At 43.3% G+C, this 57,671-nt stretch carries 45 protein-coding genes and 1 pseudogene; 19 read left to right on the top strand and 27 right to left on the bottom strand.

Annotated elements, in window-relative coordinates:
* Nucleotides 1-155: 155 nt before the first annotated feature.
* The 12 genes from R7E51_RS16575 to R7E51_RS16520 all read left to right on the top strand — a co-directional run bounded on the left by R7E51_RS16575 (nt 156) and on the right by R7E51_RS16520 (nt 17,226).
* Nucleotides 156-1,409, top strand: coding sequence for a tyrosine-type recombinase/integrase (locus tag R7E51_RS16575; protein WP_206958253.1), 1,254 nt, complete (start codon nt 156-158; stop codon nt 1,407-1,409).
* Complete coding sequence (locus tag R7E51_RS16570; protein ID WP_242531427.1) at nt 1,406-2,626, top strand: hypothetical protein; 1,221 nt, start codon at nt 1,406-1,408, stop codon at nt 2,624-2,626. Before R7E51_RS16575 ends, R7E51_RS16570 begins: the two co-directional genes overlap by 4 nt.
* Before the next feature lie 32 nt (nt 2,627-2,658).
* Nucleotides 2,659-3,147 (top strand): hypothetical protein, encoded by a 489-nt coding sequence (locus R7E51_RS16565; protein ID WP_242531428.1) that lies wholly within the window; start codon nt 2,659-2,661, stop codon nt 3,145-3,147.
* A 3-nt stretch (nt 3,148-3,150) separates the two neighbouring features.
* Complete coding sequence (locus R7E51_RS16560) at nt 3,151-5,055, top strand: site-specific integrase (protein WP_206958254.1); 1,905 nt, start codon at nt 3,151-3,153, stop codon at nt 5,053-5,055.
* Nucleotides 5,055-5,453, top strand: coding sequence for a hypothetical protein (locus R7E51_RS16555; protein ID WP_206958255.1), 399 nt, complete (start codon nt 5,055-5,057; stop codon nt 5,451-5,453). Before R7E51_RS16560 ends, R7E51_RS16555 begins: the two co-directional genes overlap by 1 nt.
* 634 nt (nt 5,454-6,087) lie before the next feature.
* Nucleotides 6,088-7,560, top strand: coding sequence for a group II intron reverse transcriptase/maturase (gene ltrA, locus R7E51_RS16550; protein WP_180824426.1), 1,473 nt, complete (start codon nt 6,088-6,090; stop codon nt 7,558-7,560).
* Between the two features lie 410 nt (nt 7,561-7,970).
* Nucleotides 7,971-8,627, top strand: coding sequence for a quinolone resistance pentapeptide repeat protein QnrS2 (locus tag R7E51_RS16545; RefSeq protein ID WP_012537714.1), 657 nt, complete (start codon nt 7,971-7,973; stop codon nt 8,625-8,627).
* A 459-nt stretch (nt 8,628-9,086) separates the two neighbouring features.
* Nucleotides 9,087-10,724, top strand: coding sequence for a site-specific integrase (locus R7E51_RS16540; RefSeq protein ID WP_014386729.1), 1,638 nt, complete (start codon nt 9,087-9,089; stop codon nt 10,722-10,724).
* Nucleotides 10,721-12,565 (top strand): hypothetical protein, encoded by a 1,845-nt coding sequence (locus tag R7E51_RS16535; RefSeq protein ID WP_014386728.1) that lies wholly within the window; start codon nt 10,721-10,723, stop codon nt 12,563-12,565. The genes R7E51_RS16540 and R7E51_RS16535 overlap by 4 nt, the downstream gene beginning before the upstream one ends.
* A 213-nt stretch (nt 12,566-12,778) precedes the next feature.
* Nucleotides 12,779-14,584: a hypothetical protein gene (locus tag R7E51_RS16530; protein ID WP_242531429.1), complete on the top strand. Its 1,806-nt coding sequence runs from the start codon at nt 12,779-12,781 to the stop codon at nt 14,582-14,584.
* Between the two features lie 9 nt (nt 14,585-14,593).
* Nucleotides 14,594-15,079 (top strand): hypothetical protein, encoded by a 486-nt coding sequence (locus R7E51_RS16525; RefSeq protein ID WP_014386726.1) that lies wholly within the window; start codon nt 14,594-14,596, stop codon nt 15,077-15,079.
* 365 nt (nt 15,080-15,444) lie between these two features.
* On the top strand, nt 15,445-17,226 hold the full coding sequence (locus tag R7E51_RS16520; RefSeq protein ID WP_014386725.1) for a DUF262 domain-containing protein: 1,782 nt from the start codon (nt 15,445-15,447) through the stop codon (nt 17,224-17,226).
* A gap of 189 nt (nt 17,227-17,415) precedes the next feature.
* Here the strand turns inward: R7E51_RS16520 and R7E51_RS16515 are convergent, their stop codons facing one another.
* Nucleotides 17,416-18,264, bottom strand: coding sequence for a GMA family class A beta-lactamase GMA-1 (locus R7E51_RS16515; protein ID WP_012774820.1), 849 nt, complete (start codon nt 18,262-18,264; stop codon nt 17,416-17,418).
* A 420-nt stretch (nt 18,265-18,684) separates the two neighbouring features.
* On the opposite strand from R7E51_RS16515, the gene R7E51_RS16510 reads away from it, so the two are divergent.
* A complete protein-coding gene (locus tag R7E51_RS16510; RefSeq protein WP_031812448.1) occupies nt 18,685-20,907 on the top strand; it encodes a hypothetical protein in 2,223 nt (740 codons plus the stop codon).
* A 328-nt stretch (nt 20,908-21,235) separates the two neighbouring features.
* Here the strand turns inward: R7E51_RS16510 and R7E51_RS16505 are convergent, their stop codons facing one another.
* The 23 genes from R7E51_RS16505 to mobH all read right to left on the bottom strand — a co-directional run bounded on the left by R7E51_RS16505 (nt 21,236) and on the right by mobH (nt 49,932).
* Nucleotides 21,236-22,252, bottom strand: a complete 1,017-nt coding sequence (locus tag R7E51_RS16505; RefSeq protein WP_206958256.1) for an IS110 family transposase — start codon at nt 22,250-22,252, stop codon at nt 21,236-21,238.
* A 359-nt stretch (nt 22,253-22,611) separates the two neighbouring features.
* The gene (gene traN, locus R7E51_RS16500; protein WP_014386723.1) at nt 22,612-25,392 is read right to left on the bottom strand and encodes a conjugal transfer mating pair stabilization protein TraN; all 2,781 of its coding nucleotides are present in this window, start codon (nt 25,390-25,392) and stop codon (nt 22,612-22,614) included.
* A gap of 195 nt (nt 25,393-25,587) precedes the next feature.
* Nucleotides 25,588-26,586: a TraU family protein gene (locus R7E51_RS16495; RefSeq protein WP_395238665.1), complete on the bottom strand. Its 999-nt coding sequence runs from the start codon at nt 26,584-26,586 to the stop codon at nt 25,588-25,590.
* A 5-nt stretch (nt 26,587-26,591) separates the two neighbouring features.
* Nucleotides 26,592-27,296, bottom strand: coding sequence for an EAL domain-containing protein (locus R7E51_RS16490; protein ID WP_014386721.1), 705 nt, complete (start codon nt 27,294-27,296; stop codon nt 26,592-26,594).
* Complete coding sequence (locus R7E51_RS16485) at nt 27,293-28,561, bottom strand: TrbC family F-type conjugative pilus assembly protein (protein ID WP_014386720.1); 1,269 nt, start codon at nt 28,559-28,561, stop codon at nt 27,293-27,295. The genes R7E51_RS16490 and R7E51_RS16485 overlap by 4 nt, the downstream gene beginning before the upstream one ends.
* Nucleotides 28,524-29,039, bottom strand: coding sequence for a S26 family signal peptidase (locus R7E51_RS16480; RefSeq protein WP_014386719.1), 516 nt, complete (start codon nt 29,037-29,039; stop codon nt 28,524-28,526). Before R7E51_RS16480 ends, R7E51_RS16485 begins: the two co-directional genes overlap by 38 nt.
* Nucleotides 29,036-29,356 (bottom strand): hypothetical protein, encoded by a 321-nt coding sequence (locus tag R7E51_RS16475; RefSeq protein WP_041154752.1) that lies wholly within the window; start codon nt 29,354-29,356, stop codon nt 29,036-29,038. Before R7E51_RS16475 ends, R7E51_RS16480 begins: the two co-directional genes overlap by 4 nt.
* Nucleotides 29,357-29,373: 17 nt before the next feature.
* A complete protein-coding gene (traC, locus tag R7E51_RS16470) occupies nt 29,374-31,824 on the bottom strand; it encodes a type IV secretion system protein TraC (protein ID WP_014386717.1) in 2,451 nt (816 codons plus the stop codon).
* Nucleotides 31,821-32,525, bottom strand: a complete 705-nt coding sequence (locus R7E51_RS16465; protein WP_014386716.1) for a DsbC family protein — start codon at nt 32,523-32,525, stop codon at nt 31,821-31,823. The genes traC and R7E51_RS16465 overlap by 4 nt, the downstream gene beginning before the upstream one ends.
* 155 nt (nt 32,526-32,680) lie before the next feature.
* The gene (locus tag R7E51_RS16460; RefSeq protein ID WP_101905925.1) at nt 32,681-38,101 is read right to left on the bottom strand and encodes an Ig-like domain-containing protein; all 5,421 of its coding nucleotides are present in this window, start codon (nt 38,099-38,101) and stop codon (nt 32,681-32,683) included.
* Between the two features lie 207 nt (nt 38,102-38,308).
* On the bottom strand, nt 38,309-38,683 hold the full coding sequence (gene traA, locus R7E51_RS16455; RefSeq protein WP_032073022.1) for a TraA family conjugative transfer protein: 375 nt from the start codon (nt 38,681-38,683) through the stop codon (nt 38,309-38,311).
* 94 nt (nt 38,684-38,777) lie between these two features.
* Entirely contained in the window at nt 38,778-39,152 is a 375-nt protein-coding gene (traA, locus tag R7E51_RS16450) for a TrbC/VirB2 family protein (protein ID WP_014386714.1), read from the bottom strand.
* 14 nt (nt 39,153-39,166) lie between these two features.
* Complete coding sequence (gene traV, locus R7E51_RS16445) at nt 39,167-39,715, bottom strand: type IV conjugative transfer system lipoprotein TraV (RefSeq protein WP_014386713.1); 549 nt, start codon at nt 39,713-39,715, stop codon at nt 39,167-39,169.
* Entirely contained in the window at nt 39,715-41,064 is a 1,350-nt protein-coding gene (locus R7E51_RS16440) for a TraB/VirB10 family protein (RefSeq protein ID WP_014386712.1), read from the bottom strand. The genes traV and R7E51_RS16440 overlap by 1 nt, the downstream gene beginning before the upstream one ends.
* Before the next feature lie 3 nt (nt 41,065-41,067).
* On the bottom strand, nt 41,068-42,018 hold the full coding sequence (locus R7E51_RS16435; RefSeq protein ID WP_014386711.1) for a TraK domain-containing protein: 951 nt from the start codon (nt 42,016-42,018) through the stop codon (nt 41,068-41,070).
* Nucleotides 42,008-42,625: a TraE/TraK family type IV conjugative transfer system protein gene (locus R7E51_RS16430; RefSeq protein ID WP_041154814.1), complete on the bottom strand. Its 618-nt coding sequence runs from the start codon at nt 42,623-42,625 to the stop codon at nt 42,008-42,010. The genes R7E51_RS16435 and R7E51_RS16430 overlap by 11 nt, the downstream gene beginning before the upstream one ends.
* An 8-nt stretch (nt 42,626-42,633) precedes the next feature.
* Nucleotides 42,634-42,915 carry a type IV conjugative transfer system protein TraL gene (gene traL, locus R7E51_RS16425; RefSeq protein WP_014386709.1) on the bottom strand — a complete coding sequence of 94 codons (282 nt, stop codon included), beginning with the start codon at nt 42,913-42,915 and terminating at the stop codon, nt 42,634-42,636.
* A gap of 157 nt (nt 42,916-43,072) precedes the next feature.
* A complete protein-coding gene (locus R7E51_RS16420) occupies nt 43,073-43,216 on the bottom strand; it encodes a hypothetical protein (protein ID WP_153274586.1) in 144 nt (47 codons plus the stop codon).
* Between the two features lie 168 nt (nt 43,217-43,384).
* Nucleotides 43,385-43,786 (bottom strand): hypothetical protein, encoded by a 402-nt coding sequence (locus tag R7E51_RS16415; RefSeq protein WP_014386708.1) that lies wholly within the window; start codon nt 43,784-43,786, stop codon nt 43,385-43,387.
* Nucleotides 43,787-43,802: 16 nt separating this feature from the next.
* Nucleotides 43,803-44,432: a DUF4400 domain-containing protein gene (locus tag R7E51_RS16410; protein WP_014386707.1), complete on the bottom strand. Its 630-nt coding sequence runs from the start codon at nt 44,430-44,432 to the stop codon at nt 43,803-43,805.
* The gene (locus R7E51_RS16405) at nt 44,389-44,973 is read right to left on the bottom strand and encodes a hypothetical protein (protein WP_014386706.1); all 585 of its coding nucleotides are present in this window, start codon (nt 44,971-44,973) and stop codon (nt 44,389-44,391) included. The genes R7E51_RS16410 and R7E51_RS16405 overlap by 44 nt, the downstream gene beginning before the upstream one ends.
* A gap of 9 nt (nt 44,974-44,982) precedes the next feature.
* Nucleotides 44,983-46,845, bottom strand: a complete 1,863-nt coding sequence (gene traD / locus R7E51_RS16400; protein ID WP_046224206.1) for a conjugative transfer system coupling protein TraD — start codon at nt 46,843-46,845, stop codon at nt 44,983-44,985.
* Nucleotides 46,846-46,857: 12 nt separating this feature from the next.
* The gene (mobH, locus tag R7E51_RS16395) at nt 46,858-49,932 is read right to left on the bottom strand and encodes a MobH family relaxase (protein ID WP_014386704.1); all 3,075 of its coding nucleotides are present in this window, start codon (nt 49,930-49,932) and stop codon (nt 46,858-46,860) included.
* 163 nt (nt 49,933-50,095) lie between these two features.
* Between mobH and R7E51_RS16390 the strand changes: the two genes are divergently transcribed.
* From R7E51_RS16390 to R7E51_RS16370, 5 genes are all read left to right on the top strand, one after another.
* Complete coding sequence (locus R7E51_RS16390; RefSeq protein WP_014386703.1) at nt 50,096-50,335, top strand: hypothetical protein; 240 nt, start codon at nt 50,096-50,098, stop codon at nt 50,333-50,335.
* Complete coding sequence (locus R7E51_RS16385) at nt 50,328-51,116, top strand: hypothetical protein (protein ID WP_014386702.1); 789 nt, start codon at nt 50,328-50,330, stop codon at nt 51,114-51,116. Before R7E51_RS16390 ends, R7E51_RS16385 begins: the two co-directional genes overlap by 8 nt.
* The gene (locus R7E51_RS16380) at nt 51,098-51,400 is read left to right on the top strand and encodes a hypothetical protein (RefSeq protein WP_014386701.1); all 303 of its coding nucleotides are present in this window, start codon (nt 51,098-51,100) and stop codon (nt 51,398-51,400) included. The genes R7E51_RS16385 and R7E51_RS16380 overlap by 19 nt, the downstream gene beginning before the upstream one ends.
* A complete protein-coding gene (locus R7E51_RS16375; protein ID WP_014386700.1) occupies nt 51,401-53,608 on the top strand; it encodes a DNA topoisomerase 3 in 2,208 nt (735 codons plus the stop codon).
* Between the two features lie 112 nt (nt 53,609-53,720).
* On the top strand, nt 53,721-54,443 hold the full coding sequence (locus tag R7E51_RS16370; protein ID WP_014386699.1) for a hypothetical protein: 723 nt from the start codon (nt 53,721-53,723) through the stop codon (nt 54,441-54,443).
* A 35-nt stretch (nt 54,444-54,478) separates the two neighbouring features.
* Here the strand turns inward: R7E51_RS16370 and R7E51_RS16365 are convergent.
* Nucleotides 54,479-55,399 (bottom strand): annotated as a pseudogene (locus R7E51_RS16365) (IS5 family transposase).
* A gap of 44 nt (nt 55,400-55,443) precedes the next feature.
* Here R7E51_RS16365 and R7E51_RS16360 point away from each other — a divergent pair.
* Entirely contained in the window at nt 55,444-55,764 is a 321-nt protein-coding gene (locus R7E51_RS16360) for a restriction endonuclease (protein ID WP_313885153.1), read from the top strand.
* A gap of 399 nt (nt 55,765-56,163) precedes the next feature.
* On the opposite strand, the gene R7E51_RS16355 is transcribed toward R7E51_RS16360, so the two are convergent.
* Together R7E51_RS16355 and R7E51_RS16350 are read right to left on the bottom strand one after the other, a co-directional pair.
* A complete protein-coding gene (locus tag R7E51_RS16355; protein ID WP_133305456.1) occupies nt 56,164-56,496 on the bottom strand; it encodes a hypothetical protein in 333 nt (110 codons plus the stop codon).
* Between the two features lie 291 nt (nt 56,497-56,787).
* On the bottom strand, nt 56,788-57,381 hold the full coding sequence (locus R7E51_RS16350; RefSeq protein WP_014386695.1) for a hypothetical protein: 594 nt from the start codon (nt 57,379-57,381) through the stop codon (nt 56,788-56,790).
* Nucleotides 57,382-57,671: the final 290 nt, after the last annotated feature.

The following is a 57,671-nucleotide window of genomic DNA, read 5'->3' as shown; positions in this document are numbered from 1 at the left end:
ATTGAGAACCTCGCCACATGGTGAGGTTTTTTTTCATTCGACTTAGAATTCCAATAGTTATAATTAGATTAACACTAGATCTAAATATACGTTGACAAAATTAGATTACAAGTAATACTTATAATTAGATTTGATTGATTGAGATAAAGTCAGGTATGGAGCACTTCTATCACCTCATAGAGACAGAGGAATACATTAACATCGGTGACGTTGAGGTAACTAAAGAGATTGCCATCTCCTTTGGCGCTGAAAATTCGGTGTCATACGAAGACACTCAGGAATTGTTTACCGTTGATAAGCCAATGTCATTCAAAGGTGTTCTCATGCTGTTTACCAGCGAAGGTAAGCCAGTGTTTGAGCCCAATGCTTACATCTTAAGTCGTCGTATCGTAGAGGGGGCGAAGGACGTTAAGCCAACGTGCTTTCATCTGTTGAGGTATTACCGATACTTGGATGCCAATAACCTAAAATGGGACGACCACGAAGAGCGATTACAGCGCTACCCAATTTTCCTTTATCGAGCTTATTTAGAAGGTGAGATAGAAAAAGGTAACTTGAGTCGAAGCACTGCCGTTTCAGCTCTGTCAATTGCGAGGCGCTTCTATCTGTTTTGTTACCGCCATGGGTACATTTCTCAATTGCCGTTTGAAGTGACGGGCACTACCAAGTACGGGCAGACCTTGACGGACTGCTCAATCCGAAGCGCAACCAGAGAAACCAATCTACAGCCATTGAATGACCTTGACCTACAGCATGTGAGGGACAATTGGCGTTGCAATGGGCTGTCTAAAGAATTTCGTTTAATGATTAGTGTGGCGCTTTCTGTAGGGCTTCGCGCTATAGAGGTCACAGACATTAAGCCTAAACACTTTGCTATTCCCAAGGGCTTCAAAGGGAAGACACTAACGGGCATCTGGATTGGGCCTGACCACGACTGCAAAACCAAATATGATATCAACCGACAAGTCTCTATGCCTGTTTGGTTGATGAAGTCACTTAATGAGTACCATGAAAGTGAGCGATATAAAAAGCGGCAACAGTTGTACTTCATGAATACGGGTGATATGAACCCTCCCGCTTTTATCAATAAGAATGGAGAACCGTTCACCACTAAGAGTCTCAACTCATTGTGGGCTAAGTTACGCGCTGCGATACAAGAGAACAGTAATCCTCACTTTAAGCATAAAGAGCATGATTGCAGGGCAACGTTTGGCGCTTATAAGCTTGAGTCGTTGGCTCAAATTAAAGAGTTGTCGATGATGCAAGCGCTGAAAATGCTAAAGGACGAAATGGGTCATAAAGATTTAGAAACCACCATGCTGTACCTCAAGCATTACGAGGGCAATCCTGAAAAGAACCAAATCCCCGAGATAACCATGAACTTGCTAGAGGATGAAACGCTATCGTGACTGATGTAATGGATACCGAACCCAAAGAAAACGCTCGTGCTTATCGCTCTACACCGACCACGGAGATGGTCACCGACAACACACTGACGGCAATTACCAAGTGGAAATATACTTGGAAGAACAGTAATGGTTACAACTCAACATGTGACTTTGCGGAGCTAAAGGCGTATGCCACGGATGAGCATATTCGCTTGCTGATTTCCAAGTTCCAGCAGTCAGGGTGGCGCGAAGCATCAAGGTGCAACCACTTTAATACTATCCGACAAATCCTTCGTCATGCATTTAATGCCCAAAGCGGAAAAAGAAAAGCCAAAGTCCAGTTCTCTACTGAAACATGCACCCAGTACATCCATGCGACTTACCTTTCAATGGCAAGTACAGGTAAGGGGTTGTATGGTAAGTCTATCAAACCGAAATATCTTGGCTGGCTAGGTTCAAACCTAAATTCAATCTGCAAAAAGTTTGGCTTCGGAACAATCCCTAAAGCAGCCAGAAACCTTGATACGAGTTCAGCATCGTTAGATTCTGATAACTACACCCCTAAGCAGTTGCGCTCTATTGCCTTCGCCTTGCTCGCTGACCGCAGAGCGCTGTTAGAGCGCTATCAGGATGAGTCACTATCTGAAGCTCAAAGGCGGTTTGCGTTTGATAGATTAGTCTGCAATGCGGTATTTCTGACCATCTACTATCTCGGAACAGGGCAAACAGAAACCTTGAGTATGTTTTTAGAAGATGAATGGGTGTGCCAGAAATCAGGAACAGGTCGCATCAGCATTGAGGGATTTAAGACTCGCGGGAACACGGTTGAACTTCGCTCATTTGCTCCAAGAGCATCCTGTAAACGTTTTTTTGAATCACATCTTGCGTTATCTAAGGCGCATTCTACTTTTCTGGGTTTGGATAAGCATTACCTCTTCCTAAAAATGAACGGTAATGCTCCAAGCGTAATGAACCTCAATTGCTATGCTCAAGATTATCTGGTTAAACACTCTAAGCGCATTCAAGCTTTAATAGAGATGAGCCCTGATTTCCGCTTGAACTGTAATCTACTGAAATCATCCATTAAGCAGTACGCAGAGCAGAAGCTAGGGCGAAGCAAGGCGGCACAAAACACCCGTAATGCACCTGAGACTTATGACAACGCCAAGTATGGCAAAGTCACTAAAGGCGAAGCCAGAAACCAATTAGCACTTGGCCTAACGGCGTGCACAACTTAGGTAAAAATCCCGATGGAGGAACGGTTGTCGCAGTGGCACAAGCCAAAGAAGCGATTGGTGAGGTGGTTTCGCATGAGGAATGGGAAGCCTTAAAGGAAGCCGATACTGAGCATCGTGTGGTTGAGAATCAGAACGGTGGTTTTTGTAAAGGAGCCGACACCCCTCAGAAAAAAGAATTTCAAAAAACCGTAGACAGAAGTGGTGTCCTTTCTGATGAAGAAAAATCCCAGCTAGGTTGCGGCTTCGTCGTGAAATGCTTTGGCTGCTCGAATTTCGGTGTTGTGGATGACCCGCACGACATATGGCGGCTGCTTTCCTTTGAGCAGCGACTGAATGACGCCATGTTGGTGCACCAAAACGTAGAGCACTTCATCACGAACTTTGGTGAAGTGAAGGCGAACCTAAATAAGCTCAAAGCACGGTTTAAAAAGGCTCACCTCAAAGCTGCGATGAAGCAATTAGAGCGAGAGTGCCACCCTCTGTGGGATGAAAACTCCGTTATGGACATATTCAGGGGGTAAACCATGTACAGTATCAGTCATGATTTCAATAAGTTTGAAAAGTATGCTCTACCGCTAGCATCGAACCCGTTTCCCATGCCTAGTGACGACGCAGTAGTGAGCGTGGATAAAGAAGGCAACCCAGTTTCCTATTTCGGTGATGATGTTTGGGATTTTAATGTATTTTTTAATCTCACGAACGACAAGAAATCGAACTACCAAATTAGTTTTCACCCAAAAAAGCACAACCCCAATCTGCTTATTGAACTCAAGCAGCGACTCTATTTTTTGATTTGGGGAGTAAAAGGTAACCTGCTTCACATGGATGGGGGCACTTTTCGTAAATTTAGTCAGTGTCGGGTCATAGCGAATAAGTCAAACTATGCCCTGAGAGTATTTAAAGACACTTCCATTGACTCCTTCTCTCTACTCAGTAATGAGTTGGTTTTTAGTCAATTGCTTCATGAACAGAAAAAGCACAGTGAAAAGACGGTAAAACATCGATTAGAAGCACTAAGCGTCCTTAGACAACTCAACAAACACTTCCCAGAGCAGCGTCACTTTTCACTCGGTATTCAAGAAGGAAAAAGCCTCAAACAAATCGCCAAGCAGTATTCAAGCGCTGGTAAAGGGCATTACCCGACGGTTATCCCTGTTATTTATGAGCAACTGATGGGGCGCTTGATAGAAGATGTCACCGCTGCACATGAAAAACTGGAAAACCTTACCGATGTAAAAGCTTATGCTCAAAAGTATGGGATTACCGAGCGCCAAGCCTGTGATGAATTCAGGGCGATAGAAGGTGCTTGTTTTATGACGCTTTCTGCCTTTACGGGCATGCGAATCAGTGAGTTAACACAAATAGACTCGACCTCTTACAAAGAAGTTGACCTTGACGGTATCAAGCTATGCACACTGCGTTCTTGGACTCGTAAGTTAGAGACATTACCTAGAGAGGATGCATGGGCGTGCGCCCCTATCTGTGAAAAGGCGCTAGAGGTTTTAACAGCACTAAATAATGACTATCGATCCAATAAAGGTGACATTCACTGTTCACCACGATTTAGCTTCGATGGTAAGCATGGGGTTAGTGATAACATCAAACGTCAGCTAAACGATGTGGTGCTAAATACAACAAACCTTGGACATAGCATTACTGGCTACTCAAAGCACCTTGATATTACCTATGACCCCGATGAAATGGATGAGGTGTATGGCTTGCTAAACCCTGTCGTACCTGCTCAATATAACCCTATTAAAGAGCGGGAGGATGGCACGTTTTATTGGCACTTTTCGACTCACTCACTGAGACGTACCTTTGCCCATTTTCTGGTCGGAAATGGTTTAGTGTCGCTGGCGGCTTTGAAGCATCAGTTCAAACACATTAGCCTATCAATGACCGCTATTTATGCCAGTCATGCTGAGGTCTTAACGTTGCTTGGAATCGAGAATCCCGCCAACATCAAGAAGGCGGTTGAAGACGCAGAAATGGAAAGCCATAAAACCTATCTGCGGGACATGATAGACCACCCTGAAGAACAGTCAGGTGGGTTTATGAAAGCGTTTGAGGGTGACCCTAACGTAATGACCGAAGAGCGATTTGAAGAGCTTGCCAAGACAACAAAAGGGGCAAATAAATCGACAGGTTATGGCAGATGCTTTGCTGGTTTTAAGTGCAAAATGGAGCACTTGTTTGAGCCATCAAGTTGTGTTGGTCGTGACTGTGAAAATTTAAACATTAATCAGGAAGAGGCGCAGCGTTGGCAAGAGCGTCACAGACGAATTGCAGGAAGATTACAGCAAATGAAAGACATGGGGTTCTACAACCAGAACACGCTCGCTCGTGAGTTAACAGACATCCGTGCTGCCGAGAAAGTGATGCGTGATCATAACATCGAGTTTGAACGATTTGAATTAGGAGCGTTGTAATGGCAAACGTAAAAACCAAGCTGATTAATGCCTTCGAAGCACTGAAAAAGGAAGGCAAGAAGGTGAGCCCCTATGCAGTCGAAAAAAGGGCAGGCGTGGCAAACGGGTCATGCAAGAATCACCCTACTATCTTGGAAATGGTTCTGGCAGAAAAGGCTCGCTACCACCCTAACCCCGTCGTGGCTAAGAAAGGGGAATCCAAAAAGAAGAAGCAGGTTGATAAGGAAAGATATGATGATTTGGAAGAGTCAAATAAACGCCTAAGAGCCGAGAATGACCAGTTTAGAGATGAAATGAAAGTAATGGCAACGTCCGTGGCTCAGTTAACGTGGGAGTTGCACCGCTACAAGACATCAACAAGAAAGCAGTCTACTAATGTGAAGAACATCAAGGCTTAAGTTTAAAAAGAAGGGCTGAACAGAAGGGCTGAACAGGTCGCTAACTCGTCTTTGCCCGTGCGACCTGAAGTCGTATGAAGCGTTGTTCACCGCTTTATGAGTGAACCCTCTGTATCACCAGATGAACCTATGAGCCTGAATAAAGCAGCGGCTCAGACAATGTAACGAAGAGCGGGAATATCCCGTTCGGGATTTGAATCGTGAGAAGAAGACCCTCCTGATAACCACAAATCGGGTGAGTGCTAGGTAGTCAGTATGATGAACGTAAGTGAATCCATTTAAGGTGCGTTATACGATGAAGCAGCGGAAGTGGTTATTACGCTGTAGCCAAAAAGGCAATGGGAGTCGGAAAGAGATTGGGCAATGCTCTTTCGTGATCGATACGCTCCCCGCACTAGAGTGGGCATCTAACCTGACATTTTACGTAACGTACGGAACAGGGTAAGCCTGTATCACTCCCTAAGGGAAAGCCTTTGTGGCCGATAGTGATGCAGGTAGAGGAGGTCGGAAAAAGCGAAAGTTGCATTGTAATGATGCAGATACAGGCTCATGCCTGATCACGAAAGTGAGCCCACTTCCGACTGGTCTCCCTTTGCGAGAGAATTTGAAGAACTTTATTTAAGGAGAAAAGCAAATGATGATCTCGAAAGAGATTAGTGCATCTTCTGACGGTGCTCAGTGGCAGTCTATTGACTGGAAATCCGCTGAAGCGCACGTATTAAAGCTTCAAATGCGTATCGCAAAAGCAACGAGAGAAAAGAAATACGGTAAGGTGAAATCCTTACAGTGGCTCTTGACTCATTCTCGCTCTGCTAAATTTTTGGCAGTTAAGCGAGTCTCTCAAAACAAAGGCAGTAAAACGCCTGGAATAGATGGTGTCATCTGGAACACAGATGCACGCCGTATGAAAGCGGTTAATCAACTGAGTCGCAAGACTTACAAAGCAAAACCACTCAAACGGATCTACATCCCTAAAAAGAATGGCAAACTCAGACCTCTAGGTATTCCGTGTATGATAGATAGAGCGCAACAAGCGCTCCACCTGCTTGCACTAGAGCCTGTTTCTGAAACACTAGCCGACCTCAATAGTTATGGTTTCAGACCAAACCGCAGCACCGCTGATGCCATTAGTCAGTGCTTTATATGTTTGGCACAGAAGAAATCAGCAAAATGGGTTCTTGAGGGCGATATTAAAGCTTGCTTCGATAAAATCGGGCATCAATGGCTTATGGAAAATATCACCGTAGATAAACGTATGTTAGAGCAATGGCTGAAGTCTGGCTTTGTGGATAAAGGCCTGTTCTACGACACCGATGAGGGTACACCACAAGGAGGGATAATATCTCCAACCTTGATGCTAATGACCCTTGCAGGACTAGAGCAACGCGTAAAATCCACAGCACTGAGAAAAGGAGCTAAAGCCAATTTCATTGGTTACGCTGATGATTTCGTGGTCACTTGCTCTTCAAAGGAAGTGCTAGTGAGCGATATCAAACCGTTGATTGCTGACTTTCTGGCTGAAAGAGGGTTAACCCTATCCGAAGAGAAAACGAAGATTACTCATATTGATGATGGTTTTGACTTTCTGGGCTTCAACCATAGGAAGTACAAAGGGAAATTGCTCATTAAACCGAGCAAGTCCAACACACTGTTATTTTTGAGAAATTTACGTGAGCTTATCAAAAAGCACGCAACTATCCCCGTTAATGATCTTATCAAACTGATAAATCCAAAACTCAGAGGATGGGCGAATTACTACCGCCACTGCGTTGCTAAACAAGTATTCGGGTATGTAGACCACAAACTATTCCAAGCACTATGGCACTGGGCAGTTAGACGTCATCCAACCAAGTCTAAAGACTGGGTTGTTCATAAGTATTTTCTCAATCGAAAAGGCCAATGGCAATTTCATGGTTGGCAGAAAATCATGAACATGGATTGTCAGTTCAATCTGTTCCAAATTGCGAAAGTGCCAATAGAACGACACGTGAAAATCCGAAGTGCCGCAATCCCTTATGACCCCGACTATCAAGAATACTTGGCTAAGCGGAAGTCAAAAAGACAAGCACGTAACTCTTGGATTGAACCTGTTCCAACTGCTTTGTGAGTTGCTGGGTATCAAACGATGCCTTAGTGGAGGCTTGAGCCCAGTGCAGTGAAAGTTGCACGCTGGGTTCTTAGGGAGACGGCACTTGGTAACAAGTGTCGTCCACCCGACCATTCCTTCTTAGACCTTGTATCTACTTCAAATTGCAGGCTTCCGTTTAAGGTTACTTTACCTAATGGCGGACATCAGTAATCTATTGGGTTCCTTTTCTCTGTGGCTTTTTAAGCGGATAACTTTTTTCAATGGTGCCGCGTACTTTGAACGTTAACATAGAGGCTCAGGGCGCTATTTTACCCCCTTAAAATAGGCAAAATGAGGGTTTTTAAGATCTTGATTTTTAGTGTTTTTATTTTGGTGATGTGATGTGGCTTTGATGGTAGTATTGCGTCCAGTTCATCATAGGAGTCAACATGGAAACCTACCGTCACACATATCGACACCACAGTTTTTCACATCAAGATCTAAGTGATATTACTTTCACTGCTTGCACCTTTATCCGATGCGATTTTCGACGTGCTAACTTGCGTGATGCGACATTTATTAACTGCAAGTTCATTGAACAGGGTGATATCGAAGGTTGCCATTTTGATGTCGCAGACCTTCGCGATGCAAGTTTCCAACAATGCCAGCTTGCGATGGCAAACTTTAGTAACGCCAATTGCTACGGTATTGAGTTACGTGAGTGTGATTTAAAAGGGGCCAACTTTTCCCGAGCAAACTTTGCCAATCAAGTGAGTAATCGTATGTACTTTTGCTCAGCCTTTATTACTGGATGTAACCTGTCTTATGCCAATATGGAGCGGGTCTGTTTAGAAAAATGTGAGCTGTTTGAAAATCGCTGGATAGGGACTCACCTCGCGGGCGCATCACTGAAAGAGTCAGACTTAAGTCGAGGTGTTTTTTCTGAAGATGTCTGGGGACAGTTTAGCCTACAGGGTGCTAATTTATGTCACGCCGAACTCGACGGTTTAGATCCTCGAAAAGTCGATACATCAGGTATCAAAATTGCCAGCTGGCAACAAGAACAGCTTCTCGAAGCGTTGGGTATTGTTGTTTTTCCTGACTAGATGCTTACGAATACCTGCTGATAAACTATACACAACATTAATACATTTTCTAATTCAAATCACCAGAGCTAGATCAATACTTCTAGCTCATTCTTGTCCAATTCTGAGTTACGATGTATGGATTCGCTTTGTATCGATTATTGGCACGCAGCACACCTACGATTTAATGCTAAGCTTAAAAACTTAGATTTTTTCTAACTCCCCTCTCATCTAACTTTTCGTTGTTATCCATCTTAATTCCAGTGCGAAAATGAGCAAAAACTTAGATAATTTAGATAAAAGTTAGATTATCGGCTTAGAGGCGTTACCAGAACTGAGTTTTCTAAGTTTCCAATCTAACTTTTAGTTACATGTGTTTTTTTTTGACTCTAATTTTAATACTGATAACCATACATTATTTATAGGTGAGAATGTGTGATAGGTTGATTAATGAACAGAAAGTAGATTTGAGGTATTCAAGTGACTGAAATCATTTACGACATCAAAACAAAAACATTAAAACCCTTCACTTATAGAAAGCCGTTGGTGTTCGTTGATGATAATGGTGAGCTTCAATATGAATACTCTCGCAACAAAGAAAGCCACGTTCATATTAAGAAGGTGATCTTCTTGAACTTAGTTGGCTACGAGAAACTGAAACGGCTAGATGAGAAGGGTAAGCCGATGAAGGATGAGTATGGTAACCCGATCTTCATCAAGGGAAGGTTGCTTTCATTTGAACCTCTGGATTGCGTTAATGAGTTTATTCTTGCAAAACACGTTGAGAAGGATGTAGAAGAGTCCCAGCAAGCCTCAAAAGCTCTCACTCATTACTTCAGATTTATCCTGGATGCTCAAGCGAAGTGGGATAGTAAATATGACAATGAAGATTACGATCCCTTTATCGCCCCCCCTCGCCCTGCTTGGGATAAGTTTGCGGTTAGGAAAAACCTCCGCGTCACTTTCATGTACAGAGCAGCGGTCAAAAAGACAACGCTAAACGGGACAGGGTTAGCTCGAACGACCGCCGTATCGTATGTGCGTTCAGTTGTAGAGTTTTACAAGCATCATCTCAGACAGGGTATGAGGTTTAATAACCCACCGTTTGAATTTGAAACTTTGCTAATTGGCATCGAAAACAGTGGCACTCACATGAGCGCTTACGGTCGTAAGGTGATACAAACCACCGATTTAAAACTGAGTTTCCCAAAGTCAAAGCGAAACGATGGGGGTAAGTTACCTAATGCAAGGCGCGACCTAAAGCCACTGTCAAACAGTGAATGGGAAGAGGTTAAGAATGTCCTGGTTAACACCCAGCGAGTCATTAAGAGTGTTAATCGCGAAGAAAAGTTGGTTAGCCTACCTGAAGAGTATTGCTTATTGTTGCGTGTCTACCGCTACACGGGGCTGCGTAAGGAGGAAGGCGTAAGTTTGCACCTAGGGCAAGTGGTTCGCCCTGATATGAAAACTGCCGTTTTGAGGCTGGGTGTGGGCGACCAATATGGCTCACTCACTAAAGACCCTAGTGGTGGTTACAACAATAAGTCTCGACGCACTATCATTCCTAGTTCACTGATGCTCGAACTTTATAACTACAGCCACTCACCAAGATACAAAAAACGCTTGGCGAAATTTAAAGAACGGTGCAGGGCTGAGAGAGAGGCGGGTAACGATGCCTACTTTGACGGGACTGATGGGGTTGATGAAAGCAAACAATACCTTTTCATTAGCAACTCTGGCATACCGTTGTTTAAGAAACTGGAAGAAATCAATACTCGATGGAATGAGGTCAGAAAAACCGCCGCAGTCAATTTGCTGAATGACATTGATTCGGTGGTTCACAACTTACGCTCGACCTTTGCGGTGTCGGCTTTTCGGACATTGTTAAAGAAAATGGACGCAGACGAGGCTCTAAAAATAGTATCAGCATTTCTTGGCCATGAAGATTTATCCACCACGCTACTTTATCTGCAAATTGCCCAAGATAAGCCTACGGGGGATGAAATCTGGGAAGATGTGTTGGACTACGTTGGTGTGTTTGATGAAGAGAGCGACTTGGATGATTTACCTGAGTTCGAAGAAGCGTCTAGAAAGCTTGAGGAGGCAAAGAAAAAATGAGCCGCAAAGATAACTCAAAGCCCGTTGTCCTTGATGACGCATTTTATGAGGCACCTGCCGCAACAGTTGAGCCGCTTCACTTGGATGAGTTGAAACTGAAATGTGGCGGAGCGACATCTCATTTTATTCAGTTGTTATATCAAGGCGCTCCTAACTATTCTCAGCAAGGCAAAAAAATAAAGGGGGTGGATTATATACCTGTTGCGGGTAGAGAGGCGTTTGTCCGAGATGCCTATCGTCTTCTAAGAACGGACTTCAACCGCACAAAGCAAAACCATTTTGAACAACTGAGACTATATATTCGTTGGATGGACCGTGAGCATCGAAAGCCTATTAATGGCGATTACTTTGCACCAGACTTATACAACGCTTTCATGGATTATCATCAAGATAAATGTAATCGAGGTGAGCAAAGTCTATCAACCTGGAGTAACGCTAAAAGGATAGTGAGTTTTTTCCTTAAAGCGTATAACCGTCCCATCGAGGCAAAGCAATTAATATTAATAAAAGGCACCAAGAAACAGGCCAATTCACATAAAGGCATCGATGTGGTTGGGGAACTCAAGCCGCTTGTTCGGCGGTTCATTGCTGCGTTCGCGGGGTTTAGGCGGCATTTTTTAGAGGGCACCAAACCAAGCCTTCATCCACTTTGGAGTGAGGAGTTGTTCAATCAACAAGCCGAGAAAAACGGGTGGAGTGTAAAAAAAAGAAATCAGGTGAAAGGGACGTTTAAGCGGACTGTAGTAGGTGAGAATGCAGCACGTAATCATTTTTCTAGACTGGCTGCGATGATCGCCTTTTGCTTTACAGGGCAAAATACAACGCCTCTGTTAAACCTGCGTTTTAGCGACATTCGATTTACCGCTAAATCAGATGGCAAGGTCTACTTTGACATGACCAAAGCGCGTGCAAATTACTTAGGTTTTGATACGTCGCTTGGGTTTCATAAAAAGACCCAAGCGTTCTTCCATCAATGGTTGGAAGTCTCGATGGTGCTCCAGAAAAACGCTGGTACAGAATGGGTGTTTCCCTATTTTCGAAAATCAGGCGAGATTCAAGGGTGTGTTGACGCAGGCCAAACCACCCCTCAAAAGAGCATCAATAAGTGCACAAAGATATTGGGGCTTGCCCACGTCACACCCTCAAAACTGCGCCAAACAAAGATTGATACTTTAATGAAAGTCACGGAAGACATTTGGTTAGTGTCGATGTCTGCGAACAACTCAATTGAAGTTGTTGCTATTAATTATTCTGACGGTAACGAAAGCGATCATAGAACGAGTTTGGCGGCAAACAATGAGGCGCTGTACGACTTTTCGAAAAATGGCACCGATCCTCACGAGGCGGCGAATAAATCGAAGTTTAACCATGCCAATGTATTGAACGGCTACGATTACAAACGGCTACGTAAGGAAGAAACCGAAAACGACACTCAAACCCCCCTTGGCGTTCGCTGTAAGGACTCCTCACAAGGTGTTGCCGTAAGAATTAAGAAAAACCTTGAAAACATGGGGGTCAAACAGCCAGAAAAGGAGCAGCGTTGTACCGATTTCCTAGGCTGCTTCGAATGTCATTATCATCGATTAGTGTCTGAGGTCGAGGATATTTGGCTAATGCTGTCCTTCAACGACACGCTACAAGAAATGAAGGCTTATCCAGCTATTAACAGTCTGCCAACGGACAAGTTTTATAAGTTGTGTAACACCATCGAATCGATTTTAAAGGATTTTAAAGAGGTTGCGCCTGATAATTACACCCGAGCGCAAGAAATGCACAGTGAAGCCCCTCACCCACTTTATAGCGATGGGTATAGCCTAATGGACTTACTGGAGACGTTTTAACAATGAATGACAAACTCAATAAGCACGATAACGCTGTTCCGTCCGTCCCCGTTCAGAAGTCCGAAACGGGGTTCTTAATCGAGGGGTTAGACAGGCTCGACGTAGCCGATAAACCGTACCACGTTGAGAGGTGGGACTTTTCAACGTCGCATGTCGTTGGTGTGAGGTATTCATTAAGCGTAAGCTTTAAGAGCGCCAGTCCTGAGTATGTGAATGGAATACAGGACGCTTTATACCAGTTCTATCACCACTCAAAAAAAAGTGAGTACCTTGCCCTTATCGGTCGCCCAAATGGATGTCATGAAGACCTCACTACAGCACATTGCAGACCGCTTGGAGGGGACAGATTGGAGCCAATTAGGTAACGCCAGGCAGTGGAAATCATTTACCCGTAGCCTGAAACAGAGACAGTTTGGCGATGCAAGGATTGGTCATATTCTTTCAGCATTAAATAAACTGACGGATGTTGGCTTGCTCAGTTCATATGTTGACGCAAAGGCGCTAAAAAAGTGCGCAAAGAAAAAAGAACGTAAACAGCATGTAGCTATTCCACATAAGTTGTATCAATGCATCATGAACCATGCCTTAGAAACCGTTGAAAAATACCATCCGTATCGTCATGAGATTTCACAAGTGATGGGGGAAGCCTATGACATTAGAAAGCGAATCCATAATGGTGAAAGGCTTGCAGAAAGAGGAAGTGGCAATGGCAGAACAGAGCTATCAATGACCGCCAATGCACTTGACCAAAGGGTGACAAAGGCGATAAAGAGGATTGACCATTGCATTCCTGATTTCAAGGTAAACTTGCGCGCTACGGACTTGGCTGGCATCTTGGCCAGTTGTTTGGTAGTGGTTCAGGGGTTCTCAGGCGTACGAATTGGCGAGGCGGTATCTTTCAACAAAGACAGCGCAGATACGGTAATGGTTAACGGTCAACCAGTGACCATACTCACAGGCGAAACAACCAAGGGGCATGATGGAATGCCGACTATCGCCACTTGGCAGTCACATTCTGTTGCCGAAACAGCGTTAGAGCTGGCTTATGACATGATGGCATCAACTCGTAAGTTTTATCACAATGGCGTTGATCGGAAAGAAGCGGAAGGTGAAACAGCAGAAAATATTGCGCACATGAGAAAGCAATTATGTTCCGCATTTTTGCTGCCTCAAGCTGCACGACAAATCAGCGACAACTATATATTCGATCCTTACAAAGCACTGAAAAGGGTTATAAACCATCTGGGCTATAAGGCCACTCCAGAGGATGTAGAGGAGTTTAATACGCTAAACCCTTCAAGAGAGGGGCAATTAACGGTTGGCGGGACATGCACGGGGTTAAGCTCTCATGACTTTAGACGGTCATTTGCCGTGTTCTTTGTGCGGTATGGCTTCGGTACGGCTTCAGGGATTAAATTTCAATTCAAACACCAAAACATCAATATGTCAGGTTACTACGCAAATAATGCGGTATTGGCACAGATGAATGACCTGCTGATGGATGAGGATATTTTAAACGACTTGAAAGAGGCGGGGATTGATTTGGGGGTGGATATCTTCGATGAGATCTACAACGAAAGTGAGCATTTGAGTGGGGTCAAAGGCGAGGCCATTATGCAGGAGCGATTGGAGCAATTGAAAGCGGGAAAACGCATCTTCATGACTCGTTCAGAAATTGAAGAGAATCTTCGTCGTGGCAATTTTCACATCATGCAACTGCCGAGTGGTGCCTATTGTACTAATGCTTCGTGTGATCGAGTATGTGGTACATCACTCTTTCGAGCGGAAATCAAAGAGTGCGATCATAAAGTGGTGACCGATAAGGGAGCGAAAAAGATTGCTAAGCAACGAGAGCGATTGATTGCCAAGTTTACGAATCTTAACACGGGTGATGTATTAAAGAGCTCAATCTTGACTGGCTTAAAGCAGAAAATCTTGGTGGAAGAACTGACACTAAAAGCCCATGAAATCCCTTATACACCATTCACTGATGAAGTGATTAGTCTTCCCAAGGAGTAAGTAACCTAAATGAATCAAGAAACTTTAAGGGCGTTGGTACAGGAAGAGAAAACATTGGCGGCTGAAGAAAAGCTTCATAAGGCACTCGCTCGACTCCAAAATGGTAAGCCTTTACGAACCAAAGCCAAAGGCCGTCTTACTCTCAATAAAATCAACAACGAGGCGGGCTTAGGGCGCAGTTACATTCATAAATTCAAAGAGTTCGTTGATAATGTCGCCAACCCTGCTATCGAGGCATATAACGAAACTCTGGATACCCCTAAACCATCTGAAATAGATAAGGCTTCCACAGAAGATATGAGCGAAATCGATAGGCTCAAAGATGAGTTAAGGAAGCAAATCGAACTTAAAGAAGCTTATCGCACGGAGAGGGATGAGGCTTTAGCCACCAATGATGAACTTGAGGTATTGAATAAGTCGCTAATGTTTCGAGTGTATGAACTTCAGCAGGAGCTTACTGATAGTGTTGCTGAGTATGAAGGCTATAAAAAATAATTGCTCTAAAACATTTTTGCCCCATTCTTACTTGGAGCATTGTCATCTTTTACTTCAACAAGTCATCATTTGACCTAATTTTACTCATGTATGTAAAGTGTCTAGATGATCGAGAGAACATCACACGCCCATGCGGCTTTCTGGTATAAGCCACAACGAGTTACAATCTCTCATGCTTAAGTGATTGTAAAGTAAAATTTATTTAGGTTATTATCGTTATTCTATTGCTTACGTCTAATTGGTGTAGAGCAACAACTATGGTCTGCACTGTTCACACAACATCTACGTTTGACTCCAAAAATGGCTGAACAGCCATCAGCGCGTTGCTGAACTGAATTTTGAAACAAGACAAGGTAGTAAATCACATGGCTTATGCAAGTCTGTCAATCTCAGATTTGATTGATGAAATCAATAAGAACAAATATTACCTGCCAGCAATTCAACGTAAATTTGTGTGGCGGGAAGAGAAAATCTGCACTCTTTTTGACTCTATCATGCGTGATTATCCCATCGGCACTTTCTTGTTTTGGGAGCTAGACCAAGGCAATGCGAATGACTATACGTTCTACGAATTTCTAAAAAATTATCATGAACGTGATTCAAAGAATGCATTGGTGAATTATAGTTTTCCGCACGATATAACAGGTGTTCTTGATGGGCAGCAGCGCATCAGCTCGATGTACATAGCGTTGCAAGGTATTTATCAAAGTCGCCCTAAGTATGCCAAAAGAGCCAAGGATTCCTCGTACCCCAAACGGGAGTTTTACCTGAATTTGCTGGGCGATGCTGATGAATACGAATTTTGTTTCCTGACGGAACAACAAGCTGGTGAAAGCTCAACTGATCGATATTACTTCCGAGTAAGGGACATCCTCGAATATACGGCGGATGACGACCCATATGATATTTTAGACCCACTTCTTGATCAAAATGACGATGGGGCTGCTCACCTTAACGCTAAGCGCAGTGTAGCAAGACGAAAACTCGACCTGTTGAAGCGAAAGATGTATCAACCCGATTTGATAAGTTATTTCAAAGTAACCGGCAAAGATCTAGATGAAATTCTGGATATTTTTGTCAGGGTAAACAGTGGTGGCAACATATTGTCGAAATCAGATCTGCTGTTTTCAACCCTTGTTGCACACTGGGAAAACGGACGTGAGCAAATCGAAGAGTTGCTGGATGAACTGAATGGGGAAGACGGATTGTTTAGCTTCAACACTGACTTTTTGATGCGTACCTGCTTGTTCCTTGTCGACGCACCAATGAGCTTTAAAGTCCGGTCGTTTAACAAAGAGACCATCGAGGTCATTAAGCATCGCTGGACGGACATCAGTCAGGCGCTGAAGCGAACAGCAGTCATGCTCCGTGACTTTGGTTTTAATAAGAAACGATTGTCCTCACACTATGCAGCGACCCCCATTGCCTACTATCTACTAAAAGGCGGTGTTGTTAATCAAGAGATTAAAGGTCAACTACATAAACTGGTGATACACAGCTTACTCAAGCAGGTTTATAGTGGTCAAGCAGACACGGCCTTAAATGGCCTGCGTGAAGGTTTGCGCCAAAAAGGGGATGAGGGTTACCTGTTAAAATCAAACATGTTTGATTTTGGCAAATTCAAGTACACCCGACTTGCCGGTGGTAAGAAACTGACCATTGATCACGACGATATTGACGAATTACTGGAACGCTCAAAAGGGGCATTTACCTTCATGGTGCTGTCACTCCTCTATCCCGATCTTAAATTGGATAAGGTGAACTTTCACCAAGATCACATGCATCCTGCATCCGGCTTTAAGTGGACAAAACTGGAAAGCATGGGACTGGAAGAAGAAGCTATTCGCGACTGGCAGAGCAAACGCGACCTATTGCCAAACCTGCAACTGCTGGAAGGTCAGGAGAATGTCGAAAAGCAAGCGAAAGCGTTGAATCAATGGGTTGCTGAGGAGGTAACAAATGAATCGTTATATCGTGACCAAAATTACATCCCTACAGAGCTATCTCTTCAGTTTGATGATTTTGAGACATATTTTGACTGTCGGCGAGCACTGATGAAAACTAAGCTATGCAAACTTTTTGACGTGGAACAGCCAAACATGGCGGAGCCTGTCTCTGAAACTGGAGAGATCACCAACCCAGCCTAATGCTCCAAATGGTAAGAGAGTAGCTCTCATACCAAGATGGCGGTGAATGCATCTATTTACCGCTATTCATGACTCAAAAATGCCCCAAAATGAGTTATAACCAAGCAACGAAGGTGGTCAATATGCCGTACAACCCCATTTTGTTCTCTACGGCATATCTATTGTCAACAGTATGACAATCTCATCTAGTTATTTGACAGCATACTCTTCGAAAATAGCCTTACCAATTTCATTAATAACTTGATTACGTTCTGGCATAGAAAGGTTGGTTTGTGTCAGGTAGATGCTAATGATTAATGGCTCGCGCTCGTCAGTCCAAATTGCTGCTGTAATACCGCGCGAACCGTTAGCTCCCGCACCAGAACGATCTGCAATAGACCACCCTTTTGGTAAAACAGAACGGAGTAAAGAATCGGAAACAGTGTTCCCTTGCATCCATTCCTTAAGTTGTTTTTTTGAATTTTGAGCTAATACATCTTCGAATAAAATATGATATAGGGTCTTATTCATCGCATTTGGCGTCGTTGTATCACGTAGGTCATCAGCTTTGGCTTGGTTTAGTTCAGGTTCAAAACGATCTAATTGAGTTACTTTATCTCCGATCAAACGTAGAAAAGCAGTGACACCCTGTGGGCCTCCGATGTGCTTTAAGACTATGTTTGCAGCAGTATTATCACTAGTCTTCATCGTAGCTTCACAAGCATTTTCAATGGTAATTGAACTGCCAACCATGTTTTTTGTTATTGGTGACCAAGCGATTAGTTCATCGGATTTTACTGGCGCCATTGTACTTATATCTAAAATGTCTCTATCAGAGTCCTGTAGCATTTTTGCACATGCTAATGTCTTGAATGTACTCATCATAGGGAACCTTTCATTCCCTTTATAGTGCCATTGTTGATCCGTTGAATCTAAAACTGATACACCTATGCGTCCCAAGGTGCGTTGTTCTATAGAATAGAGCGAGTCGTTCAATGTTGAAGCGGTCGATAAAAAAGAAATGAACAAACAGCTCGAAAGTAAGATTGATTTTTTCATGATAACTCGACTATTTATGTAATAAGACTGAATTTACGGAGCGTAATAATACAGCTCGAAAGATATAAATCAACAGCGGGTCATATTAAGTTTGTATGAAAAGATGAGTGTGTTTATGGAGCGTTATTTTCTGCTCGACTTAGGATGAAGGAAGCGCTATCTGAATCTCATACGCATAAGTCAACTATAAGTTGTGAATAACTCATTTCTGTCCATCAACGTGCTAGAGAGCACTTCGCTGGCACGAAACTGCCCCATTGTGAGTTGTGACCCGATTGTTCAACCTACTTTGTCAAGCCATCATTTTACTTACTTTTTGCAATACCAACCTCCTACCTCAGAGTGAAGAACTGTTGAGTATGGATGAAAAGCTATGCTTTTTGCTGTAAGTTATTGTAATGCAACGGAGTGGATATAACAGTGACTTTATTAATATTAAGATGCAAAGACTTTTTTGATAGCAAAAAGAAGGGAGTCGTTCGGTTAGCCAGACTAGAAAAGGCACGCGCTATAAGTTTTTTTTACTCATTAAGAAACTATACCCTTAAGCAAAAGGGAGTGCTTTTAGTTTTAATGTCCTTAATTGCTTTTAAGGTTTCAGTAGAAGCATCGTCTTTGCTAAATGGTGAGATTTCAGTTGAACAATTAAAAGCTATATCACTTACTATCGGTGGGGGACTACTTGGATTTACTGCAATAGTCTTTTCTTTACTATTGTTCTCTCTTCAGGCTAATCTTCAGAGATTGAGGTATTTAGACTTTTATAGATTTAGTGCTGATAAGCAGATACTCGGATACCTTTTATTCTGCCTTATAATATCACTTTCAATTATAGTAACTTCGCTATTTATTGTTGATGGTTATTCTGGTCAATACGCAACGCTCATGCTCTGGGCTGTGGTGCTATTTATTTTTCTTTTGTTTTTTTCTTATAAACGGTCAATACAACTAATTAACCCTATAGAGCAAGTAGAGCTTATAGCATCTGAGGTCAGCTCAAACCTTGGACGATGGGGAAAGGCTATTGAAAGGAAAATACGAACTGAAGATCCCCCAACCATTGAAAGCCTTACGAATAAAAACTTTAATTCTCAAAGGTGGGAACTATGTAAAAGTAATCCGATGCATCAGCAGTCCGTTATTAACTCTATTGACAGTTTGTGTGCAATGACGAAGGTTTACACTGAGTTGAATGATTACATAGTAGCTCGAAATACACTGAAAAAAGTAGTGTATATTATTGACAAGTATATTCAGTTTAGGCAGAACACGTTTATTGAAGGCTCACCTTATATGAGGACGAGCATCGAGTCAGAGCCAGTTTTTGACCATGTATTATCGAAGATAGCCTACAGTGCATCTGAAGCTATTAAAGCGAATGATAAAGAATGGGTTGATATATGCTTTGACGTTTATTCACAGTTAGCTCAGGTTCTCAACTTTTACAATGTGCAACATGGGTATCGTTTGGGGCAACAAATTGATTATGCGATCCATTATTTCACCTCTTCGGTCAAGGATTCAATTCACTTAAAAAATAATGATGTGATGATAAATGCTTCCAGCGCTGTTGGTAGGTTAGCTACTGGGCTATTAGAAACAGCTTCGCATGACAACATACAACCGCTTGATGAATCGCTGAGGTTGCTAGGTAGTTTGAGTATAGCGAATGGGGATATCACTGTAATAAACGATGTTATGCGAAGATACGGTGACATAGTATTTTTATTGATATTAAATGAAGATTCTAAGGTTGAAACAGCAATTCAGAGTATATCAAAAAGTATTCACTCTCTGGGTCGGCTCTATTTGAATCAAGAGAAGATGACTTCATTTGACCTAGGAATTGTAAACGGTTTTTATGGATTTGGAGAAAATTCTTTATCCGACAGGCTAGCTAAACAAGCAAGCATACTTTCCAGTGAACCAGATAAATATCGGAGTCTGGTAACATCGCTAATTAAAGGCATTTGTTTGTGGCTTAAATTGACTTTTAATGACCGAGGGGAGCTTTACAAACTGGATCAAGAAAAGAATTTAGTCCTATTTCATTATTTATATAGTTTGTCTGAGACTATGCTAAAAATCTTGTTGGAACTCACCGATGAAAAGACTGACTGTCAGTTAAGGTATGATGTCTATGAGGTAGTTAACAGAGAGATTATAGCCTTATGCGAAATAAGAGAGGATAAAGAGGTTTTACGTAGGATCGATACCTATGGTTTCATGAGTTCACTTTTTAATCTACATCACTTGATAGACTCTTCAGATACTATATCATTTTTGGTCGATAATATTTTGAAAGTAGGCTTTAATGCTGCGTCAATAAACTGTGATCATGGATTACTGGCAAAATCCATTTGTGCATCTGCAATAATTTCAGTTAATAATGAAAGCTCTCAATATAGAGGCTTAATTGACAAAAAAATAAATGAATTTTCTGGAAATCATAAGGTTTTCACTAACGCTTTGACCAGATTGGAGTATTTAGGAATGTTGGGTCGCTTCGAAAAAGAAAGAAGAATTAACAGTTACTCTCATTGTGCTATTGAAACATTTTGCAACAACCACTTAACAAATGAGCTTCGAGAGGAGATTAAGTATTCAATTGAAGCAATTAAGCTAAATATTAATGATAAATAGTTCGGAAAAAATAGCGTAACTGAATAAACGGAGATACTTTTTCTAATGTAAACCAACCTATCAAGAGGTAAATCATCTGACTCGTTTCTGTCCAAAATGTATGGTACGCCCCGTTTTGCAAGTGAAAATTCAAAATAACGGAGCTGGTTTGCGCTAATGTATTCGGAGTCTAATTGAGACTTTTTCTTTAGCCTCAGCTCCACGATGAGATCCGCGCCAGATTGTCCTCAAAAATGTGAAAGCATTCTAGTTGCTGTTCTGGACAACAGGTTTTCAATCTGGTGGTCTAACCGTTTTGTCATCTTTCTTTTTCATATGCAAACTTGATTTATGTTCTGATCTCGAAAGTTTTATGAGTTGCCATAACCGACCAAGCGATTCTGGCTAGCTTATTTGCCAATGCTACTAAAGCCACATTGAATGGCTTACGGCACTTCAAGTCTAGTAACCAGGTGCCAAAATATTTCTCCGCAGTAGCATCTCTCCACAGTACAGATCTTGCTGCATGAACGAACAGTTCTCGCAGTTCTTTGTTACCCCGTTTCGATATTCCAAGAAGTTTAGGCTTGCCTCCTGTTGTATATTGAAATGGAACTAAGCCTATCCAAGCAGCAAAATTACGACCGCTAGAAAAGTCTTTCGGATTGGACACCGCTGACAGGCAGCAAGCAGCAGTCATTGGGCCGATACCAGGTATAGATTGCAGCAAGGTAAATAGCTCATTGTCATGATTAAGATTTTCAATCTTCTTATCTTGCTCTTTAATCTTCTCATTGAGGTGATTGTAATGTTCGAGTTGTTCTCGTAACTCAAGAATAAGTAACGGAGGAACTGATTGCCCAGTGTCAGCAAGCCACTGGAAAAGCCGTTTCATATTTGCATGACCGCGAGGAAAGCTGAAACCAAACTCAACAAGAATTGAGGAAATTCGGTTCATCACAGCCGTTCTTTCCCTAATGTAGCCAGTTCGAATTCGCCGAATCACACTTCCTAATTGCGCCTGTTCAGATTTAGGCGTTACAAACCTCATTTTAGGTCTTGTCGCCGCTTCGGCTATGGCGTCGGCATCAATGAAGTCGTTTTTGTGGCTTTTAACATATGGCTTAACATATTGAGGAGGAATGAGCTTAACCGTATGGCCAAATTCTTGGCAGCGTCTAGCTAGCCAGTTTGCACCACAACAGGCTTCCATTGCTATAGTTACAGGTTCATGTGCAGAGATAAATTCAAGCAGTTTAACTCTGGAGAACTTATGCCGATAAAGCTCTTGACCAGAATGATCGTGACCAACTAAATGAAATGTAGATTTACCAAGATCGATACCGATTGTTTTGATAGCTGACATGATGGCACCTCCCGAAGTTCAGCGACTATGCTGAGTGTAGTTTAGGTGTGGGGCGTACCATCTAATTAATGAGTTTCGCTCAGTTGATTTGAACACACTGAAAGGTGTGAATCTTAGAAGCGGAAATTTTCACCTTTCTATGGTTTTTTCGCCAAATTACCCAAAAATGTGAAAATAGTGAGAAAAGCATTGTTAAGTTGGCTCTCTCATACTAATTTGAAGAATTAAATCGTAAGGGTGTATGAGGAGGGAAACGCTCAAACCTCATGGATTTAATCTAACAGGTTCAGCGAATATTTCAAACAAGAAAAAAGGCGCTCAAAATGGGAGCGCCTTTAATGTGTATACAACTGGTCTTTTTAATAACCTGGAGCACCTGTATCTGGAAGGATGGAGTCTCCCGCATCTTTTCTTGTTTTATCGAGATCAGACCCCTTCAATCTCTCCTCAGCTCGCTCTTGAGCATTAAGTCGAGTTCCATCAACATTAAACGCACTACCAGATCCAGTAAGGCGGTCTAAAGTCATACCAGCAGGATCGTCAAAGTGACCATTAACTCTCAGCAAAGCTAACCATTCATCCAGATTTACCTGTGTCCAGTCAATCTCAGATAAACGATCCAGTGGAATACCATCGCACTGAGGAGCTTTTGCAGGGCCGAAGTTCATTCCTAACTGAGGTCTTACTTGCTCCTGAATAATTCGTGATAGTGGAGAGCTAAAACAGCAGTATGCTTCGCGTTTTTCGATACATGCTCCCAGCACTTTTGATTTGCAATATGAACCAACCTTAGTGCAGCTATTCAATGCTCTTTTTGCATTCAATTCAAACTCTTCTTCTTCACACTTCCAAACTATTTGAATGATCATCATAGCCACAACATAAGCGGTATACGCGGCCATAATACCACTTAGTACACTCGCTGCCTGTTGTCCTACCATTTGCTCCATCATACCTTCCGATGCGCCAGCTGGTACACCAGCGCTTCCTGATGCAGATGCATTCCCTAGAGCTTTACTGGTTATTTTGGTGATTTCATCTTTGAGAGCCTGAATTGCCTCTTTTGCCAAGTCAGTGATTGGTTTAGTAAAGTTGTCAATCGCACCTGTAATGTTCTCAATATATGAAGTGAACGGCTTGGTGATTTCGGTCCAACCACTAATGGCTGGATCACGGATGGCTTGATAAGCACCTTTAATTGCACTGCCGTTATCCAGTGACATAATGGCACCATCCAGTTTAGGAACTGACATCATAAGAGTCAGATAGTCTCCCATAGATAGGCCGCTTGGTTTCTCACAACAATCCTGAGCCCCCCCAACAGCTTTTTTACATTCACCTGGATCGCCACCAAAAGCCTTACAAATAACGTTTTCTGTACCTGTTGGGTTATCGTTACCATCAGTACCAGTACACGCCATATCTTGTGTCATAAACTGAGCAGCATTCAGCAGTGCGGCAGCTCTGGCAAAGTCGGTACTTTGTGTCTTATTAACGTCTAAGCACTCGTCACCCATGCATTTTATTGGCCCACCACATGTAAAGTTTGTTTCTTTGTCTAAAGTAGGTACATCAACATCCGTCCCGCAATCAAAGGTATCTTCTTGCACATAACATGTTCCTGAACTTCCCTGAGCACCTTCCACACACTTAGAACTAACAAAACCGCACTGCGGGTTATCTTCCAGAACCTTACATGAATCAAGGTTGCCACCTTGATTATTTGGGCACTGTATTTCTCCTTGTGGGTCAGTCCAACACTCCATTTGCCCCTTGTAGAAGTCATAGTCAGCTTTTACTCTGACTTTTGTGCATAACTTAGGTATCCCAGGCAAAGGAGGCTCACTCAACATGTCCTCGCAAACTTTAAATCCATTTTTTACTACACAACCAGACGCATTTACATCAGATGGTTGCTCAATACAAGAGAATTGACCAGAAGCAAAACCATCTCGGATACCTACAGCTGCATCGAGACAACTCTGCGGGGTCCATGTGTCTTTGAATACTGCTTTTGAACGATCGTACTTAATTTTTATCCGACCAAAACCTTCACCATTACCAGCAACAGAAACTCTGATTTTAAAACTAACCACATCGCCTGGTTTTGTGTTTTTAAAGTGAGACGTCACATCAGTGTTGGGGTTAGTTTGCCAACTTGTACTTAGCTCACATGCACCGGGAGTTTCTGGGGGGAAGTTACTATTCGGACCTTGCCATACTTTGTTTTCACTGCCAGGAGGACCTACTAATACTTGCATATAGTCATCCCACTTAGCATATTCTAGTGTCGCTGAAATGATTGCATCAGGATTATCAACTCTAACCTGTGTTGCCTGCTCATAGATTGTACACCAGCCTGACCAGTAGTTATCGCCAACTTTACCGATCCAAAGTTCAATACAATCATCCCCACACGGCTTAATGTTAAATGGGCCATCATGGTATTTTATGATTTCAGCGTCATACTCATGCAACACTTCACAATCGGCACTTTTATCCGTTACCCTTTCACAAGTTCTATAATCTGGTATATGCGTTGCAATTGTATTGTTGTTAATGATTGTTTCAGCAGAACAATCACCAAAACCTTCTGATATCACATCAATGTCTTCATAGGTTTTCTTACTAAGGTTCATCAAGGGGTCATTGCTGAAATCAGGCTTTGATTGGTTTGTTGCATCCAAGAGAACTTTGTAGGCTGCTCCTGATATGGTGGGGCTCCCACTATTAGCATCACTCCATAGAGAGCTTTTTGCATTACCACCAATAGAATCCATACCATTGTTGTCATTATAGACACCTTCTAGTTCACCTAAGTTCGGGTTTCCATCTGGGAAGTAATAACTTGAAGGGTCACTATTGGAGCTGCTTGTACCCGGAAATAAATCATTTACATTTATAGTTCCACCACCATTTTGAAATTGACCATTTTCAAGTGTTGGAAAACTAATATTTCCGTTGTTAACTCCTCCTGGAGCGGACTTGAACGAAGACACTAAATCATTTGCTAAAACTTGCGCTTCTCGTCCTGCCTCACTAGCGCTATTGCCGTTAGCATAGGCATGTATCGGCAAGAAAGGGGTTGTCACTATTAGCAGAGAAGCGACAGCCCTCATCAACCTTGTATAATTTCTCATTACTTTATTCCTGTAACCCGTTCTTATTACCCCTCAACATATATCGCCATGATAGTCGCCCGACCGAGTTTCTTTAGACTGTGGAACTGTCCATTTTGGACAACACTGGGGTCGTTTACCTACGCTGCTCATGTCCTCCATATAAAGAAAAAGCCCCAAAACGGGGCTAGTTATTAGTGATTTCTTTGTTGAGCTTTAGTTATTACAACAATCATTCCAGCGCCATATCGTGTAAATAGGATCTTGACCTATTGCTGGAATTGTTTTCCCTATCCCCCACGTTAACGTTGACTCTCCGATAACATGTGAAGAATTTGTTTCTGCGACTGGATGCAATAAGGTAAATTTGTATTGTGTTTTGGGTAATGTTGGGCTTATGACACCATTACACATTGCATCAGAACCCATCGTCTTCCATGACAAACCTCGACGATGCAAAGCTGTTAGAACACGGGTTGCAAGTAGACTACTGTCTTTGATCACCCCTTTTCCACCATTTTGGTTTCCACTTAAAGGGTAAATTGACCCCCAACTACCTGCACACCAAAACAACTGCTTGAGAGGCTTACCAATACTCGCAGCCGCAGCGTCAGCTGTACATGCTGCCGCTGCTATAGGATTAGCGACAGCAGCAGCTTCGGGATTAGTAAAAAATGCAAGTTCATCAGAGTTCCAAGTAGGGTCTAACTCGGACAGGTACATAATATCTAAATCAGAGTAACCATCAGCATTGCAGGTCTTCTTCACGAACAGTTCCAACATTGTCATAAGAGGAAAGGCGTAAAAGTGATAATGCATAAATGAGCCATCACCACCGTCCATCGTTCCTTCTCCATGATGACCTTGGAACGTTCTGTCAAAGGGGAATCTAGTTCCATTAAGCACAGAAGAGCACCCTGGAACTCGTTGAAATTCAACCAAACGAGCAGGTTCCCACATTGACGTAGTTACACCTGGTCGTGGTATCCCATTGTTATCTTGGCAAGCACACAAAGGGCTCCCAACTGCATCAGACGGATAAGAACCACCACCTCCGCTCATTGTTGCCCCTGCCACTCGAATCGGAAATATGCATGACCAACAGATATCAGTAAAAAGTTTAGGGCCAATGACTTCTGCATTCTGGCATCCTGGATCAGCTTTAGCAGTCCCCGCCAAGGCAAATAGGGCCACTAATAAAATTGAATTCAATATTTTATTCACGACATAACTCCAACTCTAACTGGCTCAGATACTTGTGCTTGTTTTATTAATGAGTTCACTTCAAGGTCGAACGTGACGGGTTTGCCATGCAAAAAACCTTGCTGCCACTCTAATCCAAGAAGTTTTGCCACTTCTGATTGAGCTACACTTTCAACTCGTTCTGCAATCGGTGTTATGTTGTTAAGACGACAATACTGAACCGCCGCGTTACCTGCCAAACCCTTCAATTGTCCTATTTCAACTTTGCAAAATTGCCAAGAGTAAGATGTTAGGCGACTAACTGATGAGTGATCTTCTCCAAAGTCATCCATAGCTAAAGCAACATTGAACTGACTAAGTAAGGACCATGCGTTATCCAACTGTTCTGGTGTTACCTTTTCCGTGATTTCTATAACTACTTGGAATGGGGCTTTATCTGTAAGCTCTTTCAACAATTTGAACCACTTCATTCGCATGTCTGAAAAGCTCAATGTCTGTGGCGATACGTTAATAAAAATACTGGGGTAAAGCCTTTCGATAACAGGGACAAGGGGAATCAGAGATTTCATTATCTCTAAATCCACCATACCCCAATTAATCGGTGTTTTGTGGTCTGCTGGACCATAGACTTGACCTTGATGGTGCCATCTAGAAAGTACTTCTGCTCCAACAGTATTGCTACCATTTGAGGTAATCGTCTGAAATGCAGGGATCAGGTTCATTCCACAGCCTCCTTAACATCAAATTCCCTTACCAAAAAGTTATTCCCTTGAGCTGTAATTACTGTTGGCGTGTACTCGACTTGGAAGCGATTAACTACATCCGGCGTAAGCAGATAAACAGGAGCGTCAACTGTGTCCGTAACATGTTTATATGAATCCCAACCACTATCGCGCTCAAACTGAGTAGCAATATATGTGACTCTTTGAACCCCACGTTCTTGCTGCACTTTAGGGACAAGTTCAGTCAACAGTTCCATTTGCTTTTTATCTAAAGGGTCGAAAATGATAACGGCCTGAGTAAACTGACGAGTTCCCGGCTTACACTCTTCGCCGTGAGCGCAAAGTGGATTTATAACCTCACCTTTACGAGCAAACACAACTCCCTCAGCGGTACTTATGTCCTTCGATAGGTATATGCTTGGGTCAAGCAATCGCTCTCTATATCGTGGTGCCCGTGGTCTTTCGTTGAACTGCTGGTTATGCCAAAACCGCTTTACTGCCTGATCTTTCTTTTCTTCCCAGTCAATACCCGCTAGTTGAGCTTTAGCTCTCTCGATAAAGTCTTGCTCCGCAATTTCAACTGCTGGACCTCGAACTCCGAAGTCGCCAGACTCACCAGCATCCACCTCTTTTCTTATCCACTCCAGCGTCGATAAACCTGTAACTTTTGCGAGTTCTTTGGGATCGTGTCCAGGCTTAGTTTCTTCTTCAAGCACGACTATTGTTGGTACTGACGTGACATTATGTTTTTGGAACAAAACAGAGTTGATAACGACATTAGGCACTGGGTCCATTTGCTCTGCTAATTTTTGAACAGCTTTGATGCCATCACCAATGCTCATACCATCCGGAATTCCACGGAAAACCACTACCACATCATCTTCACCTGATGCCGTATCAAGGACGTCTTTCAGCCCTTCTTTTCCCAATGAGTAAGATGCAAAAATAAGAGTGGAGTGCCCTGTGTAGACACTTTTTTCGGCCTGTCTTTCTGCCATTGCTTTCAGCGTGGGGTCAGATTCTTGTAATTGCTGAAAAAACTGACGTGCTTCTACCTGAGATTGATCTAGATTTTTATTCTTCGCCCAATCAGGAAGCTCTTCCATTTGGCGAGCCTTCTCTGCCAACTCTCTTCCTTGCTCGATGATAGCCATATCCTCGCTAGTTAGAGGACTGTTACTAGCAAAAACAGAACTTGAAATGAGGGCCGCAACTAATACAGACAATTTAGAAAAGCGGATATGCGCGGCCAATGATTTGCTCATCTTTTACAGCTCCCCAATAGCGTGAATCAAAACTCGATATACTTTCCCCGAGAAACCAATAATGTTTCTCTGGAAGAACACCTTTCCCAAAGAAATGACTAGCAGGAACATTCAACTTATTAGCCAGTTGTAACCCTACTTGTTTAACCTCTCCGTTCACTACAACTTCCCAGTTTTTATTGACTTCAACAGTATCGCCTGGCATCCCTGAAAGGACTTTTAACATCCTTGTTCCATCATCATAAAGTGGCTCCATACCCTTTGCTGAAAAGGCGTAAATAGCATCTCTATGGAGTTCTTTATCTTTTAGGTCGATAAGGTAGACAGAATGATTAGGTAAACATCGCTCTAATTGAGGGTCATAACCGATTCGGTAACGTCCCGCAAAGGACGTCCCAGCAACCCAAAGAAGAGCAAGTACAATTGCAGCCTTTAAAGCAAATAGCTTCCAAGATTCTTTTCTAACAATGAGCTTCATTCCAGTATTACCTCCGAAGGTAAATAAATATCCTCAGGGGCACCTAAAGTAGCGGCACCATCAATAATCAAGTACCCCGCTTCTTTGAGTTTGAAGATTGCGTTGTTTGTTTTAAGCATCAATTGTTCGATCTCAGCCTCATCAGCTCCGGATGGGTATGAGCTCGCAATTTTCGTGAAATCCACAACAACTACTGGAGGCGTTAACGCTAATCGGTCATGAAGTGCTGCGGTTTCTTTGACCATGAAGTAATAAGAACCACCAAATCCACCAGCTGCACCTAACAACGCCGCAATTAAAATTGATTTAAAGTTCATCATCCTTTCCTTTTTAGTTATGCGGCCATGCCACGTTGATGCATTACTTGACGTATTGCGTCAGTGATATTTAAGCCCTGATCTACATACTTATTGATATCTCGGATGTCATCCGGGTCTGTTGAATAAAGTAGTTTTTGGAAATCACCTACAACCAAACGGCCAACACCAATGCCAGCTTTTGATTTAATGAAGATTTCTGAATAAGCACCTAGAATGGTGTGAACAGTTTTTAGGGTATGGAAACCACCTTCGGAAAGAGACAGACGGCCACTTCGTTTTACGGATTCTACTGACTCTTCTGTCTGACCAAGTAGGTACATGGAAGCTGAGTTCTCAGCAATAGCGCGACCCACAGGGTTTTCATACAGGTCGTTGATCGACTGAGTACAAATACCAATACTTCCACCGTACTTCCTTGCCTTACGGTATTGGTGTTCCATAAATGTACTAACTTCACCCTCTTTAAGCAGATCCCATGCTTCATCAATGATGACGACTTTTTTACGGTTACGTTCACCGAGGAACATTTCCTGCTGAATCTGGTAAATCATTTGCAGCAAAACAACCTGACGTAAATGCTTGCGGCCTTGTAGCTCATCAAGCTCCAGGACTGTAAAACGGTTTTGGAAGTTAACGTTATTCGAACCAGAGAAGTAGCTACCGTAACTACCCTTTGATGTGAATGCATATAGCTGTTGACCGATGTCTTTAATTCGTTGCTCATCAGACTCACAACACTTATCAGCGATGTGGTCTACAGTCATATCACGGCCAATAACTTCCCAGAGCTCGTTCATAATTTGCTTTAAACCTGCGAGTTGGTATTCATCCAACAAGCCTTTCTCGGATGCCATAGCTTTGACGATAGAGACAACACCATCCTCTTCTTCTTTCCAGTTCGTGATCAGTTCAAATGGGTTCAAACAAATGTTGGAGCCTTCGGCGAAATGCACAAAGTCCCCTTTCAGCAGTTCACACAGGTCTTTGTATGACTTACCTGCGTCTATAACCCAAACTTGAGCCCCCTCAGACAAGTAACTGAATATCAATTCGTTGGTAAGGAAACTTTTACCCGATCCAGATTCCGCTGCGACCACTAAGTTTTTGTTCGTGTCGCTATCATGCAAAGACAAGCTCATTAGCTGTCCGTTACGAGAAATCAATGCAGAGTGGAAAGTGCCAGTCCCTTTCCACTCGCCAAATACCGGTAATAGAACTGATGCCTGTTCAGTGGTCATGGTTTTATAACGAAACAGATCTTTTACGGCTTTTCGGTCGGTACAGAATGGCAAGCAATTGATAAACATTGGTAACGAGATAAATTTGTCTTCCATCATCTCGAAGCGGTTCTCGCGCCAGATGTTACGCGCCGCTGTTGCTGCTGCTTGAGCGCGTTCAGCTGTAGGAGCAAAAAGCACCAATGAGTAACTTACACGGACAGGTTTTGAGCCTTCTTTTAATGACTCATACAAAACATCAAAGTCATGCTTTTTGTCAGCAAGTACTGGAACAAATTTCAGCATAGGCCCGTATGCTTGGTTTACTGTAAACTGACGTTTTCTTTCAAGTGCATTCTTGGTGTTTTCAACCTCTGGGAAAAACAGGTTTGTCACGACCATGTAGTTTTCACGAATAGCTGAGTTGCCCCCACTGAGATCCCCAACAAAGGTGATTGCATCACCGAAATAGAAAGAGTCGGGCATTTTCTTCGCAGACATAACCTTAACGTGATAATCGCCTAAACGTAGACCGCTCTTATCAACTTCCAAATCTGTGCCGTAATCAAAAATTTGCTCACAAATGGGCTTGTCTGTTTCCCAATCGCAACCATCTGTTCGCCATGATGCCTCAGGCCCCCAATTGAGCATGGTATTCATTGTTCTGATGTAACCGACAGCAGTTAAGGGGACAGGGTGAACACCAATCGTTCTTAGTGAAGACTCAACTTTAGTCCGTAGGTTTGCCAGAGAGTCTAGTTCTTCCTGAGACGGTTCATTGGCATGTTTGATGGGCACTTTTACGGTGACGAACAGTTTTAGGTCGTGGATTAGACCAAGATCAAATGTTCCTTTCTTACATTTGGCAACCATTCTCTCGGTCGTATGTTTTTGAAGAAACTCCATTCGCTGCTCGATTGAAGAGGTCAACAGATCATCTCTGTAACCATCACGTAACCCCATCATTCGATACATTTCATGGTTTAAGTCAGGAGATCGAAACAAGATAAACTGCATGGTGGTTTTGGCCGGGTACTCCTGGTTCATAAAACCATTAACACGCTCTTGAATCTTTTCGTCAGCCCCGCATAGAGGATGGCAGTAGAAACCAAAGCCAATGCTTTTATCATCCATCAAGAAGGTGTAATCATCTTCTGAGTACGCAAGCACGGGGACAATCCCAGCAGCTCTTAAATGCTCTGGGATAAGCTTTTCTTGGAGCTTTTTTCTTATCGTAATAATGTTCATTTATCGCTCTCCAGCCATGTTTTCAGGTCCATATTCTGTGGTCGGCCAGCGTTGACTCGCCCATCAGGTGCAATCAAATAAGGAACACCTCGAATATTTAGTAACTGTGCGGTAAGCAGAGTGAGATCATGACGTTTACTGCTGCATGATGTTGGGTAGGAACCAAGCTTTCTTTGGCTAAGCGCTTCAAACGCTTTATCTTGGTCAGTTATGCAAGACAGAGCGCGAGCTAAACGGTTTGACTTATCACCAAGAATAGGTATCACGACAAACTTAAACGTGTATTCATCTTTAAGAGCTTTCGCCTCTTCCATTAGCTGGTGGCAGGCACCACACTGAGGGTCAACAAAGACCACTACTTCTTTTGGGCCAGTCCCAAGCTTTGCCACATTCATCGCATCTATATCGACATTCATGTCACGTAGCCTAAATCGGTCAGCGACATCGCGCATTTCTGTCAACGTACTGAGAGGCTTCTTTTGCCAGAGATCGTAGATTTGTCCTGAAATAACAAAGCGTCCATTCTCTGACAAAAACACGATTTGACCGTCACTTTCTACTGCATTGATGCCATAAATTGGCAACTCAACCATTCCAGTAATCTTTGCCTCTGCTTTCTGCACATCAGCAGCAGTAAAATCTTTCGCTGTTGCTACAGTACTAAGCAGCATGAGCACTGGTGCTATTGCTTGTTTCAACATACCTATCCTTTAACCGTCAGTTACTTTTTCATCAGTTGGCAGTTTATTCGGGATATGGATACAAGCCTGCATCTGTAGTTGCCCTGTTTGGTCAATTAGAGCGGAGAGACAAAAAAGCCCGGCGAGTGCCGGGCTTGGTTTAGATAGTCATACTTTTATTGAAGGGTCACAGGATCACTGCGACCACCAGCATCATCTATACCAGTCAAAGTAACTTCTGGCATTGCATCATAGCTGCGTTTGCTGATCGTCAATCTTCGTGATGAAGAGGCAACAGGTTCACCATTAAGCGTCCATTCAAATCCTTTTACACGACCATCGACATCATCACATGAGGCATACACAAGCCATGCGAATGTACTTTCTCTGTGGTCGATAGAACAAACCGGAGCTTGGTTTTCGATAACTTTTATCTTCAACTCTTTCTCCACTTCTTTGCCCATTTCAGACTTAATACGGAAGTTAATTGTGTGTTCTCCCGCGTCAAGCGTCATTCTTCCATAACGACCAGTGTCTTCAAGAGACTTCCCATTAACGGTGTACTGCATCACATTAATTCGGTCTCTTGGGTGTCCACCTTCAATATATGGACGAACCAAAACATCCAGAGGTTCACGATCTAGCTTATTTGAACCTGAGTATTCTAGTTCTACCTTATAGTTTTCAGCTTGACCTACCGTTATCGCTAACTGAGCTTCTGCTTCGTTACCACGAGCATCGCGCACAATGACCTTCACAAGGTGCTCGCCCGGCTCTGTGATTTCAAAAGAGCGAGACGTGTCTCGTTGATCTTTAAGCTTTGCACCTTCCGGTAAGATCCATTCGTAGGTAGGCTCTTCAAGCTTGCCTCGGAATCCAACAGGACGAACAGAAGCGCTAACAATAGCTGGTGCTACATCTGCATTTGCTCTGTAGCTGAGTGCAAACTCAGGCCAGACATATTGCCATACGCGAGCTTTGTATACCGTTTCCGATGTAGAAGACTCCTTGTAACCGTCGATCCATGCTGTGTATTTGATTTCAACACGAGCTTGATCCAAGTCTGCTTGATTTGGAACGTACTCAGCAGTGTTGCCTTCAATAATGGTTCCATCAGGAAGCGTGAAGAAACCCTTAACTTCGGCATCCAAATCTCGATAAGGCAGTCGAGTATCTGCGGTTAGTTTGTAAGTAAAGTCTTTCTCTACTAAACGAGGTCCATCAATACGAATACGCGGAGCTTTAACAGCTTTAAACTCTACGGTTTTCTTGGCCTGGCTATACGCATACGCATCATCTTCTGGAGCCATCGTCGAACGTACACGAGCAATTAGCTTAACTCGTTGTGGTTCTTCTCTGGTTAGCGTGATACGTGGAGCCGCAGTAGTGTAAGTCTTACCACCATCTTCTGACCACTCAATCACAGCTTTACTTGCATCAAATGCGTTCTCGCCATCCATAATGGTCGCTGAGTATTCAGAAGAACTACCCACCAAGAGCGTATCAGGACCAGGAACATCAACTTCAAGCGCTTCATACGAAACAATTTCTACATTTTCAGTGTACTTTTCTAAGCCCGAGTTTACGTTTACAACTTTAGCTCGAACTAGATATTTACCAACACCGAAACTCTCTACGAAACTGTACTTTCTACGCTCTTCTGTAGCATGTTCATTCCATGTCTGACCATCGTCATTACTCACTTCCCAGAAGACATCTCCAACTGAACGATAATCAAGCCGATCGACAATACCTAACTTAAAAGCGGCATTGAAAGGAGCTGCACCTGATAAACGACGAGTTGTAACCTCACCATCAATTTTGTTACCACGAAGAACCGTAGCAAAAATTGGGCTTGGAGATGCCTCGATACGTTCATATCCTTCAACTGGGCTAACAAGCTTCGCTTCTGCGGTAAATCGAATGTAGCTAGAGTCTACTTTCGACATTTCAACTGCTATTTCAGCTGAACCGTTTTCTGCATCCACCCATTCTGACATTGGTTCAATCTCTCCTGGAGAGATCTGACGAGACAGACGAACCTTCCACTGCCCCATAGTTGCTTCATCATATTCGTCGTTCCCACGGTACAAATCGCGTATATCGACTTTTACGTTCAGCGTTTGGATATCGAGAACAGTATTACCATCCATTGACAGCATTGGACGAATACCTTTGCTTGGCATTGCAATCAGTCGATATTCTTTAGTGCTCTTAATTTCAGGTACTTTTTCATATGAAGAGTCAACTTGGTAAGTTACTTCTTCCCACAGTTTGCGGTCATCTGTTCGAATACGACGATTCACCTTCATCGCTGTACCCATACCGGATGAATGCACTTCTGACTCAAGTGTTTCATTGTTCCTAGATATAGAAACCCTCAAGTCTGATGGCTTCGCATTCACTTGGACATCACCGAAATAATCACCAGTCATAGGAACGATGTAGATGTTGTCCTTGAAGTGATAATCGGTCATCAGATCAACTTGAGGAACCGCTGGGTCAACAACCTCGATGTTAAAGGTCTCATCCGCTAACGCTACACGAGCTCCACTACGAGAGAAAATGCTAACGCGCCAACTTAAAGGAACCGTTGCTTTTTCTGCCAATGAACCAATTAGTGTTGGTGTGTCGTATCGAGTATCTTGTAGCAGCCCTTCTGGAACTTCTTTCCACTCAAATAAGCAGCTTCTGTGCGCCGCTTCGGATACACGTCCACTCTCATCTTGCTTGGCTTTTTCAGCATCCATCGTCAGGATACAGCTTGGACCTGAGGTTTGTCGTAACTGAACATTTAAGTTCTGGATAACACGGTCTACTTGAGCAATATCTGACTCTGGTAAGTAAGTTACTGAACCCAAAGCAGAGACCACATTTAGCTTTCTGTTACCGCCGCCGATTTTTACCTTATCTTCGCCGTTAAACAGATATACACCATAAGTGACATCCTGTTCACCGATCTGCAATGCTTGACCAGATATACCAGCAACTCGATTACTGTTTACCACTTCGGCTTCATCTGGAATCTGCTCCCACTCAACAAAACATACAGGGTCTTTGATAGGATCTGATGATTGAGCTTCTTGCAGGTTCGTCGAATAGCGACATGGTACACCTGAGTCGGCAGAGACTTGGACATTGAAGTTGTCGATGACTTGTCGAACTTCCCAGGTATTGGCCGTTAAGCTTTCACTCGCTTTCCATGTTTTGATATTGGCTACCAAAACTGGTGAGTTAGGCGCTGTAGTCATAACCAAAAGGCTTGCTGTGCCAGCATCTGCACCATCAACAGCTCGAACTGGAATACTTAATCGTCCTCCAGTAGAAGCAAAGCTATGATTTTTCATAATGTCAGCAGTTTGGCCTGGTTCAACTCGAATACCGTTTACCACCAAAGGAATTTGAGCATCACTTCGCAATGTCACCATTACGTCGTATGAGCCAGTTACGACCGAACCATCACTTAACGTTAGAGGTTCAGTTTCGATGATGTTCTTACCGTCTGCATAGGTAAACTCATACGGAACTGCCGGAATAGCCATATTGCCGTTAAATCCGCCTGAAAGCGTAATTTCACGAGGTTTATAGTTAAACACTACGGCTTTTGTCGCTTCGTTACTCTGGTTATCTACAGCCTTTACGGTAAGAGTATAACTCTCACCTTCTGCCAGCGAAGGGAACATCACAGGGTATTCCAAACGGAATCGACCATTTGACTCTTCACGCCATGACAATTGAACAGATTCATCCGCCGGACCGCCGACTAAAGCAATCGACGTTACCTTCGGTGTACTGTCTAAGTTATCAGAAAGATTGATAACAACGTCATCCAAAGACTGGACATCATCAGTAACATTGACAGATAACGTTGGTGGCGTGTTATCGACTAAGATTTGCTCACCATAACTTTGCGTAGCACTGTTCCCATAGGTATCTATCGCTTCGGCAGACAGGGAATAGTTACCATCGGTCAGACTAGCAAAATCAAACGTCGCAATTTTAGTTTTATAGTCAGGTGAAGTGTACGATGAACGCGGCAGCTCGATCCGTTCTTCACCATTATCAGCATATGCTTTAAACACATTAGTGTCCCAATGACTTATCTGCCAGTTATTGACTCTATCATTATCAATAACCCGTACTGTCATTTGGCCTAATGTTTTATCAACAGAGACATTATCTATTGTTGGTGGATTCATATCCCAAAATGTGTACAGATACCCACCATGCACTGAAAATGATCCATCTTCTTTTGCTACATAATACTGAATTGGGCTGTATCCTCGCCCTGATGTCCTACTTACATTGACCTCAGCCTCACAAAACGTTTCATTTGCAGGGATCACACAAGCTCCAAAACCACTAAGCCAAGCTTTCTGGTTATATGGCCTTGCTTCTGAATGTATACGGACCTTATCCACCACGTAAGGGTGAGAGTAGCGTGGTCTTTCACTTGAGACCCACCCACCATCACTTAGATGATATTCAAGCTTTATTGGTTTAGGACCAAGAGAAGCCCCACCAGCTAGATTAAAATTAAAATCTGCGTAACGATGTGTTGAGTAACCACCAGCTTGGGTGAAGAAATGGAAATATGAGTATTTTTGAGGGTAGTTTAAACTTACATTTCGGTAAATAAATTCATTATCTTCCGAATCATAGGTTGTATCTCCCCATCCATATTTTGTTCCATTAAATGCAGTATGTTCCTGCTTTCTTCGTTTGTAACGAATTTGAACAGGGTTTTCATAAACATTCATACCCGATGTGTAGGGTTTCCAAATGCCTTCGGAACTATCGAATACTTCCGTCCAGACCTGGGGAACAACCTTATCAATCGTTGAAACTCTACTGATTTCTGTCTGGTTTCCTGCTTCGTCACTGATTGAAAAACCAAGAGTATACTCTGCTTGATTTTCAGGAGCCATCGAGCTACTGACTGCACTGCCGACAGGTAAAGATGCCACTCCCTGAACTGTATCCAAGGATGCGTTCGTTTCTCGTTTTTGCCCAGAAGAGTCGATGGTAAAGAATTTTGCTGACGATATACCGCTATCATCATCAATCCCTTCCAATCTCAACTCTTTACCCGCATAACCGTGGTTAAAGACATCAATACTACCCATACTAAAACCACTTCTGACCCACTGAATCTCCCCAGAAATAACAGGAGGTGTGATATCTACAATAATTGGGTATGTATCTGTTTGAACAGAATCTCCAACAGACGTAAGAATTTCTGCCTTAAATGAGTACTCGCCCTCCCCCGGAGCGGCTAGTTCTAACTCCGCACCATAATAGGACTTTCCATTAACTGTAATACGGTCTGCGCCTCCAAGCAGGTGACTCGTAGCCGAATTCACCACTGAACCGTCTGGCCTTACGATAGAGATTTTAACCTTACGGTCGATCCCTGCACTCAACGCGAACTTTATGTTCCCTGTTGGGTTGGCGTAAACGGTGCTTGGAGATAATGTGCGTTCTGCACCATCAGGTGTATTAAAGCTGTATTCTAACAATTCCGCTTGAGCTAATGGTGCAGCAATTGCGGCCATCGCACCAAGCAAGACTGGTAGCCTTAGCTTGAACTTATTCATAATGTTTTCTCCAATAGCTATTGAATAGGGTTACAAGAACCCAATACAGGAGGTTACTGGAGTAATCGGCTATACACAGACTGTGTAACTGCCCAATTTGAGCGTTTTTAAAGCGTTTTTCTGGGAGGGAAATCACTTGGCATTTTCTGACGACTGAAACCAAAAATGCCAAGTATAAAAGGAGGGGTTAAAGTGAGTATTGAGACCTTATAGCCCTAAGCCGTTACTGAACTGAATAGCTGCTGGAGCAATTTTTTCAGCTGACTCTAATGTAGCTGTCATAATCGCTTCTACAACCGTAGGGCTGTTGTATAGACCAACACCACCGCCGATACCCATTGCGAATGCCATGATACTTTGACGAGCGATACCACCAACGATACCTACCAAAATCATTGAACCAGCAATGATGCGACCCAGTGTACCTTGAGTCCAGTCGGTGATGGTGGTCCAAATGTCATCGAACTCTGTACCACCAGTACCAGCGTGAGCTTGGTTCGCAAACATAAGTCCAACGATCATTACTAAACCGACGTGGAAAAGAAGATTGGCTTTATTGTTAGCCTTATTTGTGATTTCCATGATTGTTTTCCTGATTTTCAATCTTAAAAAAGGCAGTTGAGATATTCAACTGCCCGTTATATCAAGTACTTACAAAGTACTGTTAGGTATGAAATCACATACCTAATCCGTTGCTTAGTTGAATTGCAACTGGGGCAACTTTGTCAGCAGTTTCAAGAGTTGCTGTCATGATAGATTCAACAACGGTAGGGCTGTTGTACAAGCCGACACCGCCGCCGATACCCATCGCAAATGCCATCAAGCTTTGACGAGCGATGCCACCAACGATGCCTACCAAGATCATTGCACCTGCGATGATTCGGCCAAGCGTACCTTGAGTCCAGTCAGTAATGGTGGTCCAGATATCATCAAATTCTGTACCGCCTGTACCAGCGTGGGCTTGATTGGCAAACATAAAACTGATCACCAGAGCCAACGCCACCCAGAACAAAAGGTTGACTTTATTGTTTGATGTGGATGTGACGTTCATTTTGCTAAGTTCTCCTATTTAGTTTCTGAATTAGCTTTGGGTTTTATCGTTTGCAAGGGTTTGAGCATAGGTACATCTTGTTGAGTCCCTTCCCCAATTACCCACTTGCGCGGTTCTATTTCGGTGTAAACGTACCCAGTCACAATCAAGTCACCATTGGTATCCTCCCAAGGGGCTACCCATATGCGCATGACCTGTGCTGGAGTACGAATAGGCACCGGACGATTCGGGAGGCGCGGTGTGACGTAATTGTCTATCACTGAATCTCCCGTCGATGATGAGTTGGCTATCTCTCCTGGAACAGAAACAGGCTCTTCTCCAGGCTTTACTGAGCGTGGGATATTGCCATCGTTTGTCGCCGCATAGACATCTCGCGCTGACATACACTGAACACCATCAGGAATACCTGAACAGCTATACTCATCACTGCCGATTGAGGTACAGCCTGATAGCAATAAAGCGCTGCCCAAAATCATCGACACTGTAGATTTTATGGGCTTAACCATTGGAAAGCCCCCTGTGAAACTGCCCTTTCTGGTCAGCTTTTGTGTTTTTTTCGTCATTATTTTGTCCCCTGCGATTTAAGTTTTAGTTGCTGCCCCTTGGTGATAATTACGTCAATTTGACGACCTGCATCGACCTCTATTACAGGGAACATTCCCTCAGCCATATCAAGATAAAACTGAGCAACCTTCTCCATCGCACTTGATGCGCCTTTTGATATACCACTCTGCATAGTGTTTTCATTGAACACGTGTTGATATACAGGTGTGTCTGTTGGATTAGTGTTGATAACTGGAACTGGGTTTGTATCAAGCGCTTGAGCAAAGCCACTCAAGAAACCAGCCGTCAAAGATTTGGCTATCATTGCACCTTGTTTAGATACTAAGCGGCCACGTACACCAGCTTTACCATCTTCACCCACTGCATATCCGTCCAAGCGAGACTCAATTACGCCGCCGTCTTCACGAACACAGGAAATAACCTCGCCTCGTAGATATGCCCTTTCTGAGCTCAGATCGCCGTAACCGGATACAATCAAGAAACACTCACGAACATCGGCTCTGAATCGGTTAGGTAAAATAGCTTCCTTCTGGAGTCGAATTGTTGCTGGGAAAGGGTCTTTTCTTGCTCCCTTTGCGGTAGGAGCATCCATACCAGTGATCGTTACACCAGTAAGAATTGAACCCGCAGGTAAGTAGATAGAGTTGTCTTGGTCCTCCTGCTCTTCCGCCGCTTTCTCTTCTGCTTCGTTGTATTCTGTGTAGTTAACAATTCGAATGCCCGGTTGAGCGGTAGGTTTACCTGATCTATCCGATTCCTTACCCGTTGGTTTGCTGTGAGAGTTAGCTGGTAGTGGAGCTTTCTTAAAGAACTCATTAGGGTCCTTGTAATCAAGCTTTTCGGTAGAGGTGTATCCACCAGCTTGTTGAGCGCCCTGTTCCTCTGTCAAACCAGTTTCAGCGCCACCAGCTGTAGGCTTCCCTGAACGTTTTTCAGCGTCTTTCTGAGCTTTTTCTAAATCTCGCGCTAAGTTTCTATTTTCTTGAGAAAGCTCCTTAACATCGCGTTTCAGCTGTTCGAGTTCCTTACCTATATCAACTGATGCACCAGCCTTCGACTTAGTGTTCTCCAGTTCACGTTTTACTTTGTCCAGTTCACGTCGCAGTTGTTCTTGTTCAGCTTTCGTTGTTTTAAGATTGCCAACCAATGCATCCATACCCGCTTCACGAGTGCCCTTGTCAGTTAATACGTGACGGATGGTTTCTTTACGACTTTTATTGCTGGAGTCACTTGTACCTTCATCAGAAAAAAGACTCACAGCCACAAACAGAACGAAAACACCACCTGCAACAGCAACCCAACGCTTTTTGTTTGGATCGAGCTCGTTCCACCAATTCATATTAATCATCGTTTACATTCCTCCGCTCAACAGTGAAGGACGACGAGTAGCCGATTCGGTTTTCTCGCGCTGTTTTACTGCCACGTACACTTCGGTTTTCTGACCTGGCTCAAGAACCTTATGCGGCCATGAAGTCACACCAGCAACACTCCAGTTTCCGCAAGATTGCTCTTTGAACTCAATAGGTTCACTTGTGACGTTTCGAGCAATACCTACAAATACAGTCAAATGATGCCCCATCATCATTTGTCCATTTGCAAAATTGACTGAAATACCAGGCTGCGCACACTGAGGTAATTGAACATTGCTTGGAGTTCGATTCATGGAGTAGCCATTAGGGATTTCACCAAGAGCCAGTTTTCTGAATACTGTTCGAAGTGTTTCGATATATGGCTGACTTTGCTCCCAGCTTTTAGCTTTGTTGTTTGCAAACATGCCAGGTATTAAGCTGTTATTGTCGAGCTTCAAAAACACTTCACGAGGTGGGATTCTTTGAGGAACCATTGTTAAACTCAGCGCACGAGCTTCTGAGCCCTTTTCTGTAATGAACATGGTTACTGGGTATTCTTTTGCCGTAGCCACATAGATAACATTCTCTTTGATGCATATTTCCCCACATTCACCTTTATTTTGCCCCGGCTGTAAGGATGTTGACGTCACTTCCGGCTTACCAAATGGAGTAACGATTCGGTTGGGATGACCGATAGCAATAGGGATGATCTGATTAACCCCAGGCTCCATAACCAGTTGTGAGTTTTCAGTGTAACCACCAGCCAAATTCGAGCTATTGGCCTGAGTAGTTGTAGCTCTTTGTTTTGCTACTGAATCAGGGATTACGGGGGCTGGAACGTTGTTCTTCATAACACTGACAGGAACAACTGGTATTTCATCATCTGATGCATTCACTGCACTTGAAACACCAAGCGCAATTGAAAGCGCCAAAACAATCGAATTAACCTTCATTACGCTTTCTCCGGCTCTCTTCTTTACGTTCTAATTTGTCTAAAACACTCTTCGTTCGAGGGCGACCTTCATACGTGGTCATATAATCAAGGACAGGCATATAGTTCGAAACGCGGAGCTCAAACTCGTATGTTCTGTCTGTACGTTGCTCTTTTGCGTCAAAAGCAGCCCCCTTAACAAAGGAGTGCCCATACACAAAAACCTTGTCAGTCGTTTCTTCGTATTCGACGAAACGAGGTTCGAATCGCATAGTGATTCGGTCTGCTTGAATCTCTTGCGCTTGGATTTCAAGTGCATCAATAAACTCTTGATAAATAGTCGGTGCTAGAATTGGCTCCATACGTTCTTTGATGAAGTTAACGTTGCCGGGAGTTACGTTACCCATCAGCGTTCCAAGAGCCCATCCCCACGCCTCTTTGTATGATTGAGAGGCATTTTTTTGTGATACCCAAGCTTCTTCATTCAAAGTCCAAGGCTGAACGGTCACAATGGTCTCTTTGCTAAACAACTTCACAGCTAGCAGCAAGACGGTGAAGATCAGACCGAGGACGAAGACTCGCCCCCATTTATTTTCAGCCTGAGTGCCCTCCCAGGTTTTTAAATACACCTTTAAATTCAAGGGAAATACCTCCGGATAAATGGGTTTTTCAAAGATTTTGCTTTTGTTGCGATGAATCCCCCCCAATACAGCATGTGAAGCATGTAGCCATCAGGGTGGTTATCACGAAATCGACGATATAAATTGGTCACGGCCAAGCCGATTAAGAAAAAAATCAAGGCTTTGCCCATCATCACTCCGATGACAAGGCCAAGAAGCATAGGAGCCAGCTCATCTGCACTCCAGAGCAGCATGTGCGGCGGTTCGTCTATACGACGTGGGATTTTGACGGGCTTCATTCCATATCTCTTCCAATTTCCAATGTCGCCAATTCTGGAAGATTTTTTCAACAAACACGCCACGGGCTAACGCCCTTTTTGGGCAACTTGGGCGAAAAGTGGTCTTATAAAGAGAGAAACGGCATAAAGCCGTTTTTAGAGCGGGTAATGTGAAAGGTTAAAACAAGCGAACAAGATCGCCATACTGAATACCAAAAAAGAAACCTACGGCAAAGATTAACTGCCAAAGGATAATTTGCCCTACGCCCCATGATGCTCCAGAGCGTTCAGAGCTATTTGCTGTATGTGTATGAGAAGACATATAACCTCCAACTGATTGCTATTTAATTTTTCTTTATTCTCACCTGATCTCGTGCTCATTTCACAGCGCTGTATTTGTCCATTTGGGAAGCATTAAGACTTTCACATGTGAAAGTGAGTGACACAAAAAAGCGGCCAACAAATGGCCGCCTTTGCAATGTAATGTGACTTATCCGTTTTGCGCTTGCTTCTTCTGCTCTTGATATGCTGCTTTCATCGCGCTTTGGGTCTTTTCTACCCACTTCATTCCATCGTTACAGTCCACGTTGTCAGCGGCAGACTGAAAGCTAAGAGGTTTTCCATCTGGGTTCATGTTCCCCATAGCCAGAAGAAATGCATAGAGAGGATGTGTTTTCGTTACATTCTGAATATTTTCTATGGTTATCGGTTGATCGCACTTCTCTTCTAGTGTCTGAACCATAAACTCCGAAACTTCGGCGCAACTTTCACACATCAGTTCGAAGGTCTCAAAGAAAGTTTCCACTTCCTCCGTATAGGGTTTATCTGTCTTCGCCACTGCTGGACCTGCAAGCATGAATGCGGCAATGATTGTTAGAGCAGTCTTTTTCATATTGAATATCCTTTGGTTAAACTCGTTTTTGTAAATTGCCGAATGCAAGTCCCAACAACACACAACAGAGCATCATCACAGCGGGGATTACAATTGGATTTAGAGCTATGGGAGCAAAAAAGGTAATAAACAGCCCCATGCTTAGGAAGAACGTTCCTCGAATGCTATATCGGTGGACAACAGGGCTCGCATAGTCAAAGTTGGTTCGTTTGATCTTCCAACTCATCAAACCGTCATAAACCGCCGGGATGAACAAGATGAGCAGATACGGTGCCCAGGAGGACAAAAGTGCTAACCGCGTGTAGAACTGGTAAATTACATTGGTAAAGGCTTCAATTCGCCCCTCCACCCAAACGAACCATGCTTGGCCCATATTCTCCATTCCTTTCGACTTTCTACGTTCCTCTTCTGTTGGAATTAACGTGTGATACATAGCAGCATAAAAGCCAGAATCAAGCACACTAGTTTTGTACCAGTCCCCAGCTGTATCACTAATCCACTGTCTAGCTTCATAGCCTAAGTTCTGCTCCACCAGCTCTGATTCACGCTGAATTGTTTTATCTGTCCAATCACCAGGTACTAGCAAAAGAATCACCAAGACTTCAATGACTAGCAACCAAGCGACCAGCCACAACGGCTTCTTCATAATTGGTTCTCCTTAATACTGTTTTTACACTTTCGCTAGCGACTAACTGATACAAAGCCTTGCGAAGTTTGCATTCATTCTGATGTTGATGTGGAACAATGAATAATTCACCTTTATGGTCTGCAAGCCAGTGAGAAAAAGGCTCACCTTTCTCCACAGACCACTTGTTACCTAGTGAATCTTCAATCTCAATTTCTAGCGCTTTAGCTGTTTCAGTGATGATGGTTTCCAAGAAAACCCCTAGTCTTACCGGGTCCTCGTACTTACGTTTGTTCGCATGGAACACTACACCGCTATATTTATCTAATGCCTCTTCCAAAATCGGATAAATCACTGGCTCCTTATCCGATTTGATCCCATCAGTGATGAGACAACATAGTTGCTCAATCACATCATTGGTTGCAGGCCAATCAAAAAACAGCAGTGCCAGTGTGTGTGCATTTTTTCGATCACGCTTTCGGATCACGCTTAGTACTTTCTTGTGCGGATTCACATCAACCACTCTAGTAACCTCATAATTTTTATACTTATTCGCACTCATATTTCGCCATTAAGATGTCAAGATAGGTAGCCGTCCCTTGACTATCTTCCCCCCAGAGATTTTGGCTATGTACTCAAGGTTGGGCAGCATCCCCAGGAGTTGCGTAGAGAACAATTCAGCTTCTTCTTCCATAAGCCGTTCCCCTTGGTTGCCCCCATGCATAATCGGCTGCTCACCGTCCGTATTTTGGCCCTGCGTTCTCATGACGTAGTTCAAACGTGTTTTCGGTAAGTTGTCTGTAATGAACTTTTGTGTTTCAGGATCAATTACACGCAATGAGAATGTGTTGTTAATGTTTCCCAGAACCTGAAGTGCTTTATCTTTACTCCCCATCCGAGCGGCAAAGTCAGCGAATGTTTGTGTTGCAACAAATAGTCGAAGTTTCGCGCCACGACCTTTGTTGAGAAGCTGAATGAATGGGTCATTGATCACCTCTGCGGCTTCGTCCACAAAGATATTGACGGGCTTATTGTTGACACCAAAGTTGTATCTATCACCAGCAACAGCTGTTAAGTCAGATAAGAAAAGAGAGCCGATTGCAGAACCAACCATACTGTCGGTCAAACTATCCAGACCAATGTATGCAACCATGCCATTGTTTATTATTTTGGCTGAGTCACTTATTGGCCTGGTATCATCGACATCGCTTGAATCGGGAGACAGCATCTTTCCTAAATCACCCGAGGTAAGCATGTTCATGATAGGAAGCAGTGAAGCAACCATTTTCCCGAAGTGTGCCGAGTCATGTTGGAACATCGACAATAAGCCTTCCAAATCTGAGTGAGGAAACTCTGGTTGAATAACATCTTGGTAGAACTTCATCATGGCAAAAGCTTGCTTTTCTCTATTGCCATTTTTCACTTTTTCCAAATATGGTGCTGCTTTTGATTCCCAGTCTTCCATAACTCGTGCTGAATAAGCCTGTACGGCTTTGATAACCAGACCTGCGGCACCACCTTCCAAAAATCGTTTCAACAGAACAATGCTAGGACGTTCATAAGTCAGTACAAGACCTTGAGCGATATTGTTCAGTGCTTGCCAACCAAATGATTTGAATGGATCTGCACCTGCCTCCGAAGGTATCAACGCGGCCAAACGGCTCGCAATCTCCGTCACACGGCTAAAGTTACGTAGAGGGTCCAATCGCACGGATTCATCTGGGAACGCAGGGTGAAAGGAAACAAATCGCTCTGGATGGCCCATAGCTTCGCAAGCTCTCCTTGCATTGTCCCTCATTTCTTTATCACCCTTAGGGTCGATAATGATCACTGCTTCATTGCGCAAGACAGCTTGCGTGATCATAATGTCGAACATACGAGTCTTGCCTGAACCTGTTGTACCTACAATAAGCGTGTGGCCTTCTGTATGCTTCAACGGTTGCATCAACTTCTCTTCTTTTGGTTCAACACCGTGAATCCATGTTTGCCCCATTGGATCTTCTTTCTTTTTGCCTTTAAGGACGCGAACCGTCTTCTTGATTAAAGGCTCTTGAGCAGTAAAGGTGTGCCAGTCACGTTTGATGATTTCAAATACACGCTGAGCATGACGCTTTTCCCATACAAAACCATGACCAAGCCACATATCATCTTCTGAGCCAGCCATCATTTTTTCTAGCTCTTTTAAAGAGATAAATTCCAGTTCACGACCAAATAGATGCTTCTGGAGACGATGTAACATCATGGCTTTTGGGATTCGGGACATTGCCATAACACCACAAATACCAGTCATCCAATAAAACGGTTCCGGAGGCATTGACTCTGCCATTTGATTAACCGTCAAGGCCACACCGCTGGCAGCTGCCCACCCTAGCGCTGCACGACCTTCAAAATTTGGCCTCCACGGCATTTCATACCCAAGTGGGTCATAATCCATGCTCATCTATCTTTACTCCACCTCTAACCTTAAATTCCCCTGGCGAATAGTCATTCTTGGGCGTCGTTGCCCACTAGCGAGTAATGCTCTCAGCATAGATTTGCTAAGATTCGTACACTCACCAGTTACTTTCTCCAGAGCCTTATCGCTTGTTACCAAACACCCATCCTCCTTAATGACCGGACCGACTAACCATCGTCCTTTTTGGTTTTTTATCATTTCTTTCAGAAGCCTAATGGCCTCCTCTGCATCAATGTCAGACTGAGGAGGTAAAAAGTCCTCATCACTAATTTCTTTCGCCTTCTGAGGCTTTTTAGGTTCCTCGTCTTCTAGATCTATTTGCCCGACCACTTTTGTCATTGGCAGTTCTAAATCAGAATCGAAATCCAGACTCACTGGCCGCGTTTCTTTTGGTGGTTTATTTACCGTTGTCTTTGGTTTTTGGCGCTTAGGTAAACGTGACACATTTTGCTTTTCCTCATTAGAAGCACTGTTTTCACTCTCATTTTTGTGCTGTTCGGTTTGAGTTTTAGCTGCTGTGCCCTTCTTACCTTGTGCCGTTTGTTGTGCGATTCTTTTATTCTCAGATGAGCGGCCACCTGTTTGCTCTCCGGGCAGTAATGCTGAAATATCCATTGCAGGTTTAGGCTTTTTCGGCGTAGATTGGTTGGTTTTCTGGCTCTTAACTTTCTTTTCTGAGTGTGCCTTTTCAGCTTTCTTGCCAGATTGGCGTTTATCATTTAGCGCACTAACTTCACGAATTGGGTCAAAGTCTTTCTCAGCTTGTTCTATCGCAGCTTTGATAACATCTGAGATATCAGAAGAAAGTAACAACCCTTTAATGCCACTAAAATCATGAACCTTCCGGTTTGGATGAACTGGGTCAGGCACGATAGCGCCAGCGTCAAATAACGTGTTCAAGACTTCGGCTGGAGCCCCAAGCGCTCGGGCACCTTCTGGATAAAGGATCACTGCTTTTTTCTTCATAAAGCAAAGCACTTCACCTAATGTTTTGTGTCCATCCAGCACAGGAATAATGGCTTCTTTTAAAATACTTTCTGCCGCGCCGTATCCACTTAGAACATTCTCCAAATGACCACGCACATCAACATCACTCGATTTATCCTGCTGGCTGAAAGAATATGTCTCTGCATCTTGGAAATGTTCTGTTGGAACAAACTCTTCACGCTCTTCCATCTCATGGGAGTAGTCATAGGCATCCAAAGGGACAGCATCTATTGGTGCAAACATATCCTCTGGCGGCATTGGTGGGGCATCAAATATTGCGCTCGGTTCAGGGCCAAAAAACTCATTCGGTGACAAGGATGCTGCCGTGTTTGCGGATGCTTTAGGCTGACGCTTCTTGCCCGAGCGAATGTTGTCTATGCCGGGTAAAGATGTGTCTTCTTCGCTTTGTTCTGTTGGAACATTTGGCGTTTCAGCTTTGTCTTTTTGTGTTGTATCAGGCTCGGTATTGAGCCCAAATGCATCGAATGGAAAATCGCAAACTCCTAATGCCCCACCAGCATCTTTCAGCCCTTTCAATGGATCGTCTAATGCTAATGGTGCTGCGGTTTGAGCGATTTCTTGTGCTGATGGTTCTTTTGGGGCATCAGCTTTATCGTCATTCTTGCTTGTTTTGGTATCGGTGGAAGTGCCACCTTTCGGTTCCGATGATTGAGAGTCCGTTGAGGGCGGTGCTGCCATAAAATCTGGAATTTCGAATCCATCATCAAGAGAACCAATAGGCTCTGGTGTAGCGGTGAGCGAATCAGAGTTCTCATCTCCATCTTCCGGTGCATCGTCATCAAGCTCACTGGCATCAAGTTCCTGTTCGTCCTCATCGCCAATAACTTCACCCGCGATGGCCGCAGGCGGTTCAGTGGTAAAAACCAACTCCGACGATTCAAGACGCAGCATCTGCATTTTGATTTTCCCTGTGACTTCTTCCCCTTCTTGAGGTAATTCAGGGATAACTTCCCAATAACGATAGAAAACATCTTTGCCATGCTCTGGTAATACGTTTTTCAGAGCAAAACCACGCTCAATTAAAATATCAGCCAAGGTATCTGGATCACGAGGAATGCCAGGAATTTTATCTTCCGTTAACAAGTCATAAATATCACTGGCTCCCTGCTTCCATGTAATGAACACACCCTGATGTAAATGCCACACCTTCGCGCCAGGCTCATTGACTTTCCATTTGCCCGTTTTAACCAATCGACGTAAAGCATCAAATACATAACGCTCAACAGGAACACCGTAAGCAAACTCATCGACATCTAGGCGATTCTGTTTGAGGTCACGAGAAACACTTTCACCATCAGCTTTAAGCATTAACTTTGTTACCGGGTCATTGATTCTAAGACCTGATATTGCCTGTAGCATGGATTCAACAATGTCTTTACCGGGATCAGCTAGAAACTCCAAAGCCTCTGGAGTCAAAATTCGTTCGACGGTCAGCAGCGAAAATTGCTCGTGCCGTTTGTGTTCTCTATCTCTCCAACGAAGAAAATAACGACTCACATTATGGCGCTTAGCCCAGTCAACCAGAGTTTCTGAATATGGGTTCCACGTTTTACTACCATCGCTGTTTGTGATCACAACATCAGACAATGGCTTACCAACGTCATGCAATAACCCTGAGAAACAACATGCCAAACGCCATCGCGGCTCATTGTTTCTTCGTTCACGAGGGGAGCCTGAAATTGAGAAAATAACTGACTCAGATGCCTGTGTCGCCCAAAAGGCAACCTCCAGCCCATGACGAAACAATCCACCAGCTCCCCGATGATGATGAGCTTCGGATGCTGGTAATAAATGAACAAACGCCGCGTAACGGCCAATTACAGGCATGACTAAACGGTCGTACTCTTCTTGAGTAAAACCTAAAGTGCTCCTGATTTTTTGAATAAGTTCGTTCTGTGTCTGCAACACTTTATCGACTGGGGCCATTGGTAGCCCTTTGGCAAACGGCGGGTATCGAGGTATCTCTTCGTCAGCTAAATCCCTAACCTGGGAAGCTACTACCTCTACTTTTTTCTCACCGCGCCCACCAAATAATTTTTTAAAGGCACTACTTATCATCTGGTTCTTATTTACCTGCGCTTTTTCCGTGCGTATATGCTCGCAGACCCTTTTGTCTTCTCATATCTCCCCTCCTGTCCATTTTGGGCAGTTTGAGGCGTCAGAGATGATTGAGTGACCAGATAAAATACACAGCATCATTATTTGGTATCAGGAGAGTTGTATGGAAAGAACATTGCCCGATGCTGCCTATTTGGCACTTGATGCTTTAAAGCGCCAAGCACAGGCAGTAACCGCTAACAACATGCAGGGAGACAAAGAGGCTTTGCATCAGGCTCAGTCTGACATGTCTCTTGTTAATAACTGGACAACAGTCATTACTCGTAAGCTTTTAAGCAACAGTGATGGCCGGACAATCGACACCATTGATGAACAATGGTTGGAGCAACAATTCAATGGGTAAGCAGATGATTAAAAAGCAATTAGTAGTACTTGTAGGGTTAGCTATTTTGGCTGGGTGTTCCTCAACCAAAGATATCCCACCAACAAACGCAGAATTGCACCAACGCTACGGCATTCCTCAGCAGCCGACAGATCAATGGATTCAAGAGAACCTTCCTATCTACGAAGCGAAGGCTGACAAACTGCTTGCGTCTGATGATGATGTCGATGCCTATTACTTCCTTTTGAATATTGCTGAAAATCGTGGCAGTGCTGATATCGAAGCACATAAGAAGCAAGATCGTGTAGATCGTGGTCTCAATGTTTCTTATGAAGATTTAGGACTGGGTGGAGCAGCATTTCGCAAACCCGATTACATCCATGTATTAGGTCCAACAAGTAGTCTCGGCGCGAATAATGAAAGCGCATTGATAAAACAGCAGAAGGATAAAAATGGTTCCAACATGGAAGATGCCATTTCCGCATACAAAAAACTTTCTTCTGGTGTGAAAGGCAAAGGGTACTCCTTATACGAACTATCACGCTGGGAGCGTTTCTGTGATAGCGGTAATGGCATGGATGAACGCGATTGGCAGTTCATCGAGAAAGAAAAAGGCGAAACAGGCAGTATCCCAAGCGATCTGGTTGGTCAGTGCAATCCGCCACAACACACTTACCAAGATTATCTCACCGCTTGGACGCAATTTTGCACATCACAAAAAATGACGAATGAACAGCGCAAGATCGTTCGCAGTTCTACTCGCCCATTTACAGTGGTAAACCCATGCAAAGCCATAAAGTAACCACCAGCTCATCACATACTCAGTTGACGGAAGAAGAGCTTCTCGTTCTTCAAGCTAAAGCTGAGCTCTTTGATGAGCTGAACATCATGCTGGTTGAGGCCGGACAAAGTGGCACTCCGGAAGAAGCAGCAGTCGTTATCTCTGCCAACCTAGCTTTTATTGCTGGCACAGAGAAATCCCCCTTAATAGCCGATGCCTCCGAAAACTGGAAACAGCTGACCAACCTTTCTACGCAGCAAAACGGTATTCAAGACATCGCGCTCAAACCAAAGGAGTGCGCTTAAATGGATCTGTACATTTGTGAGAAGCCATCCCAAGCAAAAGACCTCGCAGCTGTGATGGGAGTAACTCAGCACGGCGACGGTTTTATTCATGATGGAAGTGGCCGGGCAATAACCTGGGCTCTTGGTCATCTATTAGAACTCTATATGCCCGATGACTATGACGAGAAATATAAAGCATGGTCCCTTGAAACACTGCCTATTTCTCCTGAATCATGGCGTAGCAAGGTGAGGCGTAGCTCTTCCAAGCAATATAAAGTGATCGAGCAGCTGGTGAAAAAAGCCAGCACAGTTTATATCTCGACTGACTATGACAGAGAAGGCGAAGCGATCGCTCGTTCCCTACTCGATAGATTCCGATACCAAGGCCCCGTAAAACGAGTTTGTTTAACTGCTCTTGATGAAAGCAGTATCAGAAAAGCACTTCGAAACATCAAAGATGGCAAGGAGACGATACCCCTTTATTACGCATCCCTATCTCGCCAGCGAGCTGACTGGGTAGTGGGTATGAACATGTCTCGCTGTTATACAGTACTTGCAAGAGAGGTTGGCTTCGGGCAAACGCTCCATATAGGACGAGTAATCACCCCCACGGTCGCCCTTGTGTGCCAGCGAGACAGTGAAATAGCCAACTTCAAACCATCACCGTTCTGGACGATGGACGTCGGTGTATCTGTTCAAAACGGTCAATTCCTTGCTCACTGGGTGCCGCCAGAAGAGTGCTCTGACGATCAAGGGCGATGTACAAACAAAGCCTATGCAGAGCAAGTAGCCGCTCAAGTAAAAGGAGCGCAAGCACTTATAAGTAAGGCTGAAACAAAAGCTGGCAAGGAATCAGCCCCTCTTCCATTTGATTTGACTAGTTTACAGCAATACGCGGCCAAACGTTGGGGGTACAGTGCGCAAGAAACACTTGATGCAGCACAAGCTTTGTACGAAAAGCACAAAGCAACCACCTACCCCCGTACAGATTGCAGATACCTGCCAGAATCACAGAAAGAGGATATCCCCGATATTCTTCAAGCTCTGATTCTTTCGGATCAGCGTGTTTCAGGGCTGGTGGCTGGAGCAGACCAATCGAGATCATCAAGAGCGTTCAATGACAAAAAAATCACCGCTCACCATGCCATCATTCCAACTCCGGCCAAAACCAACATAAGTGCCATGAGCGAAAAAGAGTTCAATCTGTACGATGCAATTCGTCGTTTCTACATCGCCCAGTTCTACAGTCCTTTTGAATTCAACAAAACTACAATTGATGTTCAATGCGGCAATCATTCGTTCACGGCCAACGGCAAAACACATTTACGTCAAGGTTGGAAAGTACTATTCAACAATGATGCAGAATCATCCCCTCAAGATGAAGGCGATGATCTTGATGGACCAAAAGAGCAAGAGAAATTACCGAAAGTTAGCCAGGGTGAACCAGCCTTGATCAATGATTCGGTAATCACTGACAAAATGACTCGGCCATCACCTCATTTCACCGAAGCCACACTACTAAGCGCGATGGAAAACATTGCTCGCTTTGTCACAGAAGAAAAGTTTAAGCAAGTCCTAAAAGACACCGCTGGCCTCGGCACCCCAGCTACCCGTGCAGGCATTATTCAGGGTGCGGTCGATAAAGGGTACTTGCAGAGAAAGAAAAAGCTCCTTATCGCCACGGATAAAGCTCACGCACTTATTGCTGTCGTACCAGCAGCGATCAAAAGCCCAGGCATGACGGCGGCTTGGGAACAGGAACTGGAGAAGATAGCGACAGGGAACGGAAACATGTCCGTCTTTATGCAGCAAATCTCAGGTTGGATTGTTCAAATGATCCAACAACTCAAGCAGAATGCTCCAACCCTAACTCAACCAGAAGGCATCTTAGCTAAGGCTTTCAAAAATGCGGAAGGTCCTACTCATGATTGTTTCAATTGTGGTGGTAAGTTGAAGCGACTAAAAGGGAAAAATGGCTTTTTTTGGGGGTGTCAGAACGAGACATGTAAAAAGACTTTTCCTGACAATCGTGGGAAACCAGAAAAGCGTATTGCTGCTGAGGATTGTCCTGATTGTCCTGACTGTGGCAAGCCAATGCGCCTACGTAAAGGCAAGGCTCCAGGTAAAAAGCGAGCTAGCTCTTTTTGGGGTTGTACTGGGTATCCTGATTGTAAATCGACGATGCCATACTCTCGGAAGAAAAAATCTCTGGAAGAGTTATTTGACTAACGTCTCGGGGCTTAGGCCCCGGTATATAACTGATAATCAAATAGGCTCACTGACACTAGAACATCCATTAAACAGAGTGATATTTAGCATTTTAAATTTTTAAGGGTCCATTATGTATCATAACCGAGAACACGCCAAAGCTGCTTTCAAACACCACACCCTGTATCTTAATCTAGGCTGGATGGATAATGATAGGCAAAGAGTGATTAATAGCCTTTATTTATATAGCTTAGCTAAATTCAAACAGGAAAAGTGTAGAGAAATAACCACTCCAACGACAGATTTCATGAATAGCGTAGATAGATACAAAAAACCAAGAATCGACAACAATTTCCCTGTGAACGCACTATCAAATAAGAGTTCTTTAGGGGTCGCTGTAGCACTGCCATTGTACAAACAATGTAAAGTAAAACGAGTAGAAAAGTTATTTTTAGGAATATTAAATAAATCTACAAGGTGTTACCTAGATCTATATGAATTCGAAATTAAGAAGCTCCTAAAGACTGAATGTAAAAAATTACACTCATTAGGCTATGATAATTTTGAAGTTCGAAGCCTAATATATAACACGCATTTTTTACCCAAAAGAGTAGTGAATTCAATTGTTAGACATAGTGGAAAAACTAAATACAGCGTTAACGTCCCTAAGTTTATACTATATAGGGATTTTATAGACTCCCCCTCCATTAGTTATGTCTTAGAAAATAATGCTGTAAGTGATTTCTTCTATCATAGTTCCGTTTTCAGTAGAGGAATGCCGACTAAAAAAAATAAAACAACACTTTCTAATCAGCTCGATATATCTCGCCTTCAAGGGGCTTTGTTGCGTAATTAAATTTAGAGATAGAGCAACCCCGTTTCGCGTATTTCTTAGTCAATACGACAAGTTTCAGGCATACCTAACCTAGTAAGCTTGTTCAACGCTTTTATCATCGCGTAAGATTCACCCACCTGGGCATTGTAATTCCTTAAGCTCAGTTTCCCTCCTAGCAACTGTTTAACTCGATACATCGCTGTTTCTGAGAGTGAACGTTTGTGGTATCCATACCGCTCTTTCCAATACTTATTTTAGCCGTATAACTTCTGGCAACCCACGGCGAGATTTCGAGGATGACCACGCTCCCAGAAGGCTGCCCCTTCTCGTGGGGGAACAAGCGCAATGGCTCCCTTAATCTTAATAGCAGTGTGACACGCTCTTGTGTCATAAGCGCCATCACCAGACACCTCAAGGATACTTCGGCGTGTTTGTTTCAGTAAGTTCGGGAGTACTTCGCCATCTGTAACCGTTGATAAACTTAGTTCGGCGGCAATGATCTCATGAGTGTTTGTGTCGACGGCAATATGAAGCTTTCGCCAGACTCTCCGCTTGCCATCCGTCCCGTGTTTTTTGACTTTCCATTCACCTTCGCCATAAACCTTAAGGCCAGTTGCATCAATGGCTAGGTGTTGTATCGCTCCTCTCGTTTTAGTCTTAAATGAGACCTCTACTTGTTTGGCTCTACGACTGATGCAGGTGTAATGCGGACAACTTAGCGGTACATGGGTTAACCTAAATATCGAGTCGATAAATCCTTGCAGCGCTCTCAGCGGCATAGAAAAAACTCGTTTCACCATGAGTGCTGTCGTAATAGCTAAATCACTGAACCGACGTGGCCTCCCGCGCTTATTCTGTTTGCTTTGCGCCCAACCGCTTATCGCCTCTTCATCAATCCAAAAGGTCAGAGAGCCACGGTTAATGAGTGATTGATTGTATTGCTTCCAGTTGGTTGTTTTATAACGAGGTTTAGGCATAGGGCTACGAGAGGAAGTGAATGTAGCTAATCAGATCGTAGGTTCTGGATTTAGTTCCGCTGAATTACGCAACAAAGCCTACCAAAATACCTAAAAACTCAATCAAGATACCTGTTTCTGGAGGTTACTCCTATTCACCTGACTTTGCTTATGTAGTTAAAACTGACTCGGGTGATTACCTAAACTTCATCATTGAGACGAAAAATGTTGATGGAAAAGATAATCTTCGCAAAGAAGAAGAACGAAAAATTGAACACGCTAAAGAGCTGTTCAACCAAATTAGTAAAGATATAAAAGTTGAGTTTAAAACCCAATATGCTGGTGATAAGATCATTGAACTAGTAAAACAATCTTTTGCTGTTTAGATTTTGTAATTTCAAGGGGGGCTAAACAGCCTCCCTAGTTTTTATATATATTAGACATTAGAAAAAATATTTTTTTTAACAACAAGCTTTTCAAAGTACTTATTTTCAAATCCCTGCAAAATCCAACATACTAACCCCACTAGGTATTATTATTGGTCATTCTGTTCTAAGTTGTCAGCGATTTCACGAAGCACCTTAGCCCAGCCTTTTTGAGATTCATTTTTGAAAGGCACGTTTTCAAAACATTGTTTGAGCGAAAAAACTGCTGGTGGGATCTCTGGTGATAAGCACACATTAACTGTACCTGCATGCAACCAAATCATCAATCAACAACAATTGACGGTTTAATAGGCCACGTTAGCCCTTTTGGATCTACTTCCTGGTGCATGATTTTTCCTCTTAGTTGTTTAACTGTTCTGGCACAGCTTCAACAGCAATACTTAATAACGTTCTCTTTAGCTCCCAGAGAGATTGTACGGGCCATGATGCCCAATCTAATGGGTTGCATTCAATTTCTTCACTAAACGTAATTAGACCCGTTCTGGCTCTATTTGGAATGCTGACCTGCGTCGATTTGTACTTTTCAGCAGTCATTCTAGCTGTTTGCCCGTAATAGTAGTAATCAAGTGCAATTTGGGCATTAGCGTTATTCTCAAGGAACTGTTCTAACCTTTCCTGCTGTTCTAACATAACCATTGCACACCCAATAAACAGTTCCTTGTTATCTAACACATCCTGTCTATTGAACTTTGGCTGTCTCGCAGAGGACTCATGCACCTTCCTAGAAACCTTCTTTGCCATTTTTGGTTTAACTTTAGGCTTCTTTTTCTTAGTTGGCCGCAATTGATATCTTGTCATTCCCAGCGAATTTAAACAGTCTTTGCATACTGGCTGAGCTCCGTTCTTCGCAGCGGTGATGTTCCTATAATGAGCTCCGTTACCAGATACAACTTTTCCACAAAGTGATATCTGACGAGATGACTCAATCCGTTTAGACCTTAAAATGCACACCATAATGACTACCTAGACTTTTTCACCGTGCTTGCGCATAAAGCAATATGCAGTTTCTAAATCAGCCTCAGAATGGGTAATTCCTTTATTCATCTGAATGTAAAAACGACATGCCTCAATATCAGAATCAAACTGGTAGATGTTCACGATCAAATTCAACCTTGGGAAAATACCTCCAGATTTTAAGTCTTCCCAATACAGTTCATCAAATACAGCGAATTCACCAGAATGAAACGCCGCAATAGCGGTAAGCCTCTGTAACCCATCTAAGATAAGGGAATCATCCAGCTCTCCCCCCCTGCCTTTCACATCATAAAGCTGTACTTTCGTTTCACATCCACACAAGAGGTTTTCAACGAAACATTGCTGCATGTTTTTCGTCCACTTCTGATTGGAACGCTGAAACTCAGGGGTTAACTTTTCAAGTATCTCATAAGGAGATAAAGCTATCTCCTCTGTTAGCTCTTGCACCAAGCTATTGTAGGCAAGCAAACCACCAACGGGTTTGAATAAGTCTTTAAAGCTAACGTTTACGGAATAATTCGGAGAACGATAAAACGCACTTTGTGTCACTATTTCCTTCAACCGTTCAAGACCTGATTTCATCGTGCGGTCTCCTTCTTTAGTTCTGAAAGTTTGATTTGATAAGCATCATAGAAAAAACACGCCCAGAGATAATTCGCATAGATACGCTTCGCAAAGTTTTTCCCTGGCCTGTCCTTTACGATCTCTTTTGGAAGTGATATTGCGAGACTGTTGTACTCAACCATATCGGAAAGACGACGCTTTACTTCATCGAGGAAAGGTCCAAGCTCAGTACTGAGGAATCCCCTAATGATTTTGATAAAAATCATAAATTTAAGGTAGATGCACATCTTGTCATGTGATCAAATGGT

This window comes from Vibrio sp. Vb1166, assembly GCF_033338695.1.
In the GTDB taxonomy this organism is placed as follows: Bacteria; Pseudomonadota; Gammaproteobacteria; order Enterobacterales; family Vibrionaceae; genus Vibrio; species Vibrio alginolyticus.
The sequence above is the reverse complement of the archived record's forward strand: the minus strand, read 5'-3'. Positions and strand labels throughout refer to the sequence as shown.

Bases quoted from the DNA above. Each gene is read 5' to 3' on its own strand.
- ltrA (WP_180824426.1), top strand. From the start codon at position 6,088: ATGATGATCTCGAAAGAGATTAGTGCATCTTCTGACGGTGCTCAGTGG.
- R7E51_RS16405 (WP_014386706.1), bottom strand. From the start codon at position 44,973: ATGAGTGCGAATAAGTATAAAAATTATGAGGTTACTAGAGTGGTTGAT.
- R7E51_RS16525 (WP_014386726.1), top strand. From the start codon at position 14,594: ATGAATCAAGAAACTTTAAGGGCGTTGGTACAGGAAGAGAAAACATTG.
- traA (WP_032073022.1), bottom strand. From the start codon at position 38,683: ATGGAAATCACAAATAAGGCTAACAATAAAGCCAATCTTCTTTTCCAC.
- R7E51_RS16505 (WP_206958256.1), bottom strand. From the start codon at position 22,252: ATGTCAGCTATCAAAACAATCGGTATCGATCTTGGTAAATCTACATTT.
- R7E51_RS16515 (WP_012774820.1), bottom strand. From the start codon at position 18,264: ATGAAAAAATCAATCTTACTTTCGAGCTGTTTGTTCATTTCTTTTTTA.
- R7E51_RS16560 (WP_206958254.1), top strand. From the start codon at position 3,151: ATGTACAGTATCAGTCATGATTTCAATAAGTTTGAAAAGTATGCTCTA.
- traD (WP_046224206.1), bottom strand. From the start codon at position 46,845: ATGGATTATGACCCACTTGGGTATGAAATGCCGTGGAGGCCAAATTTT.
- R7E51_RS16410 (WP_014386707.1), bottom strand. From the start codon at position 44,432: ATGAAGAAGCCGTTGTGGCTGGTCGCTTGGTTGCTAGTCATTGAAGTC.
- R7E51_RS16480 (WP_014386719.1), bottom strand. From the start codon at position 29,039: ATGAAGCTCATTGTTAGAAAAGAATCTTGGAAGCTATTTGCTTTAAAG.
- R7E51_RS16370 (WP_014386699.1), top strand. From the start codon at position 53,721: ATGTATCATAACCGAGAACACGCCAAAGCTGCTTTCAAACACCACACC.
- R7E51_RS16375 (WP_014386700.1), top strand. From the start codon at position 51,401: ATGGATCTGTACATTTGTGAGAAGCCATCCCAAGCAAAAGACCTCGCA.
- R7E51_RS16385 (WP_014386702.1), top strand. From the start codon at position 50,328: ATGGGTAAGCAGATGATTAAAAAGCAATTAGTAGTACTTGTAGGGTTA.
- R7E51_RS16530 (WP_242531429.1), top strand. From the start codon at position 12,779: ATGGAATACAGGACGCTTTATACCAGTTCTATCACCACTCAAAAAAAA.
- R7E51_RS16490 (WP_014386721.1), bottom strand. From the start codon at position 27,296: ATGAACCTGATCCCTGCATTTCAGACGATTACCTCAAATGGTAGCAAT.
- mobH (WP_014386704.1), bottom strand. From the start codon at position 49,932: ATGATAAGTAGTGCCTTTAAAAAATTATTTGGTGGGCGCGGTGAGAAA.
- R7E51_RS16475 (WP_041154752.1), bottom strand. From the start codon at position 29,356: ATGAACTTTAAATCAATTTTAATTGCGGCGTTGTTAGGTGCAGCTGGT.
- R7E51_RS16545 (WP_012537714.1), top strand. From the start codon at position 7,971: ATGGAAACCTACCGTCACACATATCGACACCACAGTTTTTCACATCAA.
- R7E51_RS16465 (WP_014386716.1), bottom strand. From the start codon at position 32,525: ATGTTGAAACAAGCAATAGCACCAGTGCTCATGCTGCTTAGTACTGTA.
- R7E51_RS16485 (WP_014386720.1), bottom strand. From the start codon at position 28,561: ATGAGCAAATCATTGGCCGCGCATATCCGCTTTTCTAAATTGTCTGTA.
- R7E51_RS16440 (WP_014386712.1), bottom strand. From the start codon at position 41,064: ATGATTAATATGAATTGGTGGAACGAGCTCGATCCAAACAAAAAGCGT.
- R7E51_RS16435 (WP_014386711.1), bottom strand. From the start codon at position 42,018: ATGAAGGTTAATTCGATTGTTTTGGCGCTTTCAATTGCGCTTGGTGTT.
- R7E51_RS16350 (WP_014386695.1), bottom strand. From the start codon at position 57,381: ATGAAATCAGGTCTTGAACGGTTGAAGGAAATAGTGACACAAAGTGCG.
- traV (WP_014386713.1), bottom strand. From the start codon at position 39,715: ATGACGAAAAAAACACAAAAGCTGACCAGAAAGGGCAGTTTCACAGGG.
- traA (WP_014386714.1), bottom strand. From the start codon at position 39,152: ATGAACGTCACATCCACATCAAACAATAAAGTCAACCTTTTGTTCTGG.
- traN (WP_014386723.1), bottom strand. From the start codon at position 25,392: ATGAGAAATTATACAAGGTTGATGAGGGCTGTCGCTTCTCTGCTAATA.
- traL (WP_014386709.1), bottom strand. From the start codon at position 42,915: ATGAAGCCCGTCAAAATCCCACGTCGTATAGACGAACCGCCGCACATG.
- R7E51_RS16460 (WP_101905925.1), bottom strand. From the start codon at position 38,101: ATGAATAAGTTCAAGCTAAGGCTACCAGTCTTGCTTGGTGCGATGGCC.
- R7E51_RS16390 (WP_014386703.1), top strand. From the start codon at position 50,096: ATGGAAAGAACATTGCCCGATGCTGCCTATTTGGCACTTGATGCTTTA.
- R7E51_RS16520 (WP_014386725.1), top strand. From the start codon at position 15,445: ATGGCTTATGCAAGTCTGTCAATCTCAGATTTGATTGATGAAATCAAT.
- R7E51_RS16555 (WP_206958255.1), top strand. From the start codon at position 5,055: ATGGCAAACGTAAAAACCAAGCTGATTAATGCCTTCGAAGCACTGAAA.
- R7E51_RS16575 (WP_206958253.1), top strand. From the start codon at position 156: ATGGAGCACTTCTATCACCTCATAGAGACAGAGGAATACATTAACATC.
- R7E51_RS16415 (WP_014386708.1), bottom strand. From the start codon at position 43,786: ATGAAAAAGACTGCTCTAACAATCATTGCCGCATTCATGCTTGCAGGT.
- traC (WP_014386717.1), bottom strand. From the start codon at position 31,824: ATGAACATTATTACGATAAGAAAAAAGCTCCAAGAAAAGCTTATCCCA.
- R7E51_RS16535 (WP_014386728.1), top strand. From the start codon at position 10,721: ATGAGCCGCAAAGATAACTCAAAGCCCGTTGTCCTTGATGACGCATTT.
- R7E51_RS16380 (WP_014386701.1), top strand. From the start codon at position 51,098: ATGCAAAGCCATAAAGTAACCACCAGCTCATCACATACTCAGTTGACG.
- R7E51_RS16420 (WP_153274586.1), bottom strand. From the start codon at position 43,216: ATGTCTTCTCATACACATACAGCAAATAGCTCTGAACGCTCTGGAGCA.